This window comes from Leisingera sp. SA32, assembly GCF_056033425.1.
In genome coordinates this window covers 169,892-227,099 of sequence record NZ_JBVYHB010000004.1, presented here as the reverse complement: position 1 = coordinate 227,099, position 57,208 = coordinate 169,892, and the positions used below count along the sequence as shown (strand labels likewise).

Genomic DNA, 57,208 nt, shown 5'->3' with positions numbered 1-57,208 from the left:
CCTGGGCGCCGACGATGCCGTGGCCACCATAGAAATGCTTCTCTTTCGAGAACATGTGCATGGAGCCGCCCTTGCCCTTGGAGTAGCCACCCTCGCGGCCGGTGAGCTCGGCCATGACGCCGTCGGGGTCCATGCCACACGCCAGCATGTGGCCGTGGTCACGGTAGGACGTGACCCGCTTGTCACCTTCCTCGGCGGCGGCTTCAAGACCCACGACAACCGCTTCCTGGCCGATGTACAGGTGACAGAAGCCCCCGATCAGCCCCATGCCATACAGCTGTCCCGATTTCTCTTCGAATCGGCGGATCAGCAGCATCTCGCGGTAATACTTCGTCAGTTCCTCTGCAGAAACGTTTGGTTTCTTTGCGCTTTTTCTAGCGGCCATGGTGGTCAGCTCCTCCTGTGGGCTAGATAGTTTAGTGTTAAACAAACTGATACAAGGTTTTGCTCTAAGTGAATAGTGTTATTGTGACGCAAGGTTTGCAACCAGTCTTGTGCGCAAAGTCGAGCAGCCCCGCCGCCGATGGGCGCGGGGTGGACGGGCTGTGGGTTGAAACGATTTGTGTGGAACGCAGGGCAGGCCTTGCCGGGGCGGGGGCACTGCCAGGGCGGAGAACGGCTTCAGCTGTGCGGGTCCACGTTGCGACGCGACGCCGGTTGCACCAGACCGCGACGGTCGGCGGATCTCTGCTCAGCGAATGACGATCTCGTCCGCGCGCACCAGACCCAGCACGCTGCGGGCCTGTTCGTCCAGAAGATCAAGGTCGAGGTAATCGTCCGAGAGGCGGCGGGTGAGGTTTTCCATCTCGGACGTCTGGGCCTGCAGACGGCCGAGATCTAGGCGCAGCTCTTCGGCTTCGGCCTGGATCTCGACCCTGCGGAACAGACCGTAATCGCCCTGCACTGCGGCAAAGGTGAAATAGGCGCAGAGCGCAAAGGCAATCGCAAAGAATGCAATCGCCCCAAACGATGGGCGGGCGTTACGGGTCACGTGGGAGCTGCCTGTATGCTACTGCTCAAGATTTTGGTGATGCGCCGTTTTCCGGCGTCTGAGGTCACTATGCCACAGCCGATTCGGGATGGGAATCCCAAATCGTCGGCTGGTTGGTATTTCTGGCCCGGCACGGTGCCGGGCCAGGTAAGGGCATTACGACGCCAGCGCCGCGACGCCGGGCAGGGTCTTGCCCTCCATCCATTCCAGAAAGGCGCCGCCCGCGGTGGAGATGTAGCTGAAGCGCGCTGCCGCGCCGGAGGCGTTGAGCGCCGCCACCGTATCGCCACCACCGGCAACCGAGACCAACTCACCAGCGGCGGTCAGCTCGGCCGCCCTCAGCGCCGCGGCATTGGTGGCAGCGTCAAAGGGGGTCAGCTCAAAGGCGCCCAGCGGGCCGTTCCAGATCAGCGTCTTGCTGGCGGCAAAGACGTCGGCGATGCGGGCGACCGAGGCCGGGCCTGCGTCCAGGATCATTGCATCATCGGGGCAGGCGTCGGCCGCCAGCAGCTCATGCGGGGCGTTGGCTTCAAACTTGCGGGCGACCACGATGTCGCTGGGCAGGATGATCTCGCAGCCTTGCGCCTTGGCCTTGGTCAGGATTTCGCTGGCGGTGTCGGTCAGCCCATGTTCCGCCAGCGAGCTGCCGATGGCGTGGCCCTGCGCCAGCAGGAAGGTATTGGCCATGCCGCCGCCGATCACCAGGTGATCGACCTTCTCGATCAGGTTGGACAGCAAGTCCAGCTTGGTCGAGACCTTGGCACCGCCGACAACGGCTGTCACCGGGCGTTTGGGCTGTGCCAGCGCGCTTTCCAACGCCTGTAGCTCTGCCTGCATCAGGCGGCCGGCACAGGCGGGCAACAGGCGGGCGATTGCCTCGGTCGAGGCATGGGCGCGGTGAGCAGCGGAAAAGGCATCGTTGCAGTAGATGTCACCCAGCGCCGCCATGCCTGCGGCCAGATCGGCGTCGTTCTTGGTCTCACCGGCGTGAAACCGGGTGTTCTCCAGCAGCAGAACCTCCCCCGCCTTCAACGCGTCCGCCGCGGCGGTGGCACCGGCGCCGACGCAGTCTGCGGCAAACATGACTGAACAGCCAAAGGCGGCTTCGAGCGCGGGAACCAGCTGTTGCAGCGACAGCTCCGCCTTGCGTTCGCCGCCGGGGCGACCAAAGTGGGCCAGCAGGATCGGGCGGCCGCCTGCGGCCAGAATGTCGCGCACGGTGGGGGTGATGCGCTGGATGCGGGTGTCGTCGGTCACGCGGCCATCTGCCACTGGCACGTTGATGTCCACACGCACCAGCACGCGCTTGCCGTTCAGGTCCATGTCGTCGAGCGTCTTCCAGCCCATGCTTGAGCCCCCCTATGGTCAAAAAGCGGTTAAATCCGGGGGTTGTTTCGGGGGTTTTTGCGCATCAGTCAATGCTCCCTTGGCATTTGCCGACGCTACCCTTAACAATCGGGGCAAATTTCGACGACAGGAGGGCCACATGGCCGAGATCAAGGATCCCGAAAACACCGTCATCATCGAACTGAAAGACGGCAATGTTGTGATTGAACTGCTGCCCGACGTGGCGCCCAAGCATACCGAGCGCATGAAAGAGCTGGCCCGCGCCGGTGAATATGACAATGTCTGCTTTCACCGCGTGATCGACGGTTTCATGGCGCAGACCGGCGATGTGGCCAACGGTGACATGGAAGATGGTTTCAACATCCGCATGGCGGGCACCGGCGGCTCTGATCTGCCGAACCTGCCGGCCGAGTTCTCCAAGCTGCCGCATGACCGTGGGACCATCGGTGCGGCGCGTTCCGCCAACCCGGACAGCGCCAATTCGCAGTTCTTCATCAACTTCAAGGACAACCACTTCCTGAATGGCCAGTACACCGTCTATGGCCGCGTCATCGAGGGCATGGAGCATGTCGACGCCATCACCCGTGGCGAGCCGCCTGCGAACCCGGACCGGATGATCAGCGTCAAGGTGGCCGCGGATGCGTAAAACGCTGACAGCGCTGGCCTTGCTGGCGGCGGGCCCGGCCCTGGCAACCGGCCTGGAGGTCCAGGTCGAGGGCGAGGCCAATGGCACCGTCAAGATCGACCTGTTCGAGGATGTGGCGCCCAAGCACGTCGAACAGATCACCGCGCTGGCGTCCGAGGGCGCCTATGACGGCGTCGTGTTCCACCGGGTGATCGACGGCTTCATGGCGCAGACCGGCGATGTCGAATTCGGCAAACTGGGTGGCGACATGGGGATGGCGGGCCGTGGGGGCTCGTCCCGTGCAGATCTGCCGGCCGAGTTCTCAGACCTGCCGTTTGACCGCGGTGTGGTCGGCATGGCCCGGTCGCAGAACCCCAACAGCGCCAACTCGCAGTTCTTCATCATGTTTGATGCGGGCCATTTCCTGAACGGCCAGTACACGGTTGTCGGCGAGGTGACTGAGGGCATGGACGTGGTCGACGCTATCAAGCGCGGCACCGGCGGCAATGGTGCCGTGGTCGGCCAGCCCGACGTGATGTCCAAGGTCAGCGTGACCGAGTAAGCGGCGCCGCACAGGCGTTCAACGGCGGCCCGTTCCTGCATGGCAGGGGCGGGCCGTCCTGCGTTTGGCTGCCGCACAACTGGCGTCACAAGCCCGTGTGAATGTCTGGCGCAGGCGGCGCTGGCCCGCCTAGACTGACCACAACGGGGAGGTCTGCCATGCTGAAACACCTGTTGATCGTTGTTCCATTGCTGCTGGTGCAGTGGTTGGGCGCGCCCGCCGCGGCGGATCCCGCGGTCTGGACGCGGGAATGGCCGCAGACCGATTTCGGCCGAACCACGGTGCAGGACTGGCGTCAGATCCGCTCTGGCGGGGTGGCAAAGGATGGCATCCCGGCGCTGGATGCGCCGCAGTTTCACCCGGCCGCAAAGGCGCGCGGGCTGCGCCCGCGCGAGCCGGTTGTCACGCTGGAGCTGGGCGCAGCCACGCCGCGCGCCTATCCGCTGCGCTACCTGACGTGGCACGAGATCGTCAACGACACCGTTGCAGGCGTCCCGGTGGCGGTGACTTATTGCCCCTTGTGCAATTCGGCGGTGACCTTTGACCGGCGGGTCAGGGCAGGCGGTGCAGCGCGGGTGCTGCGCTTTGGTGTCACCGGCAAGCTGCGCCATTCGGATATGGTGATGTATGACCGCGAGACGCAGAGTTGGTGGCAGCAGGCAAGTGGCACTGGTATCGTCGGCGCGATGAGCGGTGTTGAGCTGACGCTGCTGCCCAGCTGGGTCGAAAGCTGGGCCGCGTTCACCGCCCGCAACCCCAACGGGCTGGTGATGGCGCAGCCGCGCTACAATCGGCAATACGGGCGCAACCCCTATCGCGGCTATGACACCGCGGACTGGCCATTCCTGTATGACGGCACGCCGCCACCCCATGGCATTGCACCGCTGGCGCGGGTGGTGCGGGTCGGTAATCGAGCCTGGCCGCTGACACGGCTGGCACAGGCGGAGGAGATCCGCGAGGCGGGCGTGGTGCTGAGCTGGCGCGCAGGGCAGGCCTCGGCGCTGGATGCGGGCAGCTTGGCAAAGGGCCGCGACATCGGATCGGTCCGGGTGCGCGACGGCGCGGGCCGGGATGTGGTGCATGACGTGATGTTCGCCTTCGCCTTTCACGCCTTCTGGCCTGACGGCAAATGGATGCTGAAATGATGCCTGGACCGCAACAGCTGCGTCGCATTCGGCGCGGCTGTTGCGATGTGTGATGCGGGGCCAGTTGGTCAGAACAGGAAGTGATCGCCGTGTTGCAACTGGTCCAGGGTGACATCCTCTACCAAGACCGTCACGTTGGAAAAGGCAACCAGCACATCATCGCCCTGCTGGGTGAATTCCAGCTGTTTCATGCGCGACGCACCACGGCCGATTTCGATCAGGTCGATGCCGATGGTGAAGTCGGTGATCGTGTCATTGCCATGGCCTTTGTGAAAGACGAATGTATCCGCATGTTTGCCGCCGGTGAGCCGATCGTCGCCCTTGTAGCCTGTCAGCATGTCTCGGCCCCCGTCACCGGACAGCTGGTCGCCGCCATTGCCGCCCGTGAGCGTGTCATTTCCGGACTGCCCGCTCAGATCGTCATCGCCGTTGCCACCGCGCAGAAGGTCGTTGCCCCCGCCACCCTGCAACTGGTCGCCGTGATTGCCGCCAGACAGGTCATCTCGGCCGGCGTCGCCCATCAGCGTGTCACGGCCGTCGTCGCCCCGCAGGGTATCCTCGCCGCCGCCGCCTTTCAGCCTGTCCCAGCCGGAGCCCCCCTCGAGCAGATCGAGGCCGCCGTTGCCCATCAGCGTGTCATGCCCGTGGTCGCCCAACAGACTGTCGTTGCCGCTGCCACCTGCCAGTTTGTCCGCATCGGCGCCGCCGTCCAGCCTGTCGTCCTCGGCACCACCATGCGCCGTGTCCTGGCCTGCACCGGCCAGGATCCGGTCCGCGCCGCTGTCGCCGCTCAGGCGGTCATTGCCCAGTCCGCCGGTCAGGCTGTCGTTGCCCGTGCCGCCATGAAGGGTGTCAGCCTGGTGGCCGCCAGTCAGCGTGTCCGCGCCGCTCTGGCCATACAGCAGACCGGGCCCGCCGTCGGCGGTGAGCGCATGGCGGTCGGCGCTGTAGCCTCCAATGTGGACATTGACGCTGCCATCGTGGAATTCGATCCGCTCGATATTGCGCAGTTGATCCCGTTCGCCGCCCGCGCTGGAGAGCAGCAGCCTGCCGTATTCCAGCGAAATATCGTAGTCGGCGCTGGCCCCATTGGCGACAAACGTGTCAAAGCCGGTGCCGCCGTCGACATAGTCGCTGCCCGTGCCTGTTTGGATACGGTCGTTGCCCGCGTAAGTCTCAATATAATCATCGCCGTTGTAGGCAGAGGTGTACACGTCATCGCCAGCCATGATCCGGGTCATAACGGTGTCCAAACTGCCGTAGACGATGTCGGCGTAGCTCACGGTGAAGTCTGTCGCCGAGACAACCAGCGCATGATTGTAGCTGAGAGAGAAGGCGTTCATCGAACTGCCGGAGGACAGGTTTCCCCAGGTGTCGAAATAGAAAGTGCCGTGAAGGGTCAGGCTCAACCCGTTTACGCTGGCGCTGATCTGACTGCTGGTGAGCGTATCGATCTGCACATCGTTGATGTCGACACCGCTGAGGTCGATGGAGCCAAGCCGGTTTGATTGGTCGGTAATGAGGATGTTTGCCATGTAGTTTGCCTAATGCCGGTCGGGCTTCGCCGCCTTGGGTTGTGCTTGCCGCTCTGGTACACGCCGGGCGAGCGGGGGTAAAGGGCAGACATCGCGGAGAGTCGGCTGCGCCGTAAGCCGATATGAAAAACCGCCGCAGTGTAAAACTGCGGCGGTTTCGAATTGCGCATCCACATGGCCGGATCTGACACGGCTTTGCCCGTGCCGGCTGCCAGCCACGGGACCCGTGCCCGTCGGTCGTGCGGCGTCAGCCGTCGGTCTTGTGGGCGGCGGTGGCGGCCTGTACCGCGGCCGAGGGTGCCTGCTTTTGGGCAGGGGCAGCTGTCGAAGGTGCCGCGGCCGGGGCGGATTTGCGGCCACCGGGGTTCAGCGGGTCGTCCTGGCGCTGCACGGAGCCTTCGAAATGAGCGCCGGATTCAATCGCGATGGTCTTGTGGATGATGTCGCCTTCGACCCGCGCGGTGGAGGTGAGGCGCACCTTCAGCCCGCGCACGCGGCCCACGATGCGGCCATTGATGACGACATCATCGGCGGTGACTTCGCCCTTGATGGTGGCGGTTTCGCCAACGGTCAGCAGATGCGCACGGATGTCGCCCTCGACGGTGCCTTCGACCTGGATGTCGCCGGTCGTCTTGACGTTGCCGGTGATGTGCAGATCAGAGCTGAGCAGCGAGGCGGCAGGCTTGGGCTTGGGGGCGCTGCTGGTCTTGTAGTCGCTGACCGGTGCTGCAGGCGTGGCGGTGGGCGCCGGAGTTGCGTCGGCCTGTTTCGGTCCGGGCTCGTTGATTTTGCTCTTAGAAAACATTTCTCGCAGCCTTGATGTAGATCATGGGGTTTACTGGTTGCCCGTTGACCCTGACCTCGTAATGGAGGTGGGTCCCGGTGGACCGTCCGGTGTTACCCATATCAGCAATGTGATCCCCGCGCGAGACCCTTTGGCCCTTTGTCACGCGGAGTTTCGAGTTATGGGCGTATCTGGTTTCGATGCCGAAGGCATGGCGGATGGTGACCATCCGGCCATAGCCCGATTGCCAACCCGCATGGGTCACCACGCCATCGGCGGTGGCATAGATGTCGGTGCCGGTGCGACCGGCAAAATCCGATCCCTTGTGCAGTCGCCGCCCACCGGTCTTGGGATCGCGGCGATAGCCAAAGCCGGAGGACTGGCGCACGAGGTTCAGGTTGACCGGCGTTGCAAAAGGCGCCTGCTGGGCAGCCAGCCGGTAGAGGTTCAGCTCATCCAGCTTGGCCAGGATGCTGTTGGCGCGCTGCTCTTCCAGCGTGGGTGCCTCCCCGCGCGTCGACATGGCCAATGGCTCCAGCGGGCCGCCCTGGCCGTTGTAGCCGCGCCGCACCTGCTCCAGGATCCTGTCGGTGGGCATGCCGGCGCTGCGGAACATCTTGTCCAGTGGGGTGACAGAGACCTCAACCGCTTCTTCCAGCTGGCGGAAGATCTGGTTGTTGCGCTCATCCATCAGCTGCAGTTCCAGCTCCAGCGCGTCGCGTTCGCCGAGCGCGGTCTCGGCATCGGCGCGGATCTGATCGCGTTCGGCTGCGGTGTCGTTGAGCGCATCTGCCATCAGTTCCATCTGCGCCGCGGCGCTGGCGATCACCGCGGGCGCGGTGTTTTCGCCTGTGCTCTCCTGCTTCAGCACCGCCAGTTCGCGCCGGGCCTGATCGCGTTGGGTCATGGTGTCGCGCAGGGTGCTCTGGATCACCTCGATGCCGGTCTCCAGCTCGCGGCGGCGGGTTTCGGAGGCCAGCAGTTCGGACTGCATCATGGAGATCTGGGTGAGCGCCGCATTGAAGCGTTCCTGCGCGGCCAGCGCCTCCTCGGCGCGGGCGTCGCGTTCGGTGGAGATTGCGTTCAGCCGTTCGCGGTACGTCTGCTGGTCGCGCTTGGCCAGTTCGCGAAAGTTACCCGAACCGATGCTGTCCATCAGCACGATGGCGGTGGCGACGATGGTCCAGGCGGTGAACAGGGTGATGCCGGCGACGGCGATGAGCTGGGTTTCCGAGCGCAGCCGGATGAACCGCGTGTCGCTGTCAGATTTCAGAAAGACGCGCCGTTCCGGAAAACGGCGTTCGAGAAAGCTGTGGATTCTGATTGCGAGCCGTGTGCGCAAAGCCGGGTCCCTCGTTCCGTTCCTCGCCGACGGCGCGCTGGCCTGCCGGATCCTCGCGAAGTGAATAGACAGGGCAGCGCGCTTGGGCAAGCCCGATGACCCGATGCGCCGCCCACGGGGCGTAAGTGGGCAAGGATAGGCGGGTTTCTGCCGAAAACCCCGCGTACTCAACCGCCGGGCAGGGGGCGGTCCTGATCGGCCAACGGCCAGTAGAAGTCCGGCGGCAGCCCGGCGTCGGCGCGCTTTTCCTCGTTGAAGGGCGGTTTCAGGGCGCCGTGGAAATATTTGCGCACCAACCCGTGGAAGACCTCTTTGGGGTCCAGATTGTCGCGACCGCAGAGGAAATTGAACCACTTGGAACCGTAGGCGACATGGCTGACTTCCTCGGCATAGATCACCTCCAGCGCGTCGACGGCCTGGGTGACGCTTGCCTTGCGGAAGATCTCGATCATACCGGGGGTGACATCCAGGCCGCGGGCCTCCAGCACCATCGGCACCACGGCCAGCCGCCCCATCAGGTCGTCGGCGGTGTCCTCGGCGGCGCGCCACATACCCGCATGGGCCGGCAGGGCGCCGTAATGGCTGCCCTGCGCCTCCAGACAGTCGCACATCAGGTTGAAATGCTTGGATTCTTCATCCGCGGCCTGCACCCAGTCGTCGAAAAATCCCAGCGGCATTGGGACATGAGAGAAACGGGCGATGATGTCCCAGTGCAGATCCACGGCGTTCAGTTCGATATGGGCGACGGCGTGCAGTAGTGCGATGCGTCCCTGCGGCGAGCCCGGCTTGCGCTTGGGCACCTCGCGCGGGTCGCGCAGCTCCGGCTGGTCCGGGCGGGCCGGGTGCAGCGGCGGGCGGGCGGTGCCAATGGCAATCTCGGGTGCCTCGCCACGGCGATAGGCCTGCCAGTCGGCGGCATGACGACGCGACAGCGCGGTTTTTGCGCGCCCGTCGGCGGTGGTCAGCACCTCGGCGGCGCGTTGGGCTAGCGTCAGGGGCGTTTGGGGCATGCGGGTTCCTTTTGGCGGCGGGGCGGCGAGGGGGTGAGGGGGTGAGGGGGTGAGGCGGGTTCACCCGATTTGACGGAAAATGTCCAGACGGGGCGGTGTGCAGGGCGGGCGTGTGCCGCTGCACTGTCAGGCAGCGCAGGCGCTGCTCAGAGTGCCTTGACCGCCTCCAGCACCTCTTCGACATGGCCGGGCACCTTGACCTTGCGCCAGATGCGGGCAATGCGGCCCTCGGCGTCGATCAGGAAGGTGGAGCGTTCGATGCCCCAATGCTTCTTGCCGTAGAGGTTCTTTTCCTTCCATACGCCATAATCCTCGCAGACGGTGTCGTCGGCATCGGACAGCAGTGGCGTGGTCAGCCCGTGTTTTGCTGTGAATTTCTCATGCTTGGCGAGCGTGTCGCGGGAAATCCCGTAGACCTGGGCGCCGGCATCGGCGAAGGCCTGCAAAGCCTCTGAAAAGCCGATGGATTCTTTGGTGCAGCCGGGGGTATCATCGCGGGGATAGAAGAACAGGACCACGACGGATCCCTGGAGGCTGGAGAGGCTGACCTCACCGCCTTGGGTGCTGGGCAAAGTGAAGGAAGGGGCGGGGTCTGATACGTCTAACATCGGTCTGTCTCCGGCAATCTGAGCGTGCTACTGGCGGCCAACATAACCCATGAGCAGCAAAGGGAAAGCTGAGATCGACCCGACAGGTGACACAGGCCAGACAGCCGCCGAGGCGGTGCCCGTGCCAGGGCCACCTGCGCCGCGGCGCGGGCGTGCGGCCAAGGCTGCGCGGATGCGTCGGCGCCGTCACCGGCGACGACGCTGGCGACTGCTGCGCGCATTGGTCTGGGTGCTGGCAGTGCTGAGCTTCCTGTCCGCGGGCGCGATCTATTTCGGGATCGGTACCCGGCTGGACGCGCCGGACTGGCTGCGGCAGCGGGTTGAGACCCGCATCGAGCGGCATCTGAACGGCTTGCAGATTGAGTTCGGCGCCATTCACCTGGTGGTCAACCGCGGCTGGCGGCCGCGCATCAGCCTGCGCGACGTGGTGCTGCGACACGCGGACGGGGCGCTGTTTGCCCAGCTTGCCGACGCCCAGGCCAGCCTGGCGATGAAACCGCTGATCCAAGGCCGGATCCAGCCCAAGGAGATCACCCTCAGCGGGTTGTTTGCGGCGCTACGGCGCAACAAGGACGGTTCGCTGGCGCTGAGTTTTGCCAGCGATGCCCCGCCGTCGCGTCGGGCCAAGTCCATGGTGGAGCTGATCCAGCAATGGGACGGCCAGTTGCAAAAACCGGTGCTGGCAGCGCTGACGCAGATGGAAACAAACGCCCTGACCCTCTCTTACACCGATGACCGGCTGGGGCGCGGCTGGACCTTGGATGGTGGTCAAATTCGGCTGACCCGGGCGGGGGATGCGCTGTCCCTCGCGGCCGGGTTTTCGGTGCTGAGCGGACGCGGTGAGGTGGGGCAGCTGGAGGCGAACTATTCCTCGGTGCTGGGCAGCCCGGCGGCAGATTTTGGCATTCTGATTTCCGGCATCGCCAGCGAGGACATCGCCCTGCAAAGCCCGGCGCTGGGGTGGTTGGGCGTGCTGCGGGCGCCGATCTCGGGCGCGTTGCGCGGCGCTGTGGACGAGGATGGGCTTCTGGCGCCGGTCCAGGCCAGTCTGCGCATCGGCAAGGGGGTGATTCAGCCCACAGCGCAAACCCGCCCGGTGCCGATCAGTGGTGCGCGCAGCTATTTCACCTATGATCCGGCTGCGCAGCGGCTCAACTTCAGCGAGCTGAGCGTGCAAAGCGGTTGGGGAGCGGGCTCTATGCGCGGCCAGGCCAGCCTTTCGGGCATCGAGAACGGTCAGTTGACCGGCCTGGTAGGCCAGCTGCGGTTTTCCGATCTGGAGCTGAACCCGCGGCAGATGTTTGAGGCCCCGGTGCGCCTGCCGGGGGTGGATGCCGATTTTGATCTGCAACTGCGCCCGTTCCGGCTGCGGCTGGGCGAGATGCTGGTGCGTGACGGCGACAGCCGCATTCATCTGGATGGTGAAATCGGGGCCGGACCTGCGGGCTGGGACTACGATCTCAACGGTCGGGTCGACCAGATCACGGTGGCACGGATCAAGGCGCTGTGGCCGGACGCGCTGGCGCCGAAACCGCGCGCATGGCTGCGCGAAAACTTGCGCGCGGGGATGGTGCGGGAGGCGGGCTTTTACATGCGCGGGCGTGGCAGTGAGAAACCCTTTGTCAGTCTCGACCTCAGCTTTGACGGGGCCGAGGTGCTGTTTCAGAAATTCATGCCGCCATTGCGCGCGGCGGCGGGTCAGCTGAGTCTTTACGGCAAGCGTTTGGTGGCCACCGCGTCTGCGGGGGTGGTGACGGCAGAGCAGGGCGGCGATGTGGATGTGACCGGAACCGCCTTCATCATTCCCGACATCGGCGTCAAGGATGGCACGCCGGCCATCGTGCGGGCGGCGGCCAGCGGCTCTGTTACCGCGGCGCTGTCGCTGCTGAACCGCGCGCCGTTGCGGGTGATGGACAAGGCAAAGCTGCCGGTGCAGCTGGCGCAGGGGCGTGTCGAGGCGACCGGCACGCTGTCGCTGCCGCTTAAGAAAAAAGTGCCGGTGGAGCAGATCCTGTATCATTACCGTGCCGATGTGCGTGATGTGGAGACCAGTTTGCTGGTTCCGGGCCATCAGGCTTCGGCTTCGCTGTTGCAGGTGACGGGCGACCAAGGGCACGTGCGGATCAGCGGCGAAGGCAGCCTGTCGGGCGTGCCGCTGAGCGCCGATTGGCGGCAGGCGGTGGGTCAGGGGGTGTCTCCTGCCAGCCAAGTGGAGGGCACGATCGAGCTGTCGGCGCAAGCGGTTGAGGCGTTCAACCTTGGCCTGCCCAATGGCGCGGTCTCGGGCCGTGGCGTGGGGCGCTACCGCGTGGATCTCAGCCCCGACGCACCGCCGCGGCTCCAGCTTAGCTCGGATCTGGCGGGACTGGAGCTGCGGATCGCCGAGATCGGCTGGCGCAAGCGGGCAGGCGCCACCGGGCGGCTGGAGCTGGAGGCGGTGCTGGAGGCCCCCGCTGCGGTTGAGCGGCTGGAGCTGGAGGCGCCGGGGCTTGAAGCCAGCGGCCAGGTGACGACGCGAGAGGGCGGCGGGTTGGAACAGGCGGCGTTTTCGTCGGTGCGGGTGGGCAATTGGTTCCGCGGGCCGGTCCGTTTCTTGGGCCGCGGCGCAGCGGCGCCGGCCATCGAGGTGACTGGCGGACGTCTGGCGCTGCACAGGGCACCATTCTCGGCCAGTAGCGGTGGCGGCGGCGGTCCGGGGGCAGGCAGCGCGGTGCCGATTACCTTGCGGCTTGGCACCTTGCAGGTAACCGACAGCATTGCCTTGCAGAATTTTCAGGGCCGGTTTTCCACCCGCGGCGGCATGAACGGCGAATTCACCGCGCGGCTGAACGGGCAGACACCCGTGGCGGGCACCCTGGTGCCGCAGAACGGTGGGACCGCAGCGCGGATCCGGGCCAGCGATGCGGGCGGGGTGTTCCGCTCTGCCGGGGTGTTCGAACATGGTCGGGGCGGCAGTTTTGACATGACGCTGGTCCCGTCGGGTACGGTGGGCGAATACGATGGGCGGATGGATGTGCGCAACTTCCGGGTCCGCAATGCGCCCTCCATGGCGGCGCTGTTGAACGCGATCAGCCTGGTTGGCCTGCTGGACGAGATGACCGGACAGGGCATCCTGTTCACCAACATGCAGGCACGGTTCAAGCTGGGGCAGACCCATCTGACCCTGCATGAAAGCAGCGCCGTGGGCCCCTCCATCGGGCTGTCGCTGGATGGGGTTTATGATCTGACCAGCACCCGGTTGAACATGCGCGGGGTGCTGTCGCCGATCTATCTGCTGAATGCCATCGGCCGCATCCTGTCGCCGCGCGACGGTGAGGGCTTGATCGGCTTTACCTTCACGCTGCGGGGCACGGCGGCGAATCCGGCGGTGGCGGTGAACCCGCTGGCGGGCCTCACCCCCGGCTTTCTGCGCGAGATCTTCCGCGGTCCGACGCCGGGCGTGCCGGGTCAGGGACAGCCCGAGGGTAACTCGGGCAGCGCTGGTGAGGACGGCGGCGAGACTGGCCGACAGGCACCACGGCCGCTGACCGGGGCAGAGCGGTGAAGCGCCCGGTACAGCCCATGGGTTGGCAAAATCATGATGGATTTTCCCGCCCGCACGTCTTATAGCGCGGCCATGAAACTCAGCGATTTTGACTTCGACCTGCCCGACGATCTGATTGCCACCCGCCCGGTCAGCCCGCGCAGCGCCGCGCGGCTGCTGGTGGCGACGGGCGATGCGCTGCATGATGGCCATGTGACGGATCTCGTGGACTGGCTTGCGCCCGGCGACCGCCTGGTGCTGAACGACACTCGCGTGATCCCTGCGCGGCTGAGCGGCCAGCGCCACCGCACAAGCGCCCAAGGCCCGGTGTCCGCCCGCATCGAAGCCACCCTGCTGGAGCCACGCGCCAACGGCAGCTGGGCGGCGCTGCTGAAACCGTTGAAAAAGATCAAGCCGGGTGAGGAGATCGTCTTCTCCGACGCGCTGAGCGCAAGACTGGACGAGGTCGTGGACGGGCAGGGCCATCTGCGGTTCAACCTGTCTGGCACTGACTTTGACGCAGCCCTGGCTGAGGCAGGGGCGATGCCGCTGCCGCCCTATATCGCCGCCAAACGCGCCGCGGATGAGCGGGACAAGACCGATTACCAGACCGTCTGGGCCAAGAACAGCGGCGCGGTGGCGGCGCCCACGGCCTCGCTGCATTTTGACGCGCCGTTGCTTGAGGCATTGGCTGCGCGCGGCGTGGAGATTTCCTATGTGACGCTGCACGTGGGCGCGGGCACCTTCCTGCCGGTCAAGGTCGAGGATGTGACCACCCACCGGATGCACGCCGAATGGGGCCGGGTCAGCGAACAGGCCGCAACTGAGATCGCCGCCACCAAGGCTGCGGGTGGGCGGGTGATCCCGGTGGGCACAACCGCGCTGCGGCTGATCGAAAGTGCTGCCCGCGACGGGCAGATCCAGCCCTGGGAAGGCGACACCGACATCTTCATTTATCCCGGTTTCACCTTTCAGGTGGCCGATGCGCTGATGACCAATTTCCACCTGCCGAAATCGACGCTGATGATGCTGGTCTCCGCCCTGATGGGACAAGAAAAAATCCGGCAAATTTATGCCCATGCGGTTGCAGAGGGCTATCGGTTCTTTTCTTATGGGGATGCGTCGCTTTTGATCCCTGGCAGGACGGATACGCCTTAGAAATTCGTCGCGAATCCGTGGACAAGCGCCGCATTGTCCTGCTGCCGCGCCTTGCGACAGCGGGCCATTGGTCATTGTTCGGGCGCTGCGGCCTGTGCGGAACCGTCCAAGGCGGTACATTAAGGTAAAATCAAAACCGGCCCATCCCGCGCGGAGGGCCGTGTTTCATTGGTCAGGAGGCATGGAAATGCTGCAAGTGCTGTCGAGTGCCTGGGCGCTTCTGTTGGGGGTCTGCCTGTTGATGGTGGGCAACGGGTTGCAGGGCACCATGCTGGGGGTGCGCGGTGATCTGGAAGGGTTCAACGCCTTTGAGATGTCGCTGGTGATGGCGGCCTATTTCGTCGGCTTCCTAGGCGGCTCGCGGATGGCGCCCGAGATGATCCGCCGGGTTGGCCATGTGCGGGTGTTTGCGGCGCTGGCGTCATTCATCTCGGCGGTGATGATCCTGTACCCGATCCTGCCCAACACCATTGCCTGGGGGCTGGGCCGGGTTGTGATCGGCTTTTGCTTCTCCGGCGTGTATGTGACTGCGGAAAGCTGGCTGAACAACGCTGCCGACAACACCAACCGTGGCAAGGCGCTGTCGCTGTACATGATGGTCCAGATGGTGGGCATCATCGCGGCGCAGGGTCTGATCCAGGTCGGCGACCCGGGGGGCTATGAGGCCTTCATCATCGCGTCGATCCTGGTTTCTGTCTCCTTTGGACCGATCCTGTTGTCGATCTCGCCGACCCCGGCCTTTGACACCACCAAACCGATGACGCTGAAGCAGCTGATGAAGATTTCACCGCTGGGCTGTGTCGGCATGTTCCTCCTGGGCGGCGTGTTTTCCGCCCAGTTCGGCATGAGCGCGGTTTACGGCTCGGCGGCGGGCATGACGCTGGGACAGCTGTCGCTGTTCATCGCCACCTTCTACATCGGTGCGACAGTGCTGCAATATCCGCTGGGCTGGATCTCGGACCGGATGGACCGCCGGGTGCTGATCCTGTTTGTGGCATTGGGCGGCGGCTGCGGCGCGGTGGCAGGCTTCCTGTTCGGGGCCGATTTCCACATGCTGCTGGTGGCGGCGTTTTTCATCGGCGGTCTGTCGAACCCGCTGTACTCGCTGCTGATTGCCTATACCAACGATTATCTGGAGCATGACGACATGGCGGCGGCCTCGGGTGGGCTGGTGTTCATCAACGGGCTGGGCGCCATCGCCGGCCCCGTCATCACCGGCTGGCTGATGAGCGACGCAGTGTTCGGACCGCCGGGCTACTTTGCGCTGATTGCGGCTCTGATGTTCCTGATGGCGGCCTATGCGCTGTACCGCGCGACTCAGCGTGCGTCCATTCCCGTGGAAGAAACCGGCAGCTTTGCGGCAATGACGCCTGCGGCGACGCCAGTGGCGGTGGAATTTGCCCAAGAATACGCCATCGAGACAGAGCTGGAGGAGCAAGAAACGGCCGAAGCCGAGAATTGATTGCGCTAACCTGCGGGGATCGTGAGGTTTATTTCACGCTTCCCCCTTGCCTGTTGCAAATTGTGACCCAAGCTTACTTGTAAAGGCAGCAGAAAATGTCCTGTTGTAGATGGCAGGCAAACACTTGGAGTTAAGACCGATGGCTGGTCCCGAAGAGATACTTGAATTCTGGCTCGATGAGGTTGGTGAACAGGGGTGGTATCTGCAGGATGAGACGCTGGATCAGACGATCCGCAGCAGATTTCTCAACACCTGGGAGGCAGCCTGCGACGGGCGGTTTTCCTTCTGGCTGACCTATCCCAGCGGCACGCTGGCCTACATCATCCTGCTGGACCAGTTTTCGCGCAACATGTTCCGCGGCGAGTCGCGCGCCTTTGCCTCGGATCAGGCGGCGCTGTCGGCAGCCAAGGTGGCCATCAACAAGAAGTGGGATCTGAAGATCGACGAGCCGGCCCGGCAGTTCTTCTATCTGCCGCTGATGCACTCTGAAAACCTGTGCGATCAGGAACGTTGCATCCGGCTGATGATCGAACGGATGCCGGAGACCGGACGCTCCAATTTGCTGCATGCGCGCGCCCACCGCGAGGTGATCCGCCAGTTCGGCCGCTTCCCCTACCGCAACGAGGCGCTGCACCGTCCCAGCACCCGGCCGGAGCAGGATTACGTCATGGCTGGCGGCTATGGCGAGACCGTGCGCCAGGTGCAGGCGACCGGCTGAGGCACCCTCAAACGACGAAAGTCTGACCGCCGCATCCCGGAAAGGGGCGCGGTGGTTTTTTGTTTCACCGCCGTACGCCGGACCGTGGGGCAGGGCGGCTGGCGCAGCGCCAAATGTGCCGCGTGGGTGTGATACTGGCCCCGATCCGCGCAATCCGGACCAGTGCTGGAAAAATTTGGGAACGGTCGGTGGATTGCAGCCGGGCTTTGTGCCTATGCTGGCGTTCAAATCGCACTGCTGCCAAGCGGAAACCGCGACGGCGCCTGTCGGGTTGCAATGCCGCAGCACGGGGTGATTGCAGTGCAGGGCTAATTAGTTTAACGGTGAACTAGTTTTTTGAACCTGTTCAGGGGCGAGGGAGCACCATGGCCGCACAAACCTATGACGTGATCGTAATCGGGGCAGGACCGGGGGGCTACGTTGCCGCCATCCGTTCCGCGCAGCTGGGGCTGAAGACCTGCGTGGTCGAGCGCGAGCATATGGGCGGCATCTGCCTGAACTGGGGCTGCATTCCGACCAAGGCGTTGCTGCGCTCCTCTGAGGTGTTTCACCTGATGGAGCGGGCCAAGGATTTCGGCCTGAAGGCGGACAACATTGGTTATGATCTGGCCGCGGTGGTGAAACGCTCGCGCGGGGTGGCGAAACAGCTGTCGTCGGGCATTGGCCATCTGATGAAAAAGAACAAGATCGACGTGGTCATGGGCGAGGCCTCGATCCCCGCTAAGGGCAAGGTCAGCGTCAAGACCGACAAGGGCAACCAGGACCTGACGGCCAAGAACATCGTGCTGGCCACTGGCGCACGTGCGCGCGAGCTGCCCGGGCTGGAGGCGGACGGCGATCTGGTCTGGACCTACAAGCACGCGCTGGATCCGGTGCGGATGCCCAAGAAGCTGCTGGTCATCGGCTCTGGTGCCATCGGCATCGAATTTGCCAGCTTCTACAACACCCTGGGTGCCGACACGACCGTTGTCGAGGTGATGGACCGGGTGCTGCCGGTGGAAGACGCGGAAATCTCCGCCTTTGCCAAGAAGGCCTTTGTCAAACAGGGCATGAAGATCATGGAGAAAGCCATGGTCAAGCAACTGGACCGCGGCAAGGGCAAAGTCACCGCGCATATCGAGGTCGGCGGCAAGGTGCAGAAACAGGACTTCGACACCGTAATCTCTGCCGTGGGCATCGTCGGCAACGTCGAAGGTCTGGGGCTGGAAGGCCTGGGCGTCAAGGTCGACCGCACCCATGTGGTGACGGATGAGTATTGCCGCACCGGTGTGGACGGGCTGTATGCCATCGGTGACATCGCGGGCGCGCCGTGGCTGGCGCACAAGGCGTCCCACGAGGGCGTGATGGTGGCCGAGCTGATCGCGGGCAAACATGCACATCCCGTCAAACCCGAAAGCATCGCGGGCTGCACCTACTGCCAGCCGCAGGTGGCCTCCGTCGGCTATACCGAGGCCAAGGCCAAGGAACTGGGCTACGACATCAAGGTCGGCCGCTTCCCCTTCATCGGCAACGGCAAAGCGATTGCGCTGGGGGAGGCCGAAGGCATGGTGAAAACCATCTTCGACGCCAAGACCGGTGAGCTGCTGGGCGCACATATGGTGGGTGCCGAAGTGACCGAGATGATTCAGGGCTACGTGGTGGGCCGCCAGCTGGAGACCACCGAGGAAGACCTGATGAACACCGTCTTCCCGCATCCCACGCTGTCGGAAATGATGCACGAAAGCGTGCTGGACGCCTTTGATCGGGTTATTCACATGTAAACCATGCAATCCCCGCTTGCGGTTGCAGTGGGGACGCGGGAAAAGATCTGCGAGGCAGGCGCGGGCTGCGCCTGCCTTTTTCTGTTTCGGGGAGCCTGTGACGTGACAGAGGGGGCGAACACCCGCTGGGGGCTGATCCTCGCGGTCTGGGCTGCTGGGCTGGGGGCGGCGGCTCAATACGGCAAGGTGGCAGTGGTTTTTGACCAGCTGACCGGGCTGTACCCGCATGCGGGCACCGGTCTGAGTCTGAGCGTGTCGATGACCGGTGTGATGGGGATTTTGCTGGGGGTGGTCGCCGGGCTGTTCGTGGCCTCCTTTGGCTATCGGCGCACGCTGGTCTGGTCGCTGTGGACCGGCGCCGCAATGTCGGCACTTCAGGCGCTGCATCTGCCCTATGGTGTGTTCCTGCTGACCCGCGTGATCGAGGGACTGTCGCATCTGGGCATCGTGGTGGCGGGGCCGACGCTGATGGCGCTGCTGGCCAGCCCGGTGCAGCGGGGCACCGCGCTGACGATCTGGAGCACGTTCTTTGGCGTCTCCTTTGCCTTGCTGAACTGGCTGGGGCTGCCGCTGGTGGCGGGGCAGGGTGTGCCGGCGCTGTTTGCCGCCCATGCGGTCGCGATGGCGCTCCTGGCGCTTTTGTTGCACCGTGCGCTGCGCGATCTACCGGTGCCTTCGCGCCAACCGCTGCCTGCGATTGCCCAGCTGCCGGCGCTGCATCTGCGGATCTACCGGTCGCCCTTCAAGCTGGCGCCGGCGGCGGGCTGGCTGTTTTACACCTGTTGTTTCGTGTCGTTGATGACCGTGCTGCCGCCGTATCTGCCACAGGCGCAACGCGCGCTGGTGATGGGGGCCTTTCCGATGGTGTCCATCGCCGTCTCGATGCTGCTTGGCGTGGCGCTGCTGCGGTGCCGAATGCCGCCGGTGACGCTGGTGCAGCTGGGCTTTGCCCTGTCCCTGCTGGCAGGGCTGTGGCTGTGGTGGACACCGGGCGACTGGCGCGCCTGTCTGGCGCTGGCCACGGCCTTTGGACTGGTGCAGAGCGGTAGCTTTGCCGCGGTGCCCCAGCTGAACCACACGGCAGCGGACCAGGCCGAGGCCAACGGGGCGATGTCGCAGGCAGGCAACGCTGGCAATGTGCTGGGCACGCCGGTTCTGTTGCTGGCAGTCGGGCTTGGCGGCTATGGCGCCATGATGCTGGTTGTCTGCGGCATGTTTCTGGCTGCTATCCTTGCCCATCAACTCTTGGCCGACCGGCGCAGGCGGTCCATCGGGCCAAGTCGGGTCTGACCCTGCGGCGGGCGGGGCGCGTGCGGCTTACGGATGCCGCCGTGCATAGGCCTGCTGCCACCCGCTGTCAGCAAGTTTTGTCCTGTTCGCACAATGTTCCGGGTTGGGGCTTGGAGTTTGCAAGTGCATTCCCTATCTGTAGGGCTGGCGTCCGCTGAGGGTATTGCGGGCGCGGGTACGGGGGCATTATGGCTGAGCTAAAATCCATCGAAGTACGCGGCGCGCGCGAACACAATCTCAAGAGCATCGACGTGGATATTCCGCGGGATGAATTGGTGGTGATCACCGGCCTCAGCGGCTCGGGTAAATCCTCGCTGGCGTTTGACACCATCTATGCCGAAGGCCAGCGCCGCTATGTGGAATCGCTGTCGGCCTATGCGCGGCAGTTCCTCGACATGATGGAAAAGCCCGATGTGGACCACATCAGTGGCTTGTCCCCGGCCATCTCGATCGAGCAGAAGACCACCTCGAAGAACCCGCGGTCCACCGTTGGCACGGTGACCGAGATCTACGACTATATGCGGCTGCTGTTTGCCCGCGCAGGCACGCCCTACAGCCCGGCCACCGGCAAGCCGATTGAGGCACAGCAGGTGCAGGACATGGTCGACCGGATCATGACGCTGGAGGAGGGCACCCGCGGCTATCTGCTGGCGCCCATCGTGCGCGACCGCAAGGGTGAGTACAAGAAAGAGATGCTGGAGCTGCGCAAGCAGGGGTTCCAGAGGGTGAAGGTGGATGGCGAATTCTATGAGTTGGACGAGCCGCCGACGCTGGACAAGAAGTTCCGCCATGACATCGACGTGGTGGTCGACCGGCTGGTGGTGCGCGAGGGGCTGGAAACACGTCTGGCCGACTCGCTGCGCACCGCGCTGGATCTGGCGGATGGCATTGCCATTCTGGAAACCGCCCCGCGCGAGGGCGAGCCGGAGCGCATCACCTTCAGCGAGAATTTTGCCTGCCCGGTCAGTGGCTTCACCATCCCGGAGATCGAGCCGCGGCTGTTCTCCTTCAACGCGCCCTTCGGGGCCTGCCCGGAATGCGACGGGCTGGGGGTGGAGCTGTTCTTTGACGAACGTCTGGTGGTGCCGGATCAGAGCCTGAAGGTCTATGACGGCGCGCTGGCCCCCTGGCGCAAGGGCAAGTCGCCCTATTTCCTGCAGACCATCGAAGCCATCGCCAAGCACTATGAGTTCGACAAGAACACCGTCTGGAAAGACCTGCCCAAATTCGTGCAGCAGGTGTTTCTGCACGGCTCTGGCGATGAGGAAATCCAGTTCCGCTATGACGAGGGCGGTCGGGTCTACCAGGTGGAGCGCACCTTCGAGGGGGTGATCCCCAATATGGAACGGCGCTACCGCGAGACTGACTCCAACTGGGTGCGCGAAGAGTTCGAGCGCTATCAGAACAACCGCTCCTGCCATCATTGTGGCGGCTACCGGCTGCGCGAAGAAGCGCTGGCGGTGAAGATCGCGGGCGTGCACATCGGCCAGGTGGTGCAGCTGTCGATCCGCGAGGCGCTGGCCTGGATCGAGGATGTGCCGAACCACCTGACCCAGCAGAAGCAGGAGATTGCCCGGGCCATCGTCAAGGAAATCCGCGAACGTCTGGGGTTCCTGAACAACGTCGGGCTGGAGTATCTGACGCTGAGCCGCAATTCCGGCACCCTGTCGGGCGGTGAAAGCCAGCGGATCCGACTGGCGTCGCAGATCGGCTCGGGTCTGACGGGCGTGTTGTATGTGCTGGACGAGCCCTCGATCGGGTTGCATCAGCGCGACAACGACCGGCTGATTACCACGCTGAAAAACCTGCGCGATCAGGGCAATACAGTGATCGTGGTCGAACATGACGAGGATATGATCCGCCAGGCCGATTACGTCTTTGACATCGGCCCCGGTGCCGGCGTGCATGGTGGCGAAGTCGTCAGCCACGGCACCCCGCAGGCCATTGCCGCCGATACCGGGTCGATCACCGGGCAGTATCTGTCGGGCACCCGCGAGATCGGTGTGCCGACCAAGCGCCGCAAGGGCAACAAGAAGAAGATCAAGGTGGTGAAGGCCACCGGCAACAACCTCAAGGACGTCACCGCCGAGTTCCCGCTGGGCAAGTTTGTTTGCGTCACCGGTGTCTCTGGCGGTGGCAAGTCGACGCTGACCATTGAAACCCTGTTCAAGACTGCCTCGATGCGGCTGAACGGCGCGCGCCAGACGCCTGCTCCCTGTGAGACCATCAAGGGACTGGAGCATCTGGACAAGGTGATCGACATCGACCAGCGCCCCATCGGTCGCACGCCGCGGTCGAACCCGGCGACCTATACCGGTGCCTTTACCCCGATCCGCGAATGGTTTGCCGGCCTGCCGGAGGCCAAGACCCGCGGTTATAAACCGGGGCGGTTCAGCTTCAACGTCAAGGGCGGCCGCTGCGAGGCCTGCCAGGGTGACGGTGTGCTGAAGGTGGAAATGCATTTCCTGCCGGATGTGTACGTCACCTGCGAGACTTGCAACGGCGCGCGCTACAACCGCGAGACGCTGGAGATCAAGTTCAAGGGCAAGAGCATCGCCGATGTGCTGGACATGACGGTGGAGGACGCGCAGACGTTCTTCCAGGCGGTGCCGTCGATCCGCGACAAGATGGATGCGCTGATGCGGGTCGGGCTTGGCTATATCAAGGTGGGACAGCAGGCCACGACCCTCTCTGGCGGTGAGGCGCAGCGGGTGAAGCTGTCCAAGGAGCTGTCGAAACGCGCGACCGGGCGAACGTTGTACATCCTGGATGAACCCACGACTGGCCTGCACTTCGAGGATGTGAAGAAGCTGCTGGAGGTGCTGCACGAGCTGGTGGAGCAGGGCAATTCCGTGGTGGTGATCGAGCACAATCTGGATGTGATCAAGACCGCCGACTGGATCATCGACATCGGTCCCGAAGGCGGCGACGGCGGCGGCGAGATCGTGGCGGCAGGCACGCCGGAGACCGTGGCCGAAGAGCCGCGCAGCCATACGGGGCGCTATCTGAAGGATATTCTGGCGAGCCGCAAGGTGGCCGCAGAATAGCGGGCAGACGCCCCCACCTGTTGCCCCCGCCTGTTGCCGTTGCCGCAGGCGGGGCGCTGTCCCTTTTGGCCTACGGCCAATTCACCCCGGAGTATTTTCGACCAGAAAGAGACGCGCACGGACCGCGGCCGCGTGGCGGCGGTTTTGCCGCTGCACCGTAGGCCACGGCTCATGCGTCGGAGTATCGTGGCGCTTTATTTATCTGGGTCAGACAGCTGATGCACAGCGCCGACCAGCCGCAGCACATTCTGGGTCTCGCGGTTGATCTGATAGACATAGCCGCCCGCCTGCACATAGCTGCCGTAAGGGTCCAGTGCCCAGTCGCCGGGGGAGCCGATCCAGAGGTAGTCCTCAAGAATGCGGTCGCCGCGGCGGTAGAACTTGCGCGTTTGCCCGCGCGGCGCGCAGCGGTTGTGCTGCTGCGACAGGCCAGCCGGGCAGGGCTGGGGCGCGGCATGTCGGGCAGTGAGAGCGGCGTCGCGGTCGCGGGGCGCTTCACCGGCGCCAGAGCCGGATCCGCCGCCTGCGGTCAGGGTGATGGCCAAGGCTGACGCCGCGGCGAGGATGGACAGGGAAACAGATTGACGGGCTACCATGAACAGCGGATCCTTGTTGCGCTGCCCCTGACATAACCGGGCGGTCATATTTTCCAAGGGGGAGAATTTCGGGCGGCGAGCCGCCGCCGGTTGGCTGTCAGCAGGCGGCAAGAAGCCGCGCTTCGTAGCTGCGTAGCGCAGGGCGTGCCGCTGCACCGTAGCCGCCGCCGGTTTCCGGGCAGAGGTCTGGCAACAGCAGTTGGATCTCTGCCAGCGTGGCGGCGTCAAAGCCTGCCGCGGTTTCCGGTCCGGGCTGGTAGCTTTCGCTGAGCGCGCCATTCGCCCAGACGATCTGGTGGCTGCCAAACAGCAGGTGGACACAGTCCGCCTCTGCCAGATCAGACGCCGGGCGGATCGTGTGGTCGTTGACCAGATCCTTGGCCTTGACCAGGACCTCGGCGGCGCCGAACAGCATTTCCGCGTGACAGCCGCGCAGCAGCATGCGGTGCTGGGGTGACACCAGAAGGGCACGGTCGTTGCCGCAGGCGCCGGGCGCAAAGCGGATCGGTGTGGTGGCCGGGGTGCAGCAGGTGCGGCGGCTGCCGATCCAACGCAGGGTCTGCGGCCCGTGGTCATAGGTCAGCACCTGCATGCCGGGGCGCAGCGTCTCGACCGGGCGTTCGCCGCCGGGCACGCGGATCATGGTTCCGCGCAGAAAGCAGGGCACGGTCTGGGTGATCTTGACCAGCCCGGTGTCGGCATTGCCCTGGTCGTTTTCGGCAGTGTAGTTGAAATAGACGGTCTCCAGATCCGTGTCGGTGGCAACGCTGAGAGTGCCGTCGTCAGTCAGCGTGATCTGCTGGCCGCTGGGCAGGGTCACGGTATCGCCTGCCGCTACCTGCTGGCCGTTGATCTGGGTGATGGTCAGCACCCCGCCTGAGGCGTCGCCGTCATTGGCCAGCACATCCAGAATGCGGGTCTTGCCGATGGCGAATTCCGACGCATCGTCCTGCGCCACCACGCCGGTCTGTACCGAACCGGCCCCCACCAGGAGCGTGGTGTCGTAGCTGCTGTCGGCGACATCGGCGACACCGATCTTCAGCGTGTTGACTTGGCCCGTGTTGACGGGGGCCACAAAGGTAAGGGTGATGGTGAAGCCATCCATCTCGGTGTTGTATTGGTCGCCGGTGTTGTCGACATAGATGTTTTCGGCCGTGCCTGCGTTGATGTTGCCGATCGACGCCTTGCCGTCGCCGATGGAAACCTGCGCCGCGACCCCGTTCACCCAGACGCCGACCACATCGTTGTATTGGGAGCTGGCAAACTCCGGGTACTCCTCGGAGGACAGCACGAAATCGAGGGTCAGCAGGTCGCCGTCGGGTGTGAAATCCACCTCGAGAAAAGCCGCGTCGCTGGTGGTGGCCCCGGCCAGCGTGTTGAAGTCGGCGTCGTTGTCGATGCCGCTGGTATTGGTGCTGGTGTTGCCGCGCAGGTTGGTGTCGGTGCTGCCGGACCCGTTGGTGAAATCCCGCGCCTGTCCGGTGGACAGGATCACGCCGGTGTCGGCTGAAGCAACGCCGGGACTTGTAGTGTCAGCGCCGCTGTAGAGGCCAGAGGACCGCCCGTCACCGCTGTAGCTGGCGCGCTCAATTGTGACCCCTGTGCCCAAGATCTCTTCCGCCATCTGTGTGGCTGTGGCGGCGGTGTCGATGGTCAGTTCCGTTGCAGTCGCCATGCTGGCTTTCCTTCCCCAAAAGGCACAGGGGGCCTGTCCTGTCCGAGGTAAGGATTGATAAAGATTTTAGTCAAAACTGTGACAACTCCGCGCCGCATCAGCGGCATCAAGGGGCGCAGCGAAGGAGAGGTGACGTTGGCCCGCAAAGAAAAAGGCAGCCGCGCCGGGCTGCCTTTTGTTGCTGTCAGCGGGTATCGGGCTTGTCAGCCGCGGCCGCGGTCTGAAAACCGGGGCAGCATCGCGGAAAAATCCCTGCCCTTGCCGCCTTCGTCCTCGACGAAGCGTTTGTAGAGCTCCATGGCGAGTTGGCCCATCGGGGTGTCGGCATCGGCGCTTTCGGCGGCTTGCTGGCTGAGGCCCAGATCCTTGAGCATCAGTTCCGCGGCGAAACCGGGCTGATAGCCGTTGTCGGCAGGCGACTGCGGGCCGACGCCGGGAGCCGGACAATAGGCGTTCATCGACCAGCTGTAACCGGAGGAGGTGGAGACCACGTCGAACATCTTCTGCCGATCAAGGCCCAGCTTGTCGGCCAGGGCGAAGGCTTCGCAGGTGGCGATCATGGTGACGCCCAGGATCATGTTGTTGCAGATCTTGGCGGCCTGGCCGGCGCCAGCCTCGCCGCAATGGACCGCCTTCTGCCCCATGATGTCAAACAGCGGTTCCGCCGCGGCAAAGGCGTCGGCAGAGCCGCCGGCCATGAAGGTCAGCGTGCCACCCGCAGCACCGCCGATGCCGCCGGAGACCGGCGCGTCGACGAACTTCAGCCCCGCATCCGCCGCCTGCGCGGCCACGGCGCGGGCGGACTCGACGTCAACGGTGGAGCAATCGACCAGCGTGGCGCCCTTGGCCATGGCCGGGATCACCTCAGTCGCGACGTGGCGCAGGATGGCGCCGTTGGGCAGCATGGTGATGACAACATCGGCGCCGGTCGCGGCGGCGGCCCCGGACTCCGCCATATTGACGCCGTCGATCTTGACCGCAGCCATGTCAAAGCCCGTGACCTCGTGGCCCGCCTTGGCGAGGTTTGCCGCCATGGGGCCGCCCATGTTGCCAAGGCCGATGAATCCGATCTTCATATGTTGTCCTCCTCAAATGTCAGCGCATTCGCCCCCAAAGGTGCCAGCAGGGCCTCTACCTCATCGATGGGCACCTCCATGCCCTGATGCTGCCACTGCGGGTTGCGGTCCTTGTCGATGATCTGGGCGCGAATGCCCTCCAGAAAATCGCTGTGTTCCATCGCGCGGTAAGTATAGCGGTATTCGAGATCCAGCGCGCGACGAATTGCCGGGCCGTCAGCGCGCAGGCGTTGCAACATTTCCAGCGTGCAGGCCATCGACAGCGGCGCATTGCGGTTCAGGGATTTCAGCGCCGATTGGGCAAAATCGCCGTCCTCCGCGCTGAGGCTCGCGTGGATCGCGGGCAGGCTGTCTTGGCTGAAGTGTTTGGCAATGTCCGCACGCAGGTCGCGCAGTTTGCCCACGGGCGCAGGTTGGGCGGCAGCCTCTACCGCGTCGGCGCGGCCGGTCTCCTCCAGCGCGGAGATTAGCGCGGGCCATTGCTCCTGCGGGATGAAGTAATCAGCAAAGCCGGCGAGGATCGCGTCATCGCCGCCCATGCGCGCGCCGGTCAGACCGAGGTATTCGCCAAGATGGTCCGGCGCCAGCGCCAGCATCAAAGAGCCGCCGACGTCCGGCACCAGGCCGATGCCGGTTTCGGGCATGGCGATCTGGCTGCTTTCGCCGACGACACGGTGGGTGCCATGGCAGCCAATGCCGACGCCGCCACCCATGGTGAAGCCCTGCAGGAAACTGATGATCGGTTTCTTGTATTCGAAGATCCGGGCGTTGACCCGGTATTCGTCGCGCCAGAAGCGGCGACCATAGACGTAATCGCCCTTGGTCCCGGTCTCGTACAGCTCGGCAATATCACCGCCGGCGCAGAAGGCCTTGTCGCCCTCGGCATCGATCACCACCAGCTGTACCGCGTCATCCTGCGCCCAGTCGCGCAGCGCGGCGTCAATTGCCATGCACATGTCATAGCTGAGCGCATTCAACGCCTTGGGGCGGGTGAAGGTGATGCGGCCGGCGCGGCCCTGCTTGCGGATGTGGATGTCACTCACGGCGAAACTCTCCCGTCTGCTGGCCCGGCGCGGGGCCGGGCGGGATGCGGTGTTTTCGGATGACGGCGGGGATCACTCCGCGATCAGCTGGCGGGCCACGATCAGCCGCATGATTTCATTGGTGCCCTCGAGGATCTGATGGACACGCAGATCCCGCACGATCTTTTCCACGCCATAATCCGCCAGGTAGCCATAGCCGCCGTGCAGCTGCAAACAGCCGTTCGCCACGTCAAAGGCGGTGTCGGTCACCATCAGCTTGGCCATGGCGCAGAATTTGCTGGCGTCATGGGCGCCATTGTCCAGCTTCCACGCGGCCTGTCGCAGGAAGGTGCGCGCGGCCTGTAGTTTGGTCTCATACTCTGCCAGCCGGAACTGCAGCGCCTGGAACTGGTTGATGGATTTGCCAAAGGCCTTGCGCTCGGACATGTACTGCACGGTCTGGTCCAGCGCCGCCTGCGCGCCGCCCAAGGCGCCGGCAGAGATATTCAGGCGACCGCCATCCAGCCCCGCCATGGCGTAGGAAAAGCCCTTGCCTTCCTCGCCGATCAGGTTGTCGGCCGGGATTGCACAATCGTCGAACTGCACCTGCGAGGTGGGCTGGGCCTTCCAGCCCATCTTGTCCTCCAGCGCGCCAAAGGACAGACCTGGCGCGCCGTCTTCAACCACCACGGTGGAGATGCCCTTGGGGCCGTCGCCACCGGTGCGGCACATCACGACATAGGCGTCAGAGTAGGAGCCGCCGGAGATGAAGGCCTTGGTGCCATTCAGAATGTAGCCGTCACTGCTGCGCTCGGCGCGGGTTTTCAGGGCCGCCGCGTCAGACCCGGAGCCGGGCTCGGTCAGGCAGTAGGAGAAGACTTTCTCCATGCTGCACAGGGCGGGCAGCCATTTCTGCTTGGTCTCCTCGGAGCCGAACTTGTCGATCATGCCGCCGCACATGTTGTGGATCGACAGGAAAGAGCCAACCGCCGGATCGGCCATCGCCAGCGCCTCAAACACCAGCGTGGCGTCCAGACGGCTGAGACCCGTGCCGCCGTATTCCTCGGAGACGTACAGCCCGCCAAAGCCCAGTTCTGCCAGCTGAGGCCACAGCGTTTTGGGGATGGTGCCGTCCTTTTCCCACTGTTGGGAATGGGGGGCGATTTTTTCCTGCCCAAAAGCCTGTGCCATGTCGAAAATGGCCTCTTGCTCCTCAGTCAGCGCGAAATCCATGTGCAGCTCCTCCCCTGGGTCTGATGAATTGAACGGGTGTTAATTTAATAGCTGTCACAGCGCGGTGAAGCAACCTGCGCAAATGCAAAGCTGGCGTGCAGCATTGTCGCAGCGCTGCAAGATGCGGCGGGGCGGACATGGTGAGGAGAATGTTAACCCCTTTGCGCGACAGTCGGCTGCAAACAGACCACGGGCGGGGACTCCCGCCAATACATTCCAAAAAGGAGTAGACGCAGTGTCGAATTCTGGGGCTCAGCATTTTCTGGCAACCGCGGGCGCTGGTGGCGGGGACAAGACCAAGCAAGGGTTTACTGACGCGGTAGTTGGCAATGGACGCGCCGATTTTGCCCTGTCGATGCGGCACGGCATGGTCAAATCCGCCACAGCATCCCCCGAGAAGCAAGCGCTGGTGCTGCTTGAAAAGGCCCGCAAGCTGTCGTCCAAGCGCCAGTATGCCGATGCCGAATACCTGTTGCGCCAGGCGCTGGAACTGGATGGAAAAAGCATTATGCTGCACACCGCTCTGGGGGAAGTTCTGGAGCTGATGAATCGTCCGGACAAGGCTATTCTAGCGCATGTGGATGCGTTGCGGCTGGATCCGTCGAACTCAAAGACTCTCACGTTTATCGGCAGCTACCTGATGCGTTTGAAACAGGACGAGGAGGCGATCAATTACTTCGACGCCGCGGTGAAATTCGATCCTAACAATTCGACGGCGCTGGCGCGGCTGATCTATCTGCGCCGCCGTATCTGCGACTGGACTGATCTCGGCAACCGTGAAAAACGCGTACAGGTGTTTCAGAATTCCGACTCGGGAATCGACCCCTTTGCGCTGCTGACGCTGACCGATGATCCGGCTTTGCAAATGAAGTATTCGGTCCAGGCGGCGCAGCTGGCAAATGCCGGCAGTCGGCCCGCTGATTTCGAACGGCCACGCGGGGAAGGCCGTAAAATCAGGCTAGGTTATTTCTCCAATGACTTTTTCGATCACGCAACGATGTATTTGATGGCACGGCAGCTGGAGTTGCACGACCGCGACCGTTTCGAGATTTATATCTATGACTATGGCGTGGTGAATGACCAGGAAGGGCGTGTAAGGGCCGAACACGCAGCCGACGTTTACCGCCAGGTGGTACAGTTGGAGAACGACGAACTCGCGGCGCTTGCGCGCAAGGACGGGCTGGACATCGCAATCGACCTGAAGGGTTATACAAAGGCGAACCGGCTGAATATTTTTGACAACCGTCTTGCGCCTGTTCAGGTGGCCTACTTGGGCTATCCCGGTACGACCGGGGTGAAGGGTATGGATTACATGGTGGCGGATCCGCTGACGATCCCGCCAGCGCTACGGAAATATTACAGCGAGAAGATCCTTTATATGCCGACGTGCTACCAGCCCAATGACGACCAGCGCCAGGCCGCCAGTTCCGTGCCCACCCGGACGGAAGCGGGGCTGCCGGAGGATGCCATTGTGTTTTGCTCCTTCAACAGCCCATACAAGGTCTCGCCGGATGAGTTCGACGTCTGGATGAAGATTCTGGACCGGGTGCCGGGTAGCGTGCTGTGGTTCTATGCGCCGCAGTTAAAGGCGCAGAAAAACATCCTGAAAGAGGCCAAACGCCGCGGCATCGGTCCAGAACGCATCGTGTTCGCAGGCTATGCCGATCAGAAGGAGCATCTGGCACGGCTCCAGCTGGCCGATGTGTTCCTCGATACTTTTGCGGTCAATGCGCATACCACGGCCAGTGACGCGCTCTGGGCCGGGGTGCCGGTGGTGACCAAGACCGGCAAGCAGTTTGCCGCGCGGGTCGCCACCAGTCTTGTCAACGCCGTGGGGCTGCCGGAACTGGCCGCCGGATCTACCCAGCAGTACCAGGCTCTGGCGCTGAAACTGGCGCGCGATCCCGACTATCTGGCCGACGTGAAAACGCGGCTGAAGGCCGGCATCGAGACCGGGCCGTTGTATGATACCAAGACATTCACCCGCAATTTCGAAGCGTTGATGGAAAAGACGCTGGAGCGTTTCAACGCAGGTCTGAAACCGGATCACCTGAGCCTGGACTGACGGGCGTCGGAACCGGCAGAAATAGAACCGGGGGCGTGCATCCGCTGCACGCCCCCGGTTTTTTAGTGTCGGCCTGTGACCCTCGGGCTGGCCGCCACGACCCCGCGGCGCCTCGTCCGGGCGATTGTTGCTACAGCAGTCGCACCTGGGTGCCGACCTTGACCAGCTCGTACAGCTCCTCGACGTGTTGATTGTAGAGGCCAATGCAGCCAGAGGAGCTTTGCCGTCCGATCTTGCGGGTGTCATGAGTGCCGTGCACCAGATAGGCCGGCCAGTCCAGATACATCGCGCGGGTGCCCAAGGGATTGCCCGGCACACCGCCTTCGATGCGCTGCGGCAGGCTGGGGTCGCGCTCGCGCATGCTTTGGGTGGGGGTCCAGCTGGGGTTTTCCCGCTTGCGCACGATGCGGGAGTAGCCGCGGCGGGTCAGTTCCTCGCTCATCGGAACGGAGGAGGGAAACAGCCGATAGGTCTCGCCGTCGCTGCCCCAGTAATGCAGCGCCCGCGAGGAAATATCCGCCAGGAGACAGCCGACGCCTAGCTCGTCGAAATGGTCGCGCCAGTCCTGCTGGGCAAAGGCGGAGATATTGCGCTGCACCGGCACCTCCTCACGGATTGCGGGCTCATTCTGAGGGAACGCATCGTTGGATTGGGCGCGCAGCAGGGCCGGGGTGGTCAATGTGGCGCCCAACCCCAGGAGAGTGGCGCGGCGGGTGATGGGAGATCTGCTCATTGTGTCCTCAACCGTCAGTTATTTGCATTCAGCGGCAAGATAACAATGCGCGCGCGATTTCCTAGCCCACGCAGCGGGCTAACGGCAGTGCTCACGCGGATGTGTTCGCTGGTTTGGCGCCCTTGTGGGCGATGTCCTGCCGACGCGGCGCAGTGGCGCCGACAGGGGGGCGGCCTCAGCTGTAAAGCTGGCGCGCCTGGGCAAAGGACAGCAGGCGTTTGCTGTCTTCGTCCCAGAGGTGGAGCCGGGCATTGGCAAGGCTCTCGCGGATGGTCATCCGGTTGCCCTCGGCCAGTTCGCCGTGGTCGCGAAGCACCTCGGTCAGACGGTAGAACGGGATCCGGCTATAGAGATGATGCACATGGTGGATGCCGATATTCGCGCTGAGCCATTGCAGCACCGGCGGCAGCACGTAGTGCGAGCTGCCGTGCAGCGCAGCGTCATGCAGCTGCCAGTCCTCGTCCTGTTCCCATTGGGTGGTCTCGAACTGGTGCTGCACATAGAACAGCCACAGACCGGCGGTGGCGGCCAGCAGGGTGGCCGGCACGAAGATCAGCAGGATCGGGGCAAGCCCGCCGAAATACCACATCACCGCCAGCGCAACGAGGATCGCCAGATTGGTGCCCATGGCGCTGATCCAATAGCGGCTTTGTCCCATCAGGCCGTAGGGCAGGCGGTTCTGGAGAAAGAATAGATAGCCCGGTCCAATGGCGAACAGGGTGATGGGGTGGCGGTACAGCCGGTACATCAATCGCCCCCAGCGCCCTTCGGCGCGGTATTCGGCGACGGTCATGGTGTGGATGTCGCCCATGCCACGTTTGTCGAGGTTGCCGTGGGTGCTGTGGTGGATCGAATGGGTGCGGCGCCAGACGTCATACGGCGTCAGCGTCAGAACTCCGATGATCCGCCCCACCCAATCGCTGACATGGCGGTTGGCAAAAAACGACCCGTGGCCGCAATCATGCTGGATGGTGAACAGACGCAGCAGAAAGCCGGCAATCCCCACCGAAATCGCCAGCGTCAGCCAGTAGCTGACCGAAAGCGACCACCAGGCCAAACCCCACAGCACCAGAAACGGCCCCAGTGTGACCGCCAGCTCAAAGGCGCTGCGCCAGGGGTCCGGGTCCCGGTATTTGGCCAGAATCTTGACCCAGTCGCGTGCGGTTCTTGTGGCCGGAGTGGCCTGCTTGGTGGTTTCGGGAATGCTCATGCGCCTGCCGTTATGTTTCTCTTACCGCCCGGATAGACGAGTTGCCGCGTGGAGCAAGTAAAAAAGACGGGATTGCGAACAAAAGCGGCGTCCGTGGGCAGGATGCCGCGGGTCTCGTCGCGGGCCTGATGCATCCCGTCCGCCCCAAAACGGACCAGGGCCCCGGCATGCCGGAGCCCTGAAAGTTATTTCGGACCTGAAGGTTAGTCCATGGCCTTGAAGTTAAACTCGCCGCCTTCCTTGATGCCCGAGGGCCAGCGGGAGGTCACCGTCTTGGTGCGGGTGTAGAACTTGAAGCTGTCGGGACCATGCTGGTTCAGGTCGCCGAACATGGATTTCTTCCAGCCACCAAAGGTGTGATAGGCCAGCGGCACCGGGATCGGCACGTTGATGCCGATCATGCCAACCTGCACGCGGTTTGCATAGTCACGGGCGGTGTCGCCATCGCGGGTGAAGATCGCGGTGCCGTTGCCATATTCGTGGTCGGTTGCCAGCGCCAGGGCTTCTTCATAGGTCTCGACGCGCACGGTGGACAGAACCGGACCAAAGATCTCCTGCTTGTAGATGTCCATGTCCGGGGTGACCCGGTCAAACAGGTGGGCACCGACAAAAAAGCCGTCCTCGTAGCCCTGCAGTTTGAAGTCGCGGTTGTCGACCACCAGTTCCGCGCCCTGATCGACGCCGGACTGGATCAGGCCGAGGATGCGCTCCTTGGCCGCGGCGGTGACCACCGGGCCCAAGTCAACGTCGTCGCCTGCGGTGTAGGGGCCGACCTTCAGCTTTTCGATGCGCGGCACCAGCTTCTCGATCAGCTTGTCGGCAGTTTCCTCGCCCACCGGAACCGCAACCGAGATCGCCATGCAGCGTTCGCCTGCGGCGCCGAAACCGGCCCCGACCAGCGCGTCAGCGGCCTGGTCCAGATCCGCGTCGGGCATGATGATCATGTGGTTCTTGGCGCCGCCGAAGCACTGGGCGCGCTTGCCGTTGGCGGTGGCACGGGAGTAGATGTACTGCGCAATCGGGGTGGAGCCGACGAAGGACACGCCTTGGATGATCTCGCTGTCCAGAATGGTGTCCACCGCCTCGCGGTCGCCGTTCACAACCTGGAACACGCCTTCGGGCAGGCCTGCCTCGACAAACAGTTCCGCCAGCATCAGCGGCACGGAGGGGTCGCGCTCGGACGGTTTCAGAACCACGGCGTTGCCGCAGGCCAGCGCCGGGCCGACGTGCCACAGCGGCATCATGGCCGGGAAGTTGAACGGCATGATCGAGCCGACAACACCCAGGGGCTGGCGCATGGAATACATGTCGATGCCGGGGCCGGCGCTGTCGGTGTATTCACCCTTCAGCATCTGCGGTGCGCCGACGCAGTATTCGATGACTTCCAGACCGCGCTGCAGGTCGCCCTTGGCGTCGGGGATGGTCTTGCCGTGCTCGCGCGACAGCGCTTCGGCCAGCTTGTCCATGTCGCGGTTCATCAGCGCGACCATCTTCATCATCACGCGGGCGCGCTTCTGCGGGTTGGTGGCACCCCACTTGGGCTGCGCGGCGGCCGCTTTTTCGATGATGTCGGTGGTTTCTTCAGCGCTGGCCATCGGGCATTTGTACTGCACTTCGCCGGTGGCGGGGTTGAAGACGTCGTCATAACGGCCCGAGGTGCCGGACACCAGTTCGCCGTTGATAAAATGACCGAGTTCTTTCATCGGAGCCTCCTCTATTCAGCTGAGGCAATCCTAGGCTTGCAAAAAACGTCGCAAAAGGGGAAAGATTTCAAAGAGGCTTTGCAGGAACGCAATAGGTTAACCGGCGCCGGACCGCCGCCAATCGGTCGGCAGGGCGCCTCAGGCACGGAGGATCCGGCGCGATGGACCCGCAATGGGATGATATGAAGGTGTTTTTGGCGGTCGCCCGAGAGGCCAGCCTGTCGGGGGCGGGGCGCACGCTCAAGATGGATCCGGCGACGGTGGGCCGCCGTGTGGCGCGGTTTGAGGCGGCGCTGGAGACGCCGCTGTTCGTGAAATCACCGCAGGGCTACGCGCTGAGTGCGGCTGGCGACAGGTTGCTGATCCACGCAGAGGCGGCGGAACAGGCTATGCGCGCGGGCACAGAGGCGCTGAGCGGGCCGAGTGACACTCTGTCGGGACAGATCCGCATTGGCGCGCCGGACGGCGCTGCGAATTACCTGCTGCCGCAGGTCTGCGCCCAGATCGCCGAAGCCAACCCGGATCTGGACATCCAGATCGTGGCGCTGCCCCGTGTCATCAACCTCAGCCGCCGCGAGGCGGACATGGCGGTGACCGTCAGCGCGCCGACAGCGGGCAAGCTGCTGGTGCAGAAGATCTGCGATTACAAACTACACCTGGTGGCGTCGCGCCACTATCTGAAGGGCCACCCGCCGATCGAGAAGCTGGAAGATCTGAAGGGCCACAAGATGATCGGCTATATCCCCGACATGATTTTTGACAAGGAACTGGATTACCTGAACGACATCGGCGTGGAACGGGTGGCGTTGGCGTCCAATTCCGTCTCGGTGCAGATCAAGATGGCCGCAGAGGGCACTGCGGTCTGCATCGCCCATGATTTCAGCCTGCCGGCCCATCGGATGCTGCGCAAGATCCTGACCGACAAGGTGAGCCTGACCCGCGGCTTTCATCTGGTGCGTCACCAGGGCGACCAGCGCAGCGAGCGGCTGAATCGCTTTGCCGCGGCGCTGTCACGGGGCATCCGGGATGAGGTGGCCCGGCTGGAAGCCTTGACCTGACCGGCCCGGAAACCTTGACTTGAAGCTGCATTGCGGCAAACCTTGCTGGTACGCAAGAAAATTACGAAGGGGTGCAGGATGCTCATTCAGGCAATTTTGAAGTCCAAGGCCACCACGGGCGTGGTGACAGTGAAACCGCAGGCCAGCGTGGCTGAGGCCGCCAAGTTGTTGGCGGAAAAGAAATTTGGTTCGGTCGTGATTTCGGCGGACGGCGAGACGGCGGATGGCATTCTGTCCGAACGCGACATCGTGCGTGAGCTGGCCGCCAGCGGTGCCGGGTGTCTGATAAAGCCGGTCAGCGATTACATGACCCGCGAACTGGTGACCTGTACAAGCCATGACAACGTCGAACACGTCCTGACCCAGATGACCCACGGTCGGTTCCGACACATGCCGGTGGTCGAAGACGGCAAGCTGATCGGCATCGTCACCTTGGGCGATGCGGTCAAGGCGCAGCTGGCCGAGGTCGCCATGGAAAAGGACGCCCTGAAGGACATGATCATGGGGCATTGACGGGCCTAACCCGGCCCAATGTCCCATCGGGCGCGGGGTCCGTATTTCTGCGCTCTTGCAATCGCGCGGCCAAACGTGTTTGCGTGTGCCGAAATTTGACTAGGCAGGAGGCCGCTGATGCGCGTAGGTCTGTATCCCGGCACTTTCGACCCGATCACACTCGGGCATATCGACATTATCCGCCGTGCCAGCGCGCTGGTGGACAAGCTGGTGATCGGCGTGGCGATCAACCGCGACAAGGGGCCATTGTTTTCCCTGGAAGAGCGGGTGGAGATGATCGAGGCCGAATGTGCGAAGCTGAGTGCCGAGACCGGCACCGAAATCGTCGCACACCCGTTTGAGAACCTTTTGATCGATTGCGCCCGCGATGTCGGCGCCCAGATCATTGTGCGCGGTCTGCGGGCGGTTGCCGATTTCGAGTATGAGTTCCAGATGGTCGGCATGAACCGCGCGCTCGACAGTTCGGTCGAGACGGTGTTCCTGATGGCCGAGGCGCGGCATCAGGCGATTGCGTCCAAACTGGTCAAGGAAATTGCCCGGCTCGACGGGGATGTGGCGAAATTTGTCACCCCCCTGGTGCGCGAGCGGCTGTTGCAGCAGCTGGGGAAGAACGACCTGAGCCGGTAAGATCCGGTTGTCTCAACACGAAGGCCGGGCGCAATGCCCGGCTTTTTGCCTTTCAGCGAGGCCGACAGAGGCGCAGCTGTCTTAGCGCCAGAAGGCGAGCCAGTGGATCAGGGCAAACAGTTTTTTGCCCAGAAAGACCACGTGCCGGTCGTCGAACAGCGCCACGTCCACCGCAAGTGCGGCCAGCAGCAGCACGCCGAGGGTAATGGCAATCCGATTGGTCATGAAGGCACCGCCGCAATGTAAAACGCCCGCTCAGATAACCTGAGCGGGCGAGAAATCTCAAGGTGTTAGGCTGCGCTCAGCCGAGTTTGCCCATCGCGACGGCCACATCGGCCATCCGCACCGAGAAACCCCATTCGTTGTCGTACCAGGCCAGCACCCGCACCATGCGGTTGTCGACGACGCGAGTCTGGTCCGGCGCAAAGATGGAGCTTTCGGGGCTATGGTTGAAATCCACCGAAACCAGCGGCGCCGGCTCATAGCCCAGTACGCCCTTCATCGGGCCAGTCGCGGCTTCCTTGACGGCGGCATTGATCTGCTCGACGGTGACATCGCGGCTGGCGCGGAAGCTCAGATCGACGGCAGAGACATTCGGCGTCGGAACCCGGATCGCAGAGCCATCCAGACGGCCCTTCAGGTTCGGCAGCACTTCTCCTAGCGCCTTGGCAGCACCTGTGGAGGTCGGGATCATCGACATCGCAGCGGCGCGCGCGCGGTACAGGTCGTCGTGGCGGCGGTCCAGCGTGGGCTGATCGCCGGTATAGGCGTGGATGGTGGTCATGATGCCGTGTTCGATGCCAAAGGCCTCGTCCAGCACCTTGGCCAGCGGCGCCAGGCAGTTGGTGGTGCAGGAGCCGTTGGAGATCATCTTGTCGCCGGCTTCCAGCTTGTCGTGGTTGACGCCGTAGACGATGGTCTTGTCGACGTTTTTGCCGGGCGCCGACAACAGCACCTTGCCAGCACCACGGGCCAGATGCGCCTTGGCTTTTTCGCCGTCGTTGAACTTTCCGGTGCATTCCAGAACCACGTCGCAGCCGGACCAGTCCAGTTCGTTCATGTCATAGGTCGAGAACATCTGCATGTCGCCGCGGCCAAGGTTCATGGTGCCCTCGCCGATGCTGACCTCGCCGGGGAACCGGCCATGCACGCTGTCGTATTTAATCAGATGTGCTGCGGTCTCCAGCGGGCCGGTAGCATTGACCTTGATCACCTCGATGTCGTCGCGGCCGGAGGCGGCGATATGCGACAGGGTGCAGCGGCCGATGCGGCCAAATCCGTTGATCCCGACTTTGATGGTCATCTGAGCGTCTCCAAGCGAGCAAATACCTTTGGCTGCCATATAGCCCGCTGCCCATGGGGCCTAAAGGGGTAAAAGCGCCACAATATGAAACTGTTAGCGCAAAAAGTGCATGTTGGCGATAACGGCGCAAACCGGTGGCGTTAACGAAAACAGACCCTTGTCGGACGGTGGCGCTAACGCTTGTGCTGCGCCGCCGAAGCAGGCAGATTGCAATGCAACTGCGGGCAAAGATTTGAGGATTTCGGCATGAGCGGACTGCTGGCGCTTCTGGATGATGTGGCGGGGATTGCCAAGGTTGCGGCGGCCTCGGTTGATGATGTGGCGGCGGCGGCGGGTAAGGCCGGCGCCAAGACCGCCGGTGTCATCATCGACGATGCGGCGGTGACGCCCAAGTACCTGCAAGGCTTTGCGCCTGCGCGGGAGCTGCCGATCATCTGGCGCATCACCCGTGGCTCGCTGTTCAACAAGCTGATCCTGCTGCTGCCAGTCGCCATGCTTCTGGCCAACTTTGCGCCGTGGCTTATTACGCCGCTGTTGATGCTGGGCGGGTGCTATTTGTGCTTCGAGGGCGCCGAGAAGATCTTTCACGTGTTGTTTCCCCATGTCAGCCACGCGATCGACGAGGATATGAGCGTGAAGGACCCCGGCCACCTCGAGGAAGAGAAGATCAAGGGGGCGATCAAGACCGACTTCATCCTGTCGGCGGAGATCATGACGATTTCACTGGCTGCGATCGAGGCCCCGAATGTCTGGATGCAGGCCGCCACCCTTGCGGTGGTTGCGATTGGCGTCACCTTGACGGTCTATGGCTCTGTCGCGCTGATCGTGAAGATGGACGACGTCGGTCTGTTCCTGGCCCAAAATGCCCGCACCGGTCTGGGCCGCGGGCTGGGGCGCGGCCTGGTGAAGTTCATGCCGGTGCTGATGAAGATCCTGTCGGTGGTCGGCACCGCGGCGATGCTGTGGGTCGGCGGCTCCATCATCATCCACGGGCTGGAGGTGCTGGGCTTTGGCTGGCTGGGGCACCACATCCACGACTGGGCCTATGCGGTGGGCCACGCGGTGCCTGCGGCCTGGGAGGGCTTTGCCGAGTGGACGGCCAAGGCAGCAATGGACGGGGTGTTGGGCCTCGCGCTGGGGCTGGTTATGATCCCGCTGGCGACAAAGGTCATCATGCCGACGATTGCTAAAGTCTCCGGCAAGGCGACGGGTCATTGAGATGCGACGGGCCGAATTGGCTGAATAGCCGGTTCGGCCCGTTGCGGTCATTGGCTCTCGCTTGCTTGGTGACCATGCTTTACTGGGAAGCAAATCCAAGATGAGTGTCCGCTTGGGCGGGCTCCGACTCCGGTCAGCTAAATATGTTACCGCAAAACTCCAGACCGTCCTGCTTCGGCCTCAGCTGGTTGAACAATTCAACCTGCCGCCCTAATCGCCTCCGCCAAACCGGACAAGGGAATCTGAAACACTTCTGTCCTTTCTTCCGGACCCGAGTACACAAATGTAAGTCTGGCAGTCTTACCTGTTTCAAGAGCACGCAAGACCCCACGCTCTACTCCGACGCCCACCTTACAGAAATCACGTTCGCAATCCTTGATGGGATATCGCCGTGCGACCCGGTGATCGACGGACATCACGAGCCCGGCCGCCTTGCTTACTCGCAGGTCCCGGCGTCCGGGCGCAATCATTCTGGCTGGGACCATGATGGTGAATCCCGCAACAGCAGCCTTGTCGTTTTCAGGCAGAAGGAAACCGCTAATCGTGAGGATTCGCGTTCCGTTCATATCTTCGACATCGAGGCCGGCGACGCAATTCGCCTGAACGTCACGGCACAAGACCGACCAGGCGTCATGGCGTGATCGGACGGTATAGTCGCTGTCTTCAGACCCGGGTTTTACGCAAGCCGCCGTCAGAGAAACTAGGGCCATCGCCCAGAGCCAATTCTTCCTTTTCATTCCTGCCTCTTCAATCATTCTTTGGCAGAACCAGTATCGGTTGCTTGCTGACAGTTCAACTTCAGCATTACGGGTGCCAACCGCGGAAGCGGAGCCGACGTGGATAGGTTTTGTGCTTGTGGCGAACGGCCGTTTTGTCGGCACAGCAAATACTCACAAAGGAAAAGGGCACCCGTTTGGATGCCCTTTCTGTTTCAGGAATTTAACGGGCCTCAGACCAGCAGCTCTTTCACCTTCGCCACGGTGCCCTCGGCTGTGATGCCGAAGCGCTCGAACAGCTCGCCTGCGGGGGCGGAGGCGCCGAAGCGGTCCATGCCGACGAAACCGGCTTTCTTCTCCTGGCCGCGCTCACCCAGCAGCCAGCGGTCCCAGCCGCCGTCGCGCACAGCCGCCTCGATGCCGACGCGGATCGGGCCCGCGGGCAGCACCTTGCGGCGGTAGGCTTCGTCCTGCTCGGCAAACAGCTCCATGCAGGGCATGGAGACCACGCGGGTGCCGATGCCCATGCCCTCGAGCTTGGCCTTGGCCTCCATCGCGACAGAGACTTCGGAGCCGCTGGCGATCAGGATCACCTGGCGCTTGCTTTCGGCCTCGGCCAGCACGTAGGCGCCTTTTTCGACCAGGTTGCTCAGCTTGTGTTCGGTGCGCACGGTGGGCAGGTTCTGGCGGGTCAGCGCCATAACCGACGGCGTCTCCTTGGAGGTCAGGGCGATTTCCCAGGCCTCCGCGGTTTCAACCGAGTCCGCGGGGCGGAACACATAGGTGTTCGGGGTCGCACGGCAGATCGCCAGGTGCTCGACCGGCTGGTGGGTCGGGCCGTCTTCGCCAACACCGATCGAGTCGTGGGTCATCACAAACACGGTCGGGATCTTCGACAGGGCCGCCAGGCGCATAGCCGGGCGGGCATAGTCGGTGAAGCAGAAGAAGGTGCCACCATAGGGGCGGATGCCACCGTGCAGCGCCATGCCGTTCATGGCTGCCGCCATGCCGTGCTCGCGGATGCCCCAATAGACGTAGCGGCCCTTGCGGTTGTCGGTGTCGAACACACCCAGATCGCCGGTCTTGGTGTTGTTGGAGCCGGTCAGGTCAGCAGAGCCGCCCACGGTTTCGGGCATGATCGGGTTGATCACTTCCAGCGCCATTTCCGAAGATTTACGGGTTGCGACCTTGGGTTGCGATTCCGAGATCTGCTTTTTCAGCGCCTTGATGGTGGCGGACAGTTTTTTCGGTGCCTCGAGGTTGTAGGCGCGGGTGAAACGGTCCTGTTTTTGCTGCGACAGCTCGGCAAAGCGGGCTTCCCAGGCTTCGCGTTCGGACTTGCCGCGGGCACCGATCTCTTCCCACTGGGATTTGATCTCGGCCGGCACCTCGAACGGGCCACCGGTCCAGCCATAGGCATCCTTGGCGGCCTTCAGCTGGTCGGGATCGGTCAGCGCGCCGTGGCCCTTGGAGGTGTCCTGCGCGGCGTGGCCCAGGGCGATGTGGGTCTTGCAGGCAATCATCGACGGCTTCTTGGATTTCTTCGCAGCTGCAATGGCTTCGTCGATGGCCTTGGGGTCGTGGCCGTCGATTTCCAGAACCTGCCAGCCTGACGCCTTGAAACGCTGCACCTGGTTGGTGCGGTCGGACAGCTCAACCGTGCCGTCGATGGTGATGTTGTTGTTGTCCCAAAACACGATCAGCTTGCCCAGCTGGTGGCGACCGGCAAGGCCGATGGCCTCCTGGCTGATGCCCTCCATCAGGCAGCCGTCGCCGGCAATCACATAGGTGTGGTGATCGACGACCTTCTTGCCGTAATGGGCGCGCTGCATTTCCTCGGCCATGGCAAAGCCGACGGCGTTGGAGATGCCCTGGCCCAGCGGACCGGTGGTGGTTTCCACGGCGTCCAGCAGGAAGTTTTCCGGGTGGCCCGCGGTCAGCGCGCCGGTTTGGCGGAAGTTCTTGATCTGCTCCAGCGTGACCTGCTTGTCGCCGGCCAGATACAGCAGCGCATAGATCAGCATCGAGCCATGGCCCGCCGACAGGATGAACCGGTCACGGTCCGGCCAGGCCGGGTTGGATGCGTCAAATTTGAGGTGCTTTTCAAACAGAACGGTCGCCACATCTGCCATGCCGATCGGCATACCGGTATGGCCGGAGTTGGCCGCGGCAACGGCGTCGAGGGCCAGCGCGCGGATGGCGGCGGCCTTGTTCCAATGGTCGGGATTGGCGGTGCGCAGGGCTGTCAGGTCCACTTGGTATGTCCTTTGGCGTTAACAGGCGATTGTTGCGCTCAATAACAGCGATGCCGCAAAGATCAAGCACGGTTGCGCATATGTCTGCTGAACCGCGCGAAGTTGCCGTGGCAAGTGGTTGAAACGCAATGGGCGGTGTCTTATTCCTAGAACGGAGAAACATGGCCCATGTCAGCCGTCATTCGCGCGATTCGTGCGGAGGACGGCAAAACAGTGAAGTGACGTGGATCGCTGAGGAAGCAGGCATGACCCAGATCGAAGAGTTGCAAGGCCGCATCCAGGCTGCGCTGGCACGGATCAGCACTGGCACCGCTGCATTGCAAGAGGCCCGCGAGGCTGACCGGCAGCAGGCCGCCGAAGCGACGGCGGAGGCGGCACGGCTGGCGGAGGCCGCGGTTGCCAATGAGGCGAGCAAGGCGCTGGAGCAGGAGCTGGACGAGGAACGTCTGGCCAATGCGCAGTTGGCAGAACGCGTGCGCGTACTGAATGCCCGCCTGCAAGAGGCGGGTGGCGGCCGTCCCGGTGATGCCGGGGAGCTGGAGGCGCTGCGCGCCGAGGTGCAGCTGCTGCGCAACGAGGCCGGCGATCCGGCCGAAAAGGAAGCCCTGCGTGCCGAAGTTGCCCGCTTAAAGGGCGAGCTGGAGGCAGCGGCCAACACCGCTGCGGGTGAGCGGGACGCCCTGAAGGCGGAGCTGGCCGAGCTGGCGACGCAGAATGACAGGCTGTCCGCTCAGCTGGAACAGGTCAGGGCTGAACCTGCCGCTGTACCGGCAACTGATTTCAGTGCCCAGATCGAGCAGCAGAACGAAGCACTGGAGCGGCTTGATAGCGAACACCAGCAGCTGCGTCAGGCCAACGAGGCGCTGCGCGCCACAAACGCCGCGCTGCGGGATGCCAACGCTCAGGGGCTGGGCGATGCCGGGCTGATCAACGCCGCGATGGAGGCTGAAATCTCCGGGCTGCGGGCGGCACAAGCCAGCGATCAGGCGCAGGTCAATGCGGTTCTGGCCAAGCTGGAGCCGCTGCTGGCCAATGCGCGCAGCCTGCCTGCTGCCAAGCTGCCGGAAGGGGAGGAAGTCTGATGCCCGAAGTGACAATCATGATCGGCGGTCGCGGTTTTGAGGTCTCCTGCCAGGAGGGCGAAGAAAGCTACCTTCACTCGGCCGCCAAGATGCTGGACGACGAGGCCCAGGTCCTGTCGGACCAGATCGGCCGGATGCCCGAGGCACGAATGCTGCTGATGGCGGGGCTGATGCTGGCCGACAAGACCGCCGCCGTCGAGGATCGCATCAAGGAAGTCGAAGCCCAGCTGGCTGCCCGCGAACAGGAGCTGGAAGCGCTGAAGAACGCCCCCGCGCCGGAGCCCGAGCGCATCGAAATTCCGGTTGTTCCACCACAGGTTACGGAAACACTGGCTGATTTGGCAGCCCGTACCGAGGCGCTGGCACTGGACATTGAGGAAAAGGCGGCCCCCTCCGCCTAGGCCGCGCGACAGGCCAGACTGTTGCAATCAGCCCGGATCGAAAAATTGCCTGCGTCTTAGCCCGGCCCGATGTCAGCGACCACGCTAACATCGGGCCGCGGCCAAGACACGCGTGGGTGCGTGTCTGTCACGGCCTGTTGGTTTGTTCTGGAATCAGAAACAGACTGTTTTTACGTAGGTTTAACTTAAGCTTAATTAAAAAATGGATTGCACCCCCGAATTTGGCTATTTCAGGTTCATGCGATTTCAACATGTTATCTTTGGGGGCTTCCATGATTGGGGCATTTATTCTGGGCAGCCTGGCGATAGCCGGGCTGGCAATTACGGTTGACGGCGACGACGACGAAAACGAACCGGTCGATCAAAACCCGGGCTTCGAGCCGCCGGAGGGTCTGCCCACCGACGGCGCGGATGACCTGGTCCTGGGGGATGGCGATGATGAGCTGGACGCGGGGTTTGGATTTGACAGCGTCGATGCCGGAGGCGGCGATGACCTGATTTCTGGCGGCGGCGGGCAGGATACCCTCTTGGGCGGAGACGGCGACGACACGGTCTCCGGCGGCGCGTTTCACGATTCTCTTTTTGGTGGCAATGGCGATGACTCTCTGTCTGGCGAGGGCGGTCAGGACACGCTGTTCGGCGAAGCAGGCAACGACACGCTGGAGGGCGGCGACTGGAGCGACTCGCTGGATGGCGGCGTTGGCTACGATTTGCTGCGGGGCGGCGCGGGCAATGACGTTCTGAACGCGGGGGCAGGCAAGGATGTTGCCTTCGGCGGGGACGGTAGCGATACGATTTCCGGCGGCGAGTTCCACGACATTCTCTATGGCGGTGCCGACGATGATGCGCTGTCCGGCGATGGGGGAAAGGACGTGCTGTTCGGCGATGACGGGGACGATACGTTGGATGGCGGCGCCTGGAACGACGACCTGATCGGCGGCAGCGGCGCGGATGTTTTGAACGGCGGCAGCGGCAATGATGCGCTGAGCGGTATCAACCTGAGCCGCGACCTGACGCCCGAAGAGATTGCGACCCTGCGCGACCAAGGCGGCGAAGCTGGCCCGGGCGACGGCGAATTTACGGATATCGAACTTTCAAATGCCGCTGATGGTGCGGATACGCTGAATGGCGGCGAGAGCAGCGATTTCCTGCTGCTCGGTGCGGGTGATACTGGCACCGGCGGTCTGGGGGCGGACAGTTTCGCACTGTACATGTCGCAGGACTCTGACGGGGTGATCGCTATCACCGACTATACCGCCGGCGAAGACATCATCCAGCTGCTAGTGAACAATGACGGCGAAGAGCTTGGGGTCGATGATTTCAGCGTCGAAACGGAGGAAGCCTCCGGCGATGCGCTCATTCTCCAGCAGGGAGAGCTCGTGGCGCGGATCGAAGGTGCCGCCGAGAGCTTTACCACCGAGGATCTGGTGCTGATCTCTGCGACGTGATGCGGCTGATGCCCACGAAAAAGGCCTGCTTCAGATACCTCTGAAGCAGGCCTTTTCTATTGCCGCCTCGTGACGGGCGTCAGGCGTTGGCTTCGCGGATCTTGTCCGCGGCGTCCTTATCGAAGGCAATGCTGTTGCTTTCGAACAGACCATCCAGTTCGGCAGACAGCGCCATTTCAGTGATGATGTCGCAGCCGCCGACAAATTCGCCCTTTACATAGAGCTGCGGGATGGTCGGCCAGTCGGAGTATTCCTTGATGCCGGAGCGGATTTCCTCGTCGGCCAGCACGTTCACATCGGCGTAGTCGACGCCGATGTAGTTCAGCACCGCCGCCACGCGCGAGGAGAAACCGCATTGCGGCATTTCCTTGGTGCCTTTCATGAACAGCACCACGTCGTTGGCTTTGACGGTTTCGTCGATGCGGGTTTTTACGTCGGTCATTTATCCATATCCTCTTGGCGTTTCAGCCGGTCGCGGTTTGTTTCGATATAGGGGAGAAGACAGAGAAAGGTAAGCCCCACGTGCGCGGCGACTGCGGCGAAGGCCGGTGAAAGGTCGGGCAACAGCCTCGTGGACCTGCCTGCCAGCCGCCTTCGGGGCTATAGCCTGCTGTTGCGACTTGCGGTCTTCTGGTTCGCTGCATGTGTCCGGTTGACCAGTTCCACGTCGGTTTCTTCCTGTCCCAGCTCAACCTTGCGTGCCGGGCTTTCAGGCCGACTGCTGGACAGCGGACGCCGCCGATTGCGCCGCAGGCGGGCTTCCAGCGCGATCGCTGCCGCAAGACATGCAGCGAGGCCGGTGATGATCCAGCCCGCCGTTGTCACTCCGGCGCCTTGGTGGTCAGCGCCAGCGCGTGCAACTCGCCGTCGGGGCCGTCCATCTTGCCTTTCAGCGCGGCGTAGACGGCGCGCTGCTGCTGGACGCGGTTCTTGCCGCGAAAGCTCTCGTCGATCACCATTGCCGACATGTGAACGCCATCGCTGCCACCCACCTGGATCTCGGCCTCCGGGAAGGATTGGCGCAGCAGTTCTTCGATTTCATGGGCTTGCATGGGCATCCGGGGAAGTCCTTTGTCTCGTTTGGTAAAAATGTAGGTGGCAGGCCTTGGGTCTGCAAGCAGGTTTAGCCGCGCTGCGCCGCAAAAGGGGCCAGCAGCTCAACAAACCCGGGCAGCTCCGCCAGCGCATCCTGCACATGTTCTTCGGTGAAATCCCAGACGGAGCTGGCCTTGGGCGGGCACAGCGCATCGGTCAGCGCAGCGCATTTGCGTTGCAGATAGGTCGGCAAGGGCAATGCGGCGGCTTCTTGCAGGATCAGCAGCGCCTCATGGATCGGGCGCAGCACCCGCAATGCCCGCGTCATATGGGGCAGAAGGTCGGGATCTTCACGCCAGCTCTCGCCGCGGAACAGCTCCTGCGTGACACGTTGCCCGGCACCAGCGCAAGAGTAGCTGACGCAGCCGCCAAAGCCGGTCGCGTTGAGATCGCGGTGAATGGTGCAGCGAAAGTCAGCGGCCAGCTTGGGGCAGGGCGTGTCCGCCGCCTTCAGCAGGCCAAAATCCTCATGCGCGGCAAAGGAATAGGCAACGCAGCACAGGCCGGCACACCGGCTGCAATCTTCTGTCAGCTCTGGCAGGTTCATGATCTCAGCCTCTCCCCTTAGGCCAAGTAAGCAGGCGGAACGGCGTTTGCCATCCCGCCAGCGCGTGACGCGCCCGGTGCGCCGGGCGCCGTCATTCAGGCAACCGCGGCGGCAAAGCTGCTGCGGAAGATCTCCTGTAGCTCGGCAAGCGGTGCTTCTGCAGTGCCGAATTTTACGCTGTCGCCGCCAAATTTTCCGACAGTGGCCAGGGTGACGCCGGCCTGGCCTGCGGCCATCATCAGAGCTTCGGCCTGGTCGAAGTTGCAGGCGATCAGATAGCGGGCCTGGTCCTCGCCAAACAGGGTCTGGGTGTCGCCTGCGTCGAGCTGCACGCCAACGCCGGCCTCTTCGGCCAGCTCGAATGCGGCCAGTGCCAGACCGCCATCGCCCAGATCGGTGCAGACCTTGATGTAGTCGCGGTTGGCGCGGATGAAGTCACCGTTGCGTTTCTCGGCCTCCAGGTCCACTGCGGGCGCGTCGCCGTCTTCGCGGTTGAATACTTCTGCCAGCAGCGCCGACTGGCCCAGGTGGCCGACCATGTCGCCCACGAGAAGGGCCACATGGCCATCGCGGACCTCGCCGATGATCGGTTCTTCGCCAGCCGCGATAAGGCCAACGGCGCCGATGGTCGGGGTCGGGAGGATGCCCTTGCCGTCGGTTTCATTGTAAAGCGACACGTTGCCAGAGACGATCGGCATGTCCAGCGCCGCCACCGCCTCGCCGATCCCTTTGATGGCGCCGACGAACTGGCCCATGATCTCGGGCTTTTCGGGGTTGCCAAAGTTCAGGTTGTCGGTGGTGGCCAGCGGGCGGGCGCCCACGGCGGTGAGGTTGCGATAGGCTTCGGCCACCGCCTGTTTGCCGCCCTCAAAGGGGTTTGCCTTGACGTAGCGCGGCGTCACATCGGAAGTGAAGGCCAGCTTCTTGTCGGTGCCATGCACCCGCACAATGCCGGAGCCCGCGCCGGGGCGGCGGGCGGTGTCGCCCATCACGGTGGTGTCATACTGTTCATAGACCCACTGCTTGCCCGCATAGTTCGGCGAGGAGATCAGCGCCTTCAGACCGTCGATCGGGTCAATGGTCGGCACATCCGCGTCGGTCAGCGGTTCCGGTGTCGGGGTCGGAACCCAAGGGCGGTCGTATTCCGGCGCGGTGGAGGACAGTTTCGACAGCACCAGATCGGCCTTGACCTCTCCGTTGTGCATGATCAGGAAGCGGTCCTCCGCGATGGTTTCGCCGACGATGGCAAAATCCAGGTCCCATTTCTCGAAGACCGCGCGCGCCTCGGCTTCCAGCTCCGGGTTCAGCACCATCAGCATCCGCTCCTGGGATTCCGACAGCATCATTTCGTAGGCGGTCATGTTTTCTTCGCGCTGGGGCACGTTTTCAAGGTCCAGCCGCACGCCCAGTTTGCCCTTGTCACCCATTTCCACGGCGGAACAGGTGAGGCCAGCAGCCCCCATGTCCTGGATCGAGATCACAGCGCCGGTCTGCATCAGCTCCAGCGTGGCTTCCATCAGGCGTTTTTCGGTGAAGGGGTCGCCAACCTGCACGGTGGGACGCTTTTCCTCGATGGTGTCGTCGAATTCGGCAGAGGCCATGGTGGCCCCGCCAACACCATCCCGGCCCGTTTTGGCGCCGAGGTAGACCACCGGCATGCCAACACCTGAGGCGGCGGAGTAGAAAATGCTGTCAGTCTTTGCCAAGCCAGCGGCAAAGGCATTCACCAGGCAGTTTCCGTTATAGGCGGGATGAAAGCGGACTTCGCCGCCGACGCAAGGAACACCAAAGCAGTTGCCATAGCCACCGATGCCCTCGACCACACCGTTGACCAGCTGGCGGGTCTTGTGGTGCGCGGGCTCGCCAAACGACAGCGAGTTCATCGAGGCGATGGGGCGGGCGCCCATGGTGAACACATCGCGCAGAATGCCGCCAACCCCGGTTGCCGCGCCCTGATAGGGCTCGATGTAGGAGGGGTGGTTGTGGCTTTCCATCTTGAACACCACCGCGTCGCCATCGCCGATGTCAACGATACCGGCGTTTTCGCCGGGGCCGCAGATGACTTGCGGGCCCTCGGTGGGCAAGGTGCGCAGCCACTTCTTGGAGGATTTGTACGAGCAGTGTTCATTCCACATCGCCGAGAAAATGCCCAGCTCGGTGAAGGTCGGCTCCCGCCCGATGATTTCCAGGATCAGATCGTATTCCTCGGGCTTCAGCCCGTGGCTTGCAATCAGTTCAGGCGTGATGGCGGGTTCCTGCATCCGTAAACGTCCCCAATGGCTGCGGTTGCGCGCCTTTTAGAGCAAGCTTTGCCATTGGGAAAGAGGGCTTGCGCATTCGCCGCCATGCAACGGCGGCTGCGGTGTTCGGACAACGGTCGGCCACCAGGGGTAAACCCGGTTCGCGTTCCGGCTGTCGGGGGGCGGAGAGCTGCGACCCCGTGGGTTCGCTGTGATTTGCAGGCGGGGCGTTTCAGTCGCGCTGAAACTTCAGGCAGGCCCCCACAAAAGCGGTAAAATTTATTGCGCAGGCGGCTCTTGTGCCTTGGGGACGCGCGCGAACACTGGCCCTGCGGAAGGGGCGGGGGCTATGGAATGTGCGAGAGCGGATGGACCGGTCGGCAGACGGGCGCCTGTCTAACATGGCGGGCACGCTGCGATCGGCCAAAAAAAAGGCCGAGCACTAAGCTCGGCCGAAGTCCAACAGGGAGGTATGAAGGTGCGCGTCTGCGCCGCCTTCATGAGGGTCATTTAGGGCTGCACGCCGGACCCTTCAAGAGGTTTGATACGATTTGAACGTCAATGCTGCTATGCGGTTTCTGCATGGCTTTGAATTTGCGGTGTCCGCTGCGTCAATACACCACCGTACGCGGGATCGCGACGGTCTCCATCAAGCTGTTTCAGCCTGTCGAATAGATCGTCACACCCAAGGGGTGACAGCGAAGACACCGCACAGGGCGGAGGGCAGCGTTCCGGCGACAACAATGCGGTTCAGTGTAAAGAGGCCGCGGAAGGCACGGGACAAGGCGAGCCCTTAAAGTTTGCCCAGTTCCTTCATGTGCTTGCGGTGGGCCATGATCTCCGACTGGACAAAATCCCGAAACGCGCCGACGCGCTGCGAATGGCGCAGCTCCTCCGGATAGGCGAGGTAGACCGGCACCGTGTTCTGCCCCTCGTCCGGCAGGACCTCCACCAGTTCGGGAAAACCCTCTGTCACGTAGTCCGGCAGAATGCCAATGCCCAGATTGTGCACCACGCTTTGCAATACACCAAAGTAATTGTTCACTGTCAGAAGCGACTTCGGCTCGTGTGTCATCAGCTTTCGGATGACCACGGCGGCGGAGCTGACCTGCGCGGCGCGCTGGCTTTGGCAGATCAGCCGGTGATCGGAGATATCCTCGATGGATTGCGGCACACCGTGCTGCTCCAGATAGGTAGGCGAGGCAAACAGCGCCATGCGCACGGTCATCAGCCGTTTGCGCACCAGATCCGCCTGGCTCGGCTCCTTCATGCGGATGGCCACATCGGCCTCGCGCATCGGCAGGTCGAGCACGCGTTCCTCCAGCATCAGATCGATCTTGAGATTGGGGTACTGTTCATACAGTTTGGTCAGGCGCGGCGCCAGCCACAGAGTGCCGAACCCGGTGGCCGTGGTCACCCGCAATTCCCCGAAAACCTCTTCTTCGCTGTCGCGGATTCGCGCGGCGGCGGCATCAAGGCGGCTGGTCATAGACTGTGTCGCGTCAAACAGCAGCTCGCCCTGCTCAGTCAGAATCAGCCCCCGTGCATGACGGTGGAACAGGGTCGCGTTGAGGCTCTCCTCCAACGCGCGGATCTGGCGGCTGACGGCGGATTGTGACAGGTTCAGCTTGTCACCGGCATGGGTGAGACTGCCCGCATCCGCGACCGCGTGAAAGATTCTGAGCTTGTCCCAATCCATATCCGTTACTTTCCGTGCGTTCGGGGGCGAGTATATGAAACCTTAGTTATGTATCAGTTTCCACGGTGCAAGCGAGCGAAAACGAAAAAAAGCCTCTACACAGGTCAGTAATTCTGACCTATTGTCCCATTCAGATACAGCAAGCTATTCTTTGGGCGGGAGGCCAGGATGAGCACGCAAAAGATTTCCCTGAACGACAAATACGATCTCGACAAGTCACCGGTGCTGCTGAACGGTACCCAGGCGCTGGTGCGGCTGATGCTGATGCAAAAGCACCGCGACCGGCTGTCGGGTCTCAACACCGCCGCTCTGGTCACCGGCTATCGCGGCTCGCCGCTGGGCGCGGTCGACATGCAGATGACCCGCGCCGCCAAGCACTTGAACGCGGCGGATGTGACCTTTCAGTACGGTCTGAACGAGGATCTGGCAGTCACCGCGCTGTGGGGCGCGCAGCAGGCCGAAGTGCGCGGCGAGGGCAAATACGACGGAGTCTTTGGCCTCTGGTATGGCAAGGGGCCGGGGGTTGACCGCTCTGGCGATGCGATCCGTCATGCCAATATGGCGGGCACGTCAAAGCATGGCGGCGTGCTGCTGGCCATGGGTGATGACCACACCGGTGAAAGCTCCACCGTGCTGCACCAGTCGGAATGGTCGCTGCTGGACTGCTATTTGCCCATCGTCAGCCCGGCTGGTGTTCAGGAGATCCTCGATTACGGCATCTACGGCTACGCGCTCAGCCGGTTTTCCGGTCTCTGGGTTGGTCTGAAAACGATGAAAGACACCATCGAGGTGACGTCGGTGGTTGACGCACGGCCAGAGCGGATGCAGTTGGTGCGGCCCGACTTTGACCTGCCGCCCGACGGGTTGAACATCCGGCTGGACGACGACCGCTTCCGCCAGGAAAACCGCATTATCGACTACAAGCGCTTTGCGGCGGAGGCGTTCAGCCATGCCAACAAGATGGACAAGCGCGTCTGGGGCAAGCCCGGCGCCAAGATCGGGCTGGTCGCGGCCGGCAAGAACTGGCTCGACCTCGTGCATGCGCTGAAGCTGTTGAACATTGACGAGGCCATGGCCGAGCGGCTGGGGATCACCACCTACAAGGTGGGGCAGACCTGGCCGATGGACATGAAGGGCTTCAACACCTGGGCCGAAGAGCTGGACCTGATCGTGGTGGCCGAGGAAAAGCGCAAGCTGATTGAGATCCAGATCAAGGAGGCGCTGTTCGACAACCGCCGCGGCCGCCGCGTTTATGGCTGGTACAAGGGCGGCGCCGGCGCGCTGCACCGCGAGGAACTGTTCCCGACAAAATACGCGCTGGACCCGGTCATGATCGCCGAAAAGCTCGGCGGCATCCTGATCGAAGAGGGCCGCGACACCGAGGCCATCCGCGCAGGCATTGCCCAACTGGACGAGGCCCGGCGCGCCGACAATGCCGAGGAAATCGCCACCCGGCTGCCCTATTTCTGCTCGGGCTGCCCGCACAACTCCTCCACCAAGCTGCCGGAGGGCGCGCGCGCCTATGCGGGCATTGGCTGTCATTTCATGGTGCAATGGATGGACCGCGAAACCGTGGGCTTTACCCATATGGGCGGCGAGGGCGCCAATTGGGTGGGCGAAGCGCCGTTTTCAACCCGGAAGCATGTGTTCCAGAACCTCGGTGACGGCACCTACAACCACTCCGGCGTGATGGCGATCCGGGCCGCTTTGGCCGAGGGCACCAACATCACCTACAAGATCCTCTATAATGACGCGGTGGCGATGACCGGGGGCCAGCAGGCCGAAGGCGGCCTCACCGCGCATCAGATCGCGCATGAGCTGACGGCGATGGGCGTGAAAACCATCGCGGTGGTCTATGACGAGAAAGAAGACGTCGACCCCAAGCTGTTCCCGGCAGGCATGCGGATGCATGAACGCGCCGAGATGATGAATATCCAGCGCGAATTCGAGCAGATCGAGGGGGTCTCTGCCATCATCTATGTCCAGACCTGCGCCGCCGAAAAGCGCCGCCGCCGCAAGCGCGGAACCTTCCCGGACCCGGACCAGCGGGTGTTCATCAACCCCGACATCTGCGAGGGCTGCGGCGATTGCGGGGTGCAGTCCAACTGCGTTTCCATCGTGCCCAAGAACACCGAACTGGGTCGCAAGCGCGCGATCGACCAATCCTCCTGCAACAAGGATTTCTCCTGTCTGAACGGCTTTTGCCCGTCTTTCGTGACCGTCGAGGGCGCAAAGATCCGCAAGGAGGCCACCACATCACTGGAGCTGCCGGAGCTGCCGCAGCCTACCTTGCCCGCGATTCACGGCACCCACAACATCGTCATCACCGGCGTCGGCGGCACCGGCGTTGTGACCATTGGCGCGGTGTTGGCGCAGGCCGCGCAGATCGACGGCAAGGGGGCCGGGCTGATGGAAATGGCGGGGCTCGCCCAAAAGGGCGGCGCGGTGCACATCCACTGCCGCCTTGCCAATCGCCCCGAGGACATCTCTGCCATCCGGGTTGCCACCGGCGAAGCGGACGCGCTGATCGGCGGGGATCTGGTGGTAAGTGCAGGCGCCAAGACGCTTGGCCTTACCACGGCGGGACGCACTGGTGCAGTAGTGAACAACCACGAGATCATCACGGGTGAGTTCACCCGCGACACCGATTTCGCCATTCCCTCCGACCGGTTGGAGGTCGCACTTCAAGCGCGTCTGCGCGACCGGCTGGACCTGTTCGACGCCTCCGAGCTGGCCCGCGTGAGCATGGGTGACTCGATCTTTTCCAATATGATGGTATTTGGTGCCGCCTGGCAGCGCGGATTGGTTCCAGTGAGCCATGAGGCGCTGATGCAGGCGATCGAGATGAACGGCGCGGCGGTAAAGGCCAACAAGCGCGCCTTTGACATCGGCCGCTGGGCGGTGTTGTACCCGGCGGACGCGCGTGCGCTGACGCAACCCAAGGTCGTGGACAAGCCCAAATCTCTGGATGAGAAAATCGCATTCCGCAAAGATCACCTGGTCGCCTATCAGGGCAGCGGCCTGGCCAAGCGATATGCCAAACTGCTGGAGACAGTCAGCGATCCCGCACTGAAGGAGGCGGTGGCGAAGGGTTATCACAAACTGCTGTCCTACAAGGACGAATACGAGGTCGCCCGGTTGCTGCTCCAAAGCCGGGCCAAGGCAGAAGCCGAGTTCGAGGGCGATCTGAAGCTGTCCTATCACCTGGCACCGCCGCTGCTGGGCGGAGAAGATCCCAACGGCCGTCCGAGAAAGCGCAAGTTCGGCCAGGGTATGGACCGCTGGTTGCGGCTGCTGGCCCGGTTCAAACGCCTGCGTGGCACGCCGCTGGATGTCTTTGGCTACACGGCTGAACGCAGGATGGAACGCGCGCTGATCAGGCAATACGAGGCCGACATGGACGAATGGCTGCCCAAGGCAACCCCCGCCACGATGGAGCCGCTGATCGCCCTGGCGGAACTGCCGCTGCAGATCCGCGGTTTCGGCCCGGTAAAACAGGCCAACGAGCAAAAGGCCGCCAAACGCCGTGAGGAGCTGTTGGCGCTCTTGCGGCAGGGGGGCGCTCCGGTGCGGCAAGCGGCCGAATAACCGCTGCGCAGTCCCTCCCGCCCGCTCCGGGGCCAGTCCAGCGGGCCTGGCCCCTCCCGGTTGGGCCCGGCGCCGCGCTGACGCGCGGCGCGACAGCACCCGGCCCTTGTAGGCGGGACTGGCGGTTCTTTCTGGTCCAAAAAAATACTCCGGAGGAAGCCGGGAGGCCGGGGCCGGAGCCCCTCCGCGCCAGGGAAAGCTGCGGCGGCGTGTCATACCTGTGTCACGTGGCTTGCACATACTGCGTTCCCGGCCGTATCTGGCCGTAAGCCGACAGTCAGGACGCCCCAAACGATGCAAGCCGACCGCCAGATCGCCCGCGACATTTCCTATGCCCACTCCGCCGCCACGCGTCCGGGGCGGGCCTTGATCCGGTTGATGGAGAATGCCACCGGGCGATTACAGCTGATGCGCCGCGCGGAAGGCTATGAGCGCGACATCGCCGCCGGGCGCAGTTTCTGGTCGGTGATGACCGATCGCTACGGGCTGACACTGGACATCATGGGCGGCAGCCTCGCCAATATCCCACGGGATCGGCCGGTGATCCTGATTGCAAATCATCCCTACGGTATCCTGGATGGTCTGATGATGGGGCATATCCTGGCCCAGACACGCCATGATTTTCGCATTCTGGCGCATCAGGTGTTCCGCAAGGCGGAAGATCTGAATCGGGTGATCCTGCCGATTGACTTTGCCGAGTCCAAGGCTGCCATGCGCACCAACCTGGCAACCCGCAAGGCGGCGTTGGAGTTTCTGGGACAGGGCGGCGCCATCGGCATCTTTCCTGGTGGCACGGTGTCGACGGCGGCGCGGCCGTTCGCCCAGCCGATGGATCCGGGCTGGCGCAGCTTTACCGCGCGGATGATTGCCAAATCCGACGCGGTTGTTGTGCCGGTGTTCTTTGACGGCCATACCTCGCGGGTGTTCCAGATCGCCAGCCACCTGCACGTGAACCTGCGCATGGGGCTGCTGCTGCAAGAGTTCCGCAAGCGCACCGATACCCCCGTGCGGGTGGTGATCGGTGCGCCGATCGAACGCGCCGCGCTGGCGCCGCTGACGGGTGATGCAAAAGCGCTTATGGATTTCCTGCGCAAAGCCACGTATGACCTGTCTCCAGTACCGCTCGGATCTTATGCCCACGGGTATGAGTTTGAGGAAAAACACCGCGCCTGAGAGAGCATTATGGCAGTTGGCATCTTTGATTCAGGCCTTGGCGGCCTGACCGTCCTGAAGGCAGCCCAAGCGCGTCTGCCGGAGGTGGACTTCCTGTATTACGGCGACAACGCGCATGCCCCCTATGGTGTGCGGGACGCCGAGGATATTTATCAGCTGACCCGCGCCGCGGTCCACAGCATGTGGGACCAGGGCTGCAATCTGGTGATCCTGGCCTGCAACACGGCCTCGGCGGCGGCGCTGCGCCGGATGCAGGAGGGCGGCCTGCCCAAGGGCAAGCGGGTGCTGGGCGTCTTTGTGCCGCTGATCGAGGCGCTGACAGAACGGCAATGGGGCGACAACTCCCCGCCGCGGGAGGTTGCGGTGCAGCACGTGGCGCTGTTTGCCACCCCGGCGACCGTCGCCAGCCGCGCGTTTCAGCGGGAGCTGGCGTTCCGCGCCATCGGCGTTGATGTCGAAGCGCAGAGCTGCGGCGGTGTGGTGGATGCCATCGAAGATGGCGATATGATCCTGGCCGAAGCACTGGTGCGCAGCCATGTGGATGCGCTGAAACGAAAGATGCCGCATCCGCAGGCGGCGATCCTGGGCTGCACGCATTACCCCTTGATGCAGGACGTGTTTCAGGCCGCGCTGGGGCCCGAGGTGAAGGTGTTCAGCCAGGGCAGCCTGGTGGCCGACAGTCTGGCCGATTATCTGGACCGCCACCCGGACATGCTGGGCACCGGGCCAGGTGGCTTTGTCACCACCGGCAAACCCGCCCGTGTGAGCGACCGCGCGACACAGTTTCTGCGACGAGAAATCACCTTTCGGGCGGCTTGATCGCCCCGCAGCCGCCAAGACGTTGCGCAGGCGCAACCGGCACGGCTGGCTTTACCCGTTACATGGTCCGCAGAAGGCTGCGGAACCGACACTTCAGATTTGAAAGATGAGGTCTGACATGACCCACAAAGTGGCTATTCTCGGTGCTTCCGGCTATACCGGTGCCGAATTGGTGCGGTTGATCGCACAGCACCCAAGCATCGAAATCGCGGCCCTGGCGGCGGAACGCAAGGCAGGCATGACCATGGCGGAGGTGTTCCCGCACCTGCGTCATATGTCGCTGCCAACCCTTTGCAAGATCGACGAAATCGACTTTGCCGACATCGACCTGTGCTTTTGTGCCTTGCCGCACAAGACCAGCCAGGAGGTCATCGCCGCCCTGCCAAAATCGCTGAAGATCGTCGATTTGTCGGCGGATTTCCGGCTGCGCGATCCGGCGGAGTATGAAAAATGGTACGGCAATCCCCATGCTGCGCTGGAACAGCAGGCAGAGGCGGTCTACGGCCTGACCGAGTTCTACCGCGACGAGATCAAGGCCGCCCGGCTGGTGGCTGGCACCGGCTGCAATGCGGCCACCGGCCAGTTTGCCCTGCGGCCACTGATCGCGGCGGGCGTCATTGATCTGGACGAGATCATTCTGGACCTGAAATGCGCGGTCTCCGGCGCCGGCCGGGCGCTGAAGGAAAACCTGCTGCACGCTGAGCTGAGCGAGGGCTACAATCCGTATGCGATTGGCGGCACCCACCGGCATCTGGGCGAGTTCGACCAGGAATTCTCCAAGATCGCCGGTCGCCCGGTCAAGGTGCAGTTCACCCCGCATCTGCTGCCGGTGAACCGCGGCATCCTGGCGACCACTTATGTAAAGGGCGACGCGAAAGAGATCCACGCCACCTTTGCCAAGGCGTATGCTGATGAGCCCTTCATCGAACTGCTGCCCTTTGGCGAGGCACCCAGCACCCACCATGTGCGCGGCTCCAACTTCTGCCACATCGGCGTCGCGCAGGACCGCATCGCGGGCCGCGCCATCGTTTTTGCAGCGCTGGATAACCTGACAAAAGGTAGCAGCGGCCAGGCCTTGCAGAACGCCAACCTGATGTTAGGTGAGGATGAAACCCGTGGCCTGATGATGGCGCCGCTGTTTCCCTGACGAAACGGTGCTGCCATTCCGCCGGGCGGGGCATGACCAGAGGACATCATGAAGAACCT

The 57,208-nt window shown here is 63.3% G+C and carries 48 protein-coding genes (2 of these 48 cut by a window edge); 23 read left to right on the top strand and 25 right to left on the bottom strand.

Annotation, left to right across the window (positions count from 1 at the left end):
- The 3 genes from pdhA to AC0IPL_RS08370 form a co-directional block, all read right to left on the bottom strand.
- Positions 1-385, bottom strand: the start of a protein-coding gene (pdhA, locus tag AC0IPL_RS08380) for a pyruvate dehydrogenase (acetyl-transferring) E1 component subunit alpha (protein ID WP_474273517.1). 605 nt of this gene lie to the left of the window's left edge; the window shows 385 of its 990 coding nt (coding positions 1-385); it begins with the start codon at positions 383-385; the stop codon falls past the left edge of the window.
- 306 nt (positions 386-691) lie between these two features.
- A complete protein-coding gene (locus tag AC0IPL_RS08375; protein WP_474273516.1) occupies positions 692-991 on the bottom strand; it encodes an FtsB family cell division protein in 300 nt (99 codons plus the stop codon).
- A gap of 156 nt (positions 992-1,147) precedes the next feature.
- Entirely contained in the window at positions 1,148-2,338 is a 1,191-nt protein-coding gene (locus AC0IPL_RS08370; RefSeq protein ID WP_474273515.1) for a phosphoglycerate kinase, read from the bottom strand.
- 139 nt (positions 2,339-2,477) lie between these two features.
- On the opposite strand from AC0IPL_RS08370, the gene AC0IPL_RS08365 reads away from it, so the two are divergent.
- From AC0IPL_RS08365 to AC0IPL_RS08355, 3 genes are all read left to right on the top strand, one after another.
- A complete protein-coding gene (locus AC0IPL_RS08365) occupies positions 2,478-2,984 on the top strand; it encodes a peptidylprolyl isomerase (RefSeq protein ID WP_474273513.1) in 507 nt (168 codons plus the stop codon).
- Positions 2,977-3,525, top strand: coding sequence for a peptidylprolyl isomerase (locus tag AC0IPL_RS08360; RefSeq protein ID WP_474273512.1), 549 nt, complete (start codon positions 2,977-2,979; stop codon positions 3,523-3,525). Before AC0IPL_RS08365 ends, AC0IPL_RS08360 begins: the two co-directional genes overlap by 8 nt.
- A gap of 158 nt (positions 3,526-3,683) precedes the next feature.
- Positions 3,684-4,670, top strand: coding sequence for a DUF3179 domain-containing protein (locus AC0IPL_RS08355; protein ID WP_474273510.1), 987 nt, complete (start codon positions 3,684-3,686; stop codon positions 4,668-4,670).
- 68 nt (positions 4,671-4,738) lie between these two features.
- On the opposite strand, the gene AC0IPL_RS08350 is transcribed toward AC0IPL_RS08355, so the two are convergent.
- The 5 genes from AC0IPL_RS08350 to AC0IPL_RS08330 form a co-directional block, all read right to left on the bottom strand.
- Complete coding sequence (locus tag AC0IPL_RS08350) at positions 4,739-6,205, bottom strand: calcium-binding protein (RefSeq protein ID WP_474273509.1); 1,467 nt, start codon at positions 6,203-6,205, stop codon at positions 4,739-4,741.
- 247 nt (positions 6,206-6,452) lie between these two features.
- Complete coding sequence (locus tag AC0IPL_RS08345; protein ID WP_474273507.1) at positions 6,453-7,010, bottom strand: bactofilin family protein; 558 nt, start codon at positions 7,008-7,010, stop codon at positions 6,453-6,455.
- Entirely contained in the window at positions 7,000-8,331 is a 1,332-nt protein-coding gene (locus tag AC0IPL_RS08340; protein WP_474273506.1) for a DUF5930 domain-containing protein, read from the bottom strand. The genes AC0IPL_RS08345 and AC0IPL_RS08340 overlap by 11 nt, the downstream gene beginning before the upstream one ends.
- Before the next feature lie 167 nt (positions 8,332-8,498).
- A complete protein-coding gene (locus AC0IPL_RS08335) occupies positions 8,499-9,341 on the bottom strand; it encodes a ferritin-like domain-containing protein (RefSeq protein ID WP_474273505.1) in 843 nt (280 codons plus the stop codon).
- A gap of 146 nt (positions 9,342-9,487) precedes the next feature.
- Entirely contained in the window at positions 9,488-9,949 is a 462-nt protein-coding gene (locus AC0IPL_RS08330) for a peroxiredoxin (RefSeq protein ID WP_474273503.1), read from the bottom strand.
- Between the two features lie 49 nt (positions 9,950-9,998).
- On the opposite strand from AC0IPL_RS08330, the gene AC0IPL_RS08325 reads away from it, so the two are divergent.
- The 7 genes from AC0IPL_RS08325 (at position 9,999) to uvrA (ending at position 22,907) form a co-directional block, all read left to right on the top strand.
- Positions 9,999-13,493 (top strand): YhdP family protein, encoded by a 3,495-nt coding sequence (locus AC0IPL_RS08325; RefSeq protein WP_474273501.1) that lies wholly within the window; start codon positions 9,999-10,001, stop codon positions 13,491-13,493.
- Positions 13,494-13,565: 72 nt separating this feature from the next.
- The gene (queA, locus tag AC0IPL_RS08320) at positions 13,566-14,630 is read left to right on the top strand and encodes a tRNA preQ1(34) S-adenosylmethionine ribosyltransferase-isomerase QueA (protein ID WP_474273833.1); all 1,065 of its coding nucleotides are present in this window, start codon (positions 13,566-13,568) and stop codon (positions 14,628-14,630) included.
- Between the two features lie 187 nt (positions 14,631-14,817).
- Positions 14,818-16,092, top strand: a complete 1,275-nt coding sequence (locus tag AC0IPL_RS08315) for an MFS transporter (protein WP_474273831.1) — start codon at positions 14,818-14,820, stop codon at positions 16,090-16,092.
- A gap of 139 nt (positions 16,093-16,231) precedes the next feature.
- The gene (locus tag AC0IPL_RS08310) at positions 16,232-16,810 is read left to right on the top strand and encodes a DUF924 family protein (RefSeq protein WP_474273500.1); all 579 of its coding nucleotides are present in this window, start codon (positions 16,232-16,234) and stop codon (positions 16,808-16,810) included.
- A gap of 365 nt (positions 16,811-17,175) precedes the next feature.
- Positions 17,176-18,570, top strand: coding sequence for a dihydrolipoyl dehydrogenase (gene lpdA / locus AC0IPL_RS08305; RefSeq protein WP_474273499.1), 1,395 nt, complete (start codon positions 17,176-17,178; stop codon positions 18,568-18,570).
- A 102-nt stretch (positions 18,571-18,672) separates the two neighbouring features.
- Positions 18,673-19,860 carry an MFS transporter gene (locus AC0IPL_RS08300; RefSeq protein ID WP_474273497.1) on the top strand — a complete coding sequence of 396 codons (1,188 nt, stop codon included), beginning with the start codon at positions 18,673-18,675 and terminating at the stop codon, positions 19,858-19,860.
- 188 nt (positions 19,861-20,048) lie between these two features.
- Complete coding sequence (uvrA, locus tag AC0IPL_RS08295; protein ID WP_474273495.1) at positions 20,049-22,907, top strand: excinuclease ABC subunit UvrA; 2,859 nt, start codon at positions 20,049-20,051, stop codon at positions 22,905-22,907.
- 194 nt (positions 22,908-23,101) lie between these two features.
- Here uvrA and AC0IPL_RS08290 read toward each other — a convergent pair whose 3' ends face one another.
- From AC0IPL_RS08290 to AC0IPL_RS08270, 5 genes are all read right to left on the bottom strand, one after another.
- Entirely contained in the window at positions 23,102-23,503 is a 402-nt protein-coding gene (locus tag AC0IPL_RS08290; protein ID WP_474273494.1) for a hypothetical protein, read from the bottom strand.
- 97 nt (positions 23,504-23,600) lie between these two features.
- The gene (locus AC0IPL_RS08285) at positions 23,601-25,178 is read right to left on the bottom strand and encodes a choice-of-anchor L domain-containing protein (protein WP_474273493.1); all 1,578 of its coding nucleotides are present in this window, start codon (positions 25,176-25,178) and stop codon (positions 23,601-23,603) included.
- Between the two features lie 203 nt (positions 25,179-25,381).
- Positions 25,382-26,254 (bottom strand): 3-hydroxyisobutyrate dehydrogenase, encoded by an 873-nt coding sequence (mmsB, locus tag AC0IPL_RS08280; protein WP_474273492.1) that lies wholly within the window; start codon positions 26,252-26,254, stop codon positions 25,382-25,384.
- On the bottom strand, positions 26,251-27,297 hold the full coding sequence (locus AC0IPL_RS08275) for an enoyl-CoA hydratase/isomerase family protein (RefSeq protein ID WP_474273491.1): 1,047 nt from the start codon (positions 27,295-27,297) through the stop codon (positions 26,251-26,253). Before AC0IPL_RS08275 ends, mmsB begins: the two co-directional genes overlap by 4 nt.
- A gap of 72 nt (positions 27,298-27,369) precedes the next feature.
- On the bottom strand, positions 27,370-28,509 hold the full coding sequence (locus AC0IPL_RS08270) for an acyl-CoA dehydrogenase family protein (protein ID WP_474273490.1): 1,140 nt from the start codon (positions 28,507-28,509) through the stop codon (positions 27,370-27,372).
- A 235-nt stretch (positions 28,510-28,744) separates the two neighbouring features.
- Between AC0IPL_RS08270 and AC0IPL_RS08265 the strand changes: the two genes are divergently transcribed.
- Positions 28,745-30,574, top strand: a complete 1,830-nt coding sequence (locus tag AC0IPL_RS08265) for an O-linked N-acetylglucosamine transferase, SPINDLY family protein (RefSeq protein WP_474273489.1) — start codon at positions 28,745-28,747, stop codon at positions 30,572-30,574.
- Positions 30,575-30,704: 130 nt separating this feature from the next.
- On the opposite strand, the gene AC0IPL_RS08260 is transcribed toward AC0IPL_RS08265, so the two are convergent.
- The 3 genes from AC0IPL_RS08260 to AC0IPL_RS08250 all read right to left on the bottom strand — a co-directional run bounded on the left by AC0IPL_RS08260 (position 30,705) and on the right by AC0IPL_RS08250 (position 34,220).
- Positions 30,705-31,307 (bottom strand): L,D-transpeptidase, encoded by a 603-nt coding sequence (locus AC0IPL_RS08260; protein ID WP_474273488.1) that lies wholly within the window; start codon positions 31,305-31,307, stop codon positions 30,705-30,707.
- A gap of 175 nt (positions 31,308-31,482) precedes the next feature.
- Positions 31,483-32,517 carry a fatty acid desaturase gene (locus AC0IPL_RS08255; RefSeq protein WP_474273487.1) on the bottom strand — a complete coding sequence of 345 codons (1,035 nt, stop codon included), beginning with the start codon at positions 32,515-32,517 and terminating at the stop codon, positions 31,483-31,485.
- A gap of 203 nt (positions 32,518-32,720) precedes the next feature.
- Entirely contained in the window at positions 32,721-34,220 is a 1,500-nt protein-coding gene (locus tag AC0IPL_RS08250; RefSeq protein WP_474273485.1) for a CoA-acylating methylmalonate-semialdehyde dehydrogenase, read from the bottom strand.
- Positions 34,221-34,381: 161 nt separating this feature from the next.
- On the opposite strand from AC0IPL_RS08250, the gene AC0IPL_RS08245 reads away from it, so the two are divergent.
- The 3 genes from AC0IPL_RS08245 (at position 34,382) to coaD (ending at position 36,418) form a co-directional block, all read left to right on the top strand.
- Entirely contained in the window at positions 34,382-35,278 is an 897-nt protein-coding gene (locus tag AC0IPL_RS08245; RefSeq protein WP_474273484.1) for a LysR family transcriptional regulator, read from the top strand.
- A 78-nt stretch (positions 35,279-35,356) separates the two neighbouring features.
- Positions 35,357-35,791: a CBS domain-containing protein gene (locus AC0IPL_RS08240; protein WP_474273482.1), complete on the top strand. Its 435-nt coding sequence runs from the start codon at positions 35,357-35,359 to the stop codon at positions 35,789-35,791.
- A 117-nt stretch (positions 35,792-35,908) separates the two neighbouring features.
- A complete protein-coding gene (coaD, locus tag AC0IPL_RS08235) occupies positions 35,909-36,418 on the top strand; it encodes a pantetheine-phosphate adenylyltransferase (RefSeq protein ID WP_474273481.1) in 510 nt (169 codons plus the stop codon).
- An 81-nt stretch (positions 36,419-36,499) separates the two neighbouring features.
- Here the strand turns inward: coaD and AC0IPL_RS08230 are convergent, their stop codons facing one another.
- Complete coding sequence (locus tag AC0IPL_RS08230) at positions 36,500-36,643, bottom strand: hypothetical protein (protein ID WP_474273479.1); 144 nt, start codon at positions 36,641-36,643, stop codon at positions 36,500-36,502.
- Between the two features lie 76 nt (positions 36,644-36,719).
- The gene (gene gap, locus AC0IPL_RS08225) at positions 36,720-37,721 is read right to left on the bottom strand and encodes a type I glyceraldehyde-3-phosphate dehydrogenase (protein WP_474273477.1); all 1,002 of its coding nucleotides are present in this window, start codon (positions 37,719-37,721) and stop codon (positions 36,720-36,722) included.
- Between the two features lie 246 nt (positions 37,722-37,967).
- Here gap and AC0IPL_RS08220 point away from each other — a divergent pair, with 246 nt between their 5' ends.
- A complete protein-coding gene (locus AC0IPL_RS08220) occupies positions 37,968-38,939 on the top strand; it encodes a DUF808 domain-containing protein (protein ID WP_474273476.1) in 972 nt (323 codons plus the stop codon).
- Positions 38,940-39,136: 197 nt separating this feature from the next.
- Here AC0IPL_RS08220 and AC0IPL_RS08215 read toward each other — a convergent pair whose 3' ends face one another.
- Both AC0IPL_RS08215 and tkt read right to left on the bottom strand, forming a co-directional pair.
- Positions 39,137-39,676 (bottom strand): invasion associated locus B family protein, encoded by a 540-nt coding sequence (locus AC0IPL_RS08215; protein ID WP_474273475.1) that lies wholly within the window; start codon positions 39,674-39,676, stop codon positions 39,137-39,139.
- 212 nt (positions 39,677-39,888) lie between these two features.
- The gene (gene tkt, locus AC0IPL_RS08210; protein WP_474273474.1) at positions 39,889-41,910 is read right to left on the bottom strand and encodes a transketolase; all 2,022 of its coding nucleotides are present in this window, start codon (positions 41,908-41,910) and stop codon (positions 39,889-39,891) included.
- A 245-nt stretch (positions 41,911-42,155) separates the two neighbouring features.
- On the opposite strand from tkt, the gene AC0IPL_RS08205 reads away from it, so the two are divergent.
- From AC0IPL_RS08205 to AC0IPL_RS08195, 3 genes are all read left to right on the top strand, one after another.
- A complete protein-coding gene (locus tag AC0IPL_RS08205; RefSeq protein WP_474273473.1) occupies positions 42,156-42,992 on the top strand; it encodes a coiled-coil domain-containing protein in 837 nt (278 codons plus the stop codon).
- The gene (locus tag AC0IPL_RS08200) at positions 42,992-43,393 is read left to right on the top strand and encodes a cell division protein ZapA (protein ID WP_474273472.1); all 402 of its coding nucleotides are present in this window, start codon (positions 42,992-42,994) and stop codon (positions 43,391-43,393) included. Before AC0IPL_RS08205 ends, AC0IPL_RS08200 begins: the two co-directional genes overlap by 1 nt.
- Before the next feature lie 272 nt (positions 43,394-43,665).
- On the top strand, positions 43,666-44,841 hold the full coding sequence (locus tag AC0IPL_RS08195; RefSeq protein ID WP_474273471.1) for a calcium-binding protein: 1,176 nt from the start codon (positions 43,666-43,668) through the stop codon (positions 44,839-44,841).
- 79 nt (positions 44,842-44,920) lie between these two features.
- Here AC0IPL_RS08195 and grxD read toward each other — a convergent pair whose 3' ends face one another.
- The 5 genes from grxD to AC0IPL_RS08170 form a co-directional block, all read right to left on the bottom strand.
- On the bottom strand, positions 44,921-45,283 hold the full coding sequence (gene grxD, locus AC0IPL_RS08190) for a Grx4 family monothiol glutaredoxin (protein ID WP_474273470.1): 363 nt from the start codon (positions 45,281-45,283) through the stop codon (positions 44,921-44,923).
- A 379-nt stretch (positions 45,284-45,662) separates the two neighbouring features.
- Positions 45,663-45,899, bottom strand: coding sequence for a BolA/IbaG family iron-sulfur metabolism protein (locus AC0IPL_RS08185; RefSeq protein WP_474273468.1), 237 nt, complete (start codon positions 45,897-45,899; stop codon positions 45,663-45,665).
- A gap of 65 nt (positions 45,900-45,964) precedes the next feature.
- Positions 45,965-46,483: a hypothetical protein gene (locus AC0IPL_RS08180; RefSeq protein ID WP_474273466.1), complete on the bottom strand. Its 519-nt coding sequence runs from the start codon at positions 46,481-46,483 to the stop codon at positions 45,965-45,967.
- A 95-nt stretch (positions 46,484-46,578) separates the two neighbouring features.
- Positions 46,579-48,744 carry a phosphoribosylformylglycinamidine synthase subunit PurL gene (gene purL / locus AC0IPL_RS08175; protein ID WP_474273465.1) on the bottom strand — a complete coding sequence of 722 codons (2,166 nt, stop codon included), beginning with the start codon at positions 48,742-48,744 and terminating at the stop codon, positions 46,579-46,581.
- A gap of 772 nt (positions 48,745-49,516) precedes the next feature.
- On the bottom strand, positions 49,517-50,422 hold the full coding sequence (locus tag AC0IPL_RS08170) for a LysR family transcriptional regulator (protein WP_474273463.1): 906 nt from the start codon (positions 50,420-50,422) through the stop codon (positions 49,517-49,519).
- Between the two features lie 168 nt (positions 50,423-50,590).
- On the opposite strand from AC0IPL_RS08170, the gene AC0IPL_RS08165 reads away from it, so the two are divergent.
- From AC0IPL_RS08165 to ccmE, 5 genes are all read left to right on the top strand, one after another.
- Positions 50,591-54,010 (top strand): indolepyruvate ferredoxin oxidoreductase family protein, encoded by a 3,420-nt coding sequence (locus AC0IPL_RS08165; RefSeq protein ID WP_474273461.1) that lies wholly within the window; start codon positions 50,591-50,593, stop codon positions 54,008-54,010.
- 294 nt (positions 54,011-54,304) lie between these two features.
- Entirely contained in the window at positions 54,305-55,183 is an 879-nt protein-coding gene (locus AC0IPL_RS08160; protein WP_474273459.1) for a lysophospholipid acyltransferase family protein, read from the top strand.
- Between the two features lie 9 nt (positions 55,184-55,192).
- Entirely contained in the window at positions 55,193-56,002 is an 810-nt protein-coding gene (locus AC0IPL_RS08155; RefSeq protein WP_474273457.1) for a glutamate racemase, read from the top strand.
- A gap of 118 nt (positions 56,003-56,120) precedes the next feature.
- On the top strand, positions 56,121-57,149 hold the full coding sequence (argC, locus tag AC0IPL_RS08150) for an N-acetyl-gamma-glutamyl-phosphate reductase (RefSeq protein WP_474273456.1): 1,029 nt from the start codon (positions 56,121-56,123) through the stop codon (positions 57,147-57,149).
- 48 nt (positions 57,150-57,197) lie between these two features.
- Positions 57,198-57,208: the start of a cytochrome c maturation protein CcmE gene (gene ccmE, locus AC0IPL_RS08145; protein WP_474273454.1), read on the top strand. Its footprint extends 433 nt past the window's final position; the window shows 11 of its 444 coding nt (coding positions 1-11); the start codon lies at positions 57,198-57,200; the stop codon falls past the right edge of the window.

What these genes read in the sequence shown, in the direction of transcription:
- AC0IPL_RS08195 (WP_474273471.1), top strand. Translation starts at nt 43,666, where the DNA reads ATGATTGGGGCATTTATTCTGGGCAGCCTGGCGATAGCCGGGCTGGCA.
- AC0IPL_RS08160 (WP_474273459.1), top strand. Translation starts at nt 54,305, where the DNA reads ATGCAAGCCGACCGCCAGATCGCCCGCGACATTTCCTATGCCCACTCC.
- AC0IPL_RS08310 (WP_474273500.1), top strand. Translation starts at nt 16,232, where the DNA reads ATGGCTGGTCCCGAAGAGATACTTGAATTCTGGCTCGATGAGGTTGGT.
- AC0IPL_RS08285 (WP_474273493.1), bottom strand. Translation starts at nt 25,178, where the DNA reads ATGGCGACTGCAACGGAACTGACCATCGACACCGCCGCCACAGCCACA.
- AC0IPL_RS08355 (WP_474273510.1), top strand. Translation starts at nt 3,684, where the DNA reads ATGCTGAAACACCTGTTGATCGTTGTTCCATTGCTGCTGGTGCAGTGG.
- AC0IPL_RS08230 (WP_474273479.1), bottom strand. Translation starts at nt 36,643, where the DNA reads ATGACCAATCGGATTGCCATTACCCTCGGCGTGCTGCTGCTGGCCGCA.
- AC0IPL_RS08330 (WP_474273503.1), bottom strand. Translation starts at nt 9,949, where the DNA reads ATGTTAGACGTATCAGACCCCGCCCCTTCCTTCACTTTGCCCAGCACC.
- AC0IPL_RS08205 (WP_474273473.1), top strand. Translation starts at nt 42,156, where the DNA reads ATGACCCAGATCGAAGAGTTGCAAGGCCGCATCCAGGCTGCGCTGGCA.
- coaD (WP_474273481.1), top strand. Translation starts at nt 35,909, where the DNA reads ATGCGCGTAGGTCTGTATCCCGGCACTTTCGACCCGATCACACTCGGG.
- AC0IPL_RS08365 (WP_474273513.1), top strand. Translation starts at nt 2,478, where the DNA reads ATGGCCGAGATCAAGGATCCCGAAAACACCGTCATCATCGAACTGAAA.
- AC0IPL_RS08250 (WP_474273485.1), bottom strand. Translation starts at nt 34,220, where the DNA reads ATGAAAGAACTCGGTCATTTTATCAACGGCGAACTGGTGTCCGGCACC.
- uvrA (WP_474273495.1), top strand. Translation starts at nt 20,049, where the DNA reads ATGGCTGAGCTAAAATCCATCGAAGTACGCGGCGCGCGCGAACACAAT.
- AC0IPL_RS08370 (WP_474273515.1), bottom strand. Translation starts at nt 2,338, where the DNA reads ATGGGCTGGAAGACGCTCGACGACATGGACCTGAACGGCAAGCGCGTG.
- AC0IPL_RS08180 (WP_474273466.1), bottom strand. Translation starts at nt 46,483, where the DNA reads ATGAACCTGCCAGAGCTGACAGAAGATTGCAGCCGGTGTGCCGGCCTG.
- AC0IPL_RS08240 (WP_474273482.1), top strand. Translation starts at nt 35,357, where the DNA reads ATGCTCATTCAGGCAATTTTGAAGTCCAAGGCCACCACGGGCGTGGTG.
- purL (WP_474273465.1), bottom strand. Translation starts at nt 48,744, where the DNA reads ATGCAGGAACCCGCCATCACGCCTGAACTGATTGCAAGCCACGGGCTG.
- AC0IPL_RS08170 (WP_474273463.1), bottom strand. Translation starts at nt 50,422, where the DNA reads ATGGATTGGGACAAGCTCAGAATCTTTCACGCGGTCGCGGATGCGGGC.
- lpdA (WP_474273499.1), top strand. Translation starts at nt 17,176, where the DNA reads ATGGCCGCACAAACCTATGACGTGATCGTAATCGGGGCAGGACCGGGG.
- AC0IPL_RS08200 (WP_474273472.1), top strand. Translation starts at nt 42,992, where the DNA reads ATGCCCGAAGTGACAATCATGATCGGCGGTCGCGGTTTTGAGGTCTCC.
- AC0IPL_RS08315 (WP_474273831.1), top strand. Translation starts at nt 14,818, where the DNA reads ATGCTGCAAGTGCTGTCGAGTGCCTGGGCGCTTCTGTTGGGGGTCTGC.
- AC0IPL_RS08260 (WP_474273488.1), bottom strand. Translation starts at nt 31,307, where the DNA reads ATGAGCAGATCTCCCATCACCCGCCGCGCCACTCTCCTGGGGTTGGGC.
- AC0IPL_RS08255 (WP_474273487.1), bottom strand. Translation starts at nt 32,517, where the DNA reads ATGAGCATTCCCGAAACCACCAAGCAGGCCACTCCGGCCACAAGAACC.
- grxD (WP_474273470.1), bottom strand. Translation starts at nt 45,283, where the DNA reads ATGACCGACGTAAAAACCCGCATCGACGAAACCGTCAAAGCCAACGAC.
- AC0IPL_RS08290 (WP_474273494.1), bottom strand. Translation starts at nt 23,503, where the DNA reads ATGGTAGCCCGTCAATCTGTTTCCCTGTCCATCCTCGCCGCGGCGTCA.
- argC (WP_474273456.1), top strand. Translation starts at nt 56,121, where the DNA reads ATGACCCACAAAGTGGCTATTCTCGGTGCTTCCGGCTATACCGGTGCC.
- AC0IPL_RS08245 (WP_474273484.1), top strand. Translation starts at nt 34,382, where the DNA reads ATGGACCCGCAATGGGATGATATGAAGGTGTTTTTGGCGGTCGCCCGA.
- mmsB (WP_474273492.1), bottom strand. Translation starts at nt 26,254, where the DNA reads ATGAAGATCGGATTCATCGGCCTTGGCAACATGGGCGGCCCCATGGCG.
- queA (WP_474273833.1), top strand. Translation starts at nt 13,566, where the DNA reads ATGAAACTCAGCGATTTTGACTTCGACCTGCCCGACGATCTGATTGCC.
- AC0IPL_RS08345 (WP_474273507.1), bottom strand. Translation starts at nt 7,010, where the DNA reads ATGTTTTCTAAGAGCAAAATCAACGAGCCCGGACCGAAACAGGCCGAC.
- AC0IPL_RS08165 (WP_474273461.1), top strand. Translation starts at nt 50,591, where the DNA reads ATGAGCACGCAAAAGATTTCCCTGAACGACAAATACGATCTCGACAAG.
- AC0IPL_RS08215 (WP_474273475.1), bottom strand. Translation starts at nt 39,676, where the DNA reads ATGAAAAGGAAGAATTGGCTCTGGGCGATGGCCCTAGTTTCTCTGACG.
- AC0IPL_RS08155 (WP_474273457.1), top strand. Translation starts at nt 55,193, where the DNA reads ATGGCAGTTGGCATCTTTGATTCAGGCCTTGGCGGCCTGACCGTCCTG.
- AC0IPL_RS08220 (WP_474273476.1), top strand. Translation starts at nt 37,968, where the DNA reads ATGAGCGGACTGCTGGCGCTTCTGGATGATGTGGCGGGGATTGCCAAG.
- AC0IPL_RS08335 (WP_474273505.1), bottom strand. Translation starts at nt 9,341, where the DNA reads ATGCCCCAAACGCCCCTGACGCTAGCCCAACGCGCCGCCGAGGTGCTG.
- gap (WP_474273477.1), bottom strand. Translation starts at nt 37,721, where the DNA reads ATGACCATCAAAGTCGGGATCAACGGATTTGGCCGCATCGGCCGCTGC.
- AC0IPL_RS08185 (WP_474273468.1), bottom strand. Translation starts at nt 45,899, where the DNA reads ATGCCCATGCAAGCCCATGAAATCGAAGAACTGCTGCGCCAATCCTTC.
- AC0IPL_RS08360 (WP_474273512.1), top strand. Translation starts at nt 2,977, where the DNA reads ATGCGTAAAACGCTGACAGCGCTGGCCTTGCTGGCGGCGGGCCCGGCC.
- AC0IPL_RS08350 (WP_474273509.1), bottom strand. Translation starts at nt 6,205, where the DNA reads ATGGCAAACATCCTCATTACCGACCAATCAAACCGGCTTGGCTCCATC.
- AC0IPL_RS08325 (WP_474273501.1), top strand. Translation starts at nt 9,999, where the DNA reads ATGAGCAGCAAAGGGAAAGCTGAGATCGACCCGACAGGTGACACAGGC.
- AC0IPL_RS08270 (WP_474273490.1), bottom strand. Translation starts at nt 28,509, where the DNA reads ATGGATTTCGCGCTGACTGAGGAGCAAGAGGCCATTTTCGACATGGCA.